This window comes from Mesorhizobium sp. M0621 (assembly GCF_040320745.1).
Classification (GTDB): Bacteria; Pseudomonadota; Alphaproteobacteria; order Rhizobiales; family Rhizobiaceae; genus Mesorhizobium.
Genome location: NZ_JAMYQF010000036.1, coordinates 1 through 57,489 on the forward strand (window position 1 = coordinate 1; position 57,489 = coordinate 57,489).

General features: G+C 63.0%; 50 protein-coding genes, 1 tRNA gene and 1 riboswitch. Of the genes, 28 read left to right on the plus strand and 23 right to left on the minus strand.

What is annotated here, in order from left to right; translation table 11 throughout:
- Positions 1-162 precede the first annotated feature (162 nt).
- From NKI38_RS22235 to NKI38_RS22255, 5 genes are read left to right on the plus strand one after another with little or no spacing between them, the layout of a single operon-like run.
- A complete protein-coding gene (locus NKI38_RS22235) occupies positions 163-1,704 on the plus strand; it encodes a sugar ABC transporter ATP-binding protein (protein WP_352660698.1) in 1,542 nt (513 codons plus the stop codon).
- On the plus strand, positions 1,701-2,681 hold the full coding sequence (locus NKI38_RS22240) for an ABC transporter permease (RefSeq protein ID WP_352660701.1): 981 nt from the start codon (positions 1,701-1,703) through the stop codon (positions 2,679-2,681). The genes NKI38_RS22235 and NKI38_RS22240 overlap by 4 nt, the downstream gene beginning before the upstream one ends.
- Positions 2,678-3,673: an ABC transporter permease gene (locus NKI38_RS22245; protein ID WP_352660703.1), complete on the plus strand. Its 996-nt coding sequence runs from the start codon at positions 2,678-2,680 to the stop codon at positions 3,671-3,673. The genes NKI38_RS22240 and NKI38_RS22245 overlap by 4 nt, the downstream gene beginning before the upstream one ends.
- Entirely contained in the window at positions 3,673-3,990 is a 318-nt protein-coding gene (gene rhaM, locus NKI38_RS22250; RefSeq protein WP_352660706.1) for an L-rhamnose mutarotase, read from the plus strand. The genes NKI38_RS22245 and rhaM overlap by 1 nt, the downstream gene beginning before the upstream one ends.
- Positions 3,987-5,363, plus strand: coding sequence for an FGGY-family carbohydrate kinase (locus tag NKI38_RS22255; protein ID WP_352660709.1), 1,377 nt, complete (start codon positions 3,987-3,989; stop codon positions 5,361-5,363). The genes rhaM and NKI38_RS22255 overlap by 4 nt, the downstream gene beginning before the upstream one ends.
- On the opposite strand, the gene NKI38_RS22260 is transcribed toward NKI38_RS22255, so the two are convergent.
- The 3 genes from NKI38_RS22260 to galE all read right to left on the minus strand — a co-directional run bounded on the left by NKI38_RS22260 (position 5,364) and on the right by galE (position 9,543).
- Positions 5,364-7,190, minus strand: coding sequence for an alanine racemase (locus NKI38_RS22260; protein WP_352660712.1), 1,827 nt, complete (start codon positions 7,188-7,190; stop codon positions 5,364-5,366).
- Position 7,191: 1 nt separating this feature from the next.
- Positions 7,192-8,442: a D-amino acid dehydrogenase gene (locus tag NKI38_RS22265; RefSeq protein ID WP_352660715.1), complete on the minus strand. Its 1,251-nt coding sequence runs from the start codon at positions 8,440-8,442 to the stop codon at positions 7,192-7,194.
- A 105-nt stretch (positions 8,443-8,547) separates the two neighbouring features.
- Positions 8,548-9,543, minus strand: coding sequence for a UDP-glucose 4-epimerase GalE (galE, locus tag NKI38_RS22270; RefSeq protein WP_352660718.1), 996 nt, complete (start codon positions 9,541-9,543; stop codon positions 8,548-8,550).
- Between the two features lie 266 nt (positions 9,544-9,809).
- On the opposite strand from galE, the gene hemA reads away from it, so the two are divergent.
- Positions 9,810-11,087: a 5-aminolevulinate synthase gene (gene hemA / locus NKI38_RS22275; protein WP_352660721.1), complete on the plus strand. Its 1,278-nt coding sequence runs from the start codon at positions 9,810-9,812 to the stop codon at positions 11,085-11,087.
- 44 nt (positions 11,088-11,131) lie between these two features.
- Here hemA and NKI38_RS22280 read toward each other — a convergent pair whose 3' ends face one another.
- Together NKI38_RS22280 and mscL are read right to left on the minus strand one after the other, a co-directional pair.
- A complete protein-coding gene (locus NKI38_RS22280; protein ID WP_352660724.1) occupies positions 11,132-12,298 on the minus strand; it encodes a pyridoxal phosphate-dependent aminotransferase in 1,167 nt (388 codons plus the stop codon).
- Between the two features lie 111 nt (positions 12,299-12,409).
- Complete coding sequence (gene mscL, locus NKI38_RS22285; protein WP_056588266.1) at positions 12,410-12,832, minus strand: large conductance mechanosensitive channel protein MscL; 423 nt, start codon at positions 12,830-12,832, stop codon at positions 12,410-12,412.
- A 261-nt stretch (positions 12,833-13,093) separates the two neighbouring features.
- Between mscL and NKI38_RS22290 the strand changes: the two genes are divergently transcribed.
- Complete coding sequence (locus NKI38_RS22290) at positions 13,094-16,603, plus strand: PAS domain-containing hybrid sensor histidine kinase/response regulator (RefSeq protein WP_352660727.1); 3,510 nt, start codon at positions 13,094-13,096, stop codon at positions 16,601-16,603.
- A gap of 32 nt (positions 16,604-16,635) precedes the next feature.
- On the opposite strand, the gene NKI38_RS22295 is transcribed toward NKI38_RS22290, so the two are convergent.
- Positions 16,636-17,271: a TetR/AcrR family transcriptional regulator gene (locus tag NKI38_RS22295; protein ID WP_352660730.1), complete on the minus strand. Its 636-nt coding sequence runs from the start codon at positions 17,269-17,271 to the stop codon at positions 16,636-16,638.
- A 92-nt stretch (positions 17,272-17,363) separates the two neighbouring features.
- On the opposite strand from NKI38_RS22295, the gene NKI38_RS22300 reads away from it, so the two are divergent.
- Together NKI38_RS22300 and NKI38_RS22305 are read left to right on the plus strand one after the other, a co-directional pair.
- Positions 17,364-18,020 carry an O-methyltransferase gene (locus NKI38_RS22300; RefSeq protein ID WP_352660733.1) on the plus strand — a complete coding sequence of 219 codons (657 nt, stop codon included), beginning with the start codon at positions 17,364-17,366 and terminating at the stop codon, positions 18,018-18,020.
- A 141-nt stretch (positions 18,021-18,161) separates the two neighbouring features.
- The gene (locus NKI38_RS22305; protein ID WP_352660736.1) at positions 18,162-19,481 is read left to right on the plus strand and encodes an MDR family MFS transporter; all 1,320 of its coding nucleotides are present in this window, start codon (positions 18,162-18,164) and stop codon (positions 19,479-19,481) included.
- Positions 19,482-19,527: 46 nt separating this feature from the next.
- On the opposite strand, the gene NKI38_RS22310 is transcribed toward NKI38_RS22305, so the two are convergent.
- On the minus strand, positions 19,528-20,436 hold the full coding sequence (locus tag NKI38_RS22310) for a LysR substrate-binding domain-containing protein (protein ID WP_352660739.1): 909 nt from the start codon (positions 20,434-20,436) through the stop codon (positions 19,528-19,530).
- Between the two features lie 146 nt (positions 20,437-20,582).
- Between NKI38_RS22310 and NKI38_RS22315 the strand changes: the two genes are divergently transcribed.
- Positions 20,583-22,094 (plus strand): MFS transporter, encoded by a 1,512-nt coding sequence (locus NKI38_RS22315; protein WP_352660742.1) that lies wholly within the window; start codon positions 20,583-20,585, stop codon positions 22,092-22,094.
- A gap of 33 nt (positions 22,095-22,127) precedes the next feature.
- On the opposite strand, the gene NKI38_RS22320 is transcribed toward NKI38_RS22315, so the two are convergent.
- Both NKI38_RS22320 and NKI38_RS22325 read right to left on the minus strand, forming a co-directional pair.
- Complete coding sequence (locus NKI38_RS22320) at positions 22,128-22,787, minus strand: response regulator transcription factor (RefSeq protein WP_352660745.1); 660 nt, start codon at positions 22,785-22,787, stop codon at positions 22,128-22,130.
- A gap of 141 nt (positions 22,788-22,928) precedes the next feature.
- Positions 22,929-23,357 carry a hypothetical protein gene (locus tag NKI38_RS22325; RefSeq protein WP_056588273.1) on the minus strand — a complete coding sequence of 143 codons (429 nt, stop codon included), beginning with the start codon at positions 23,355-23,357 and terminating at the stop codon, positions 22,929-22,931.
- Between the two features lie 107 nt (positions 23,358-23,464).
- On the opposite strand from NKI38_RS22325, the gene NKI38_RS22330 reads away from it, so the two are divergent.
- Positions 23,465-23,815, plus strand: a complete 351-nt coding sequence (locus tag NKI38_RS22330) for a DUF952 domain-containing protein (RefSeq protein ID WP_352660748.1) — start codon at positions 23,465-23,467, stop codon at positions 23,813-23,815.
- Positions 23,812-24,888, plus strand: coding sequence for a quinone-dependent dihydroorotate dehydrogenase (locus NKI38_RS22335; RefSeq protein WP_352660751.1), 1,077 nt, complete (start codon positions 23,812-23,814; stop codon positions 24,886-24,888). Before NKI38_RS22330 ends, NKI38_RS22335 begins: the two co-directional genes overlap by 4 nt.
- A 540-nt stretch (positions 24,889-25,428) precedes the next feature.
- Here NKI38_RS22335 and NKI38_RS22340 read toward each other — a convergent pair.
- Positions 25,429-26,757 carry an MATE family efflux transporter gene (locus NKI38_RS22340; protein WP_352660754.1) on the minus strand — a complete coding sequence of 443 codons (1,329 nt, stop codon included), beginning with the start codon at positions 26,755-26,757 and terminating at the stop codon, positions 25,429-25,431.
- A gap of 132 nt (positions 26,758-26,889) precedes the next feature.
- On the opposite strand from NKI38_RS22340, the gene NKI38_RS22345 reads away from it, so the two are divergent.
- Positions 26,890-27,795, plus strand: coding sequence for a histone deacetylase family protein (locus NKI38_RS22345; protein ID WP_352660757.1), 906 nt, complete (start codon positions 26,890-26,892; stop codon positions 27,793-27,795).
- Here NKI38_RS22345 and NKI38_RS22350 read toward each other — a convergent pair whose 3' ends face one another.
- Positions 27,796-28,059 (minus strand): DUF6460 domain-containing protein, encoded by a 264-nt coding sequence (locus NKI38_RS22350; RefSeq protein ID WP_352660760.1) that lies wholly within the window; start codon positions 28,057-28,059, stop codon positions 27,796-27,798. It abuts the gene before it with no gap.
- Between the two features lie 254 nt (positions 28,060-28,313).
- On the opposite strand from NKI38_RS22350, the gene NKI38_RS22355 reads away from it, so the two are divergent.
- The 7 genes from NKI38_RS22355 to NKI38_RS22385 all read left to right on the plus strand — a co-directional run bounded on the left by NKI38_RS22355 (position 28,314) and on the right by NKI38_RS22385 (position 35,473).
- Positions 28,314-29,333 (plus strand): glycosyltransferase family 2 protein, encoded by a 1,020-nt coding sequence (locus NKI38_RS22355; protein ID WP_352660833.1) that lies wholly within the window; start codon positions 28,314-28,316, stop codon positions 29,331-29,333.
- Positions 29,326-30,027, plus strand: a complete 702-nt coding sequence (locus NKI38_RS22360; protein ID WP_352660763.1) for a class I SAM-dependent methyltransferase — start codon at positions 29,326-29,328, stop codon at positions 30,025-30,027. Before NKI38_RS22355 ends, NKI38_RS22360 begins: the two co-directional genes overlap by 8 nt.
- Positions 30,005-30,472 (plus strand): GtrA family protein, encoded by a 468-nt coding sequence (locus NKI38_RS22365; protein WP_352660766.1) that lies wholly within the window; start codon positions 30,005-30,007, stop codon positions 30,470-30,472. Before NKI38_RS22360 ends, NKI38_RS22365 begins: the two co-directional genes overlap by 23 nt.
- A gap of 38 nt (positions 30,473-30,510) precedes the next feature.
- Entirely contained in the window at positions 30,511-31,992 is a 1,482-nt protein-coding gene (locus tag NKI38_RS22370; protein WP_352660769.1) for a hypothetical protein, read from the plus strand.
- A 217-nt stretch (positions 31,993-32,209) separates the two neighbouring features.
- Entirely contained in the window at positions 32,210-34,129 is a 1,920-nt protein-coding gene (locus NKI38_RS22375) for an acyltransferase family protein (RefSeq protein ID WP_352660835.1), read from the plus strand.
- A 165-nt stretch (positions 34,130-34,294) separates the two neighbouring features.
- On the plus strand, positions 34,295-35,218 hold the full coding sequence (locus tag NKI38_RS22380; RefSeq protein WP_352660772.1) for a PDZ domain-containing protein: 924 nt from the start codon (positions 34,295-34,297) through the stop codon (positions 35,216-35,218).
- 181 nt (positions 35,219-35,399) lie between these two features.
- Positions 35,400-35,473, plus strand: a tRNA-Gly gene (locus tag NKI38_RS22385).
- A gap of 4 nt (positions 35,474-35,477) precedes the next feature.
- Here NKI38_RS22385 and NKI38_RS22390 read toward each other — a convergent pair.
- Positions 35,478-36,467 carry a LysR family transcriptional regulator gene (locus NKI38_RS22390; protein ID WP_352660775.1) on the minus strand — a complete coding sequence of 330 codons (990 nt, stop codon included), beginning with the start codon at positions 36,465-36,467 and terminating at the stop codon, positions 35,478-35,480.
- A 313-nt stretch (positions 36,468-36,780) separates the two neighbouring features.
- On the opposite strand from NKI38_RS22390, the gene chvE reads away from it, so the two are divergent.
- The 4 genes from chvE (at position 36,781) to araD1 (ending at position 41,991) form a co-directional block, all read left to right on the plus strand.
- The gene (gene chvE, locus NKI38_RS22395; RefSeq protein ID WP_352660778.1) at positions 36,781-37,851 is read left to right on the plus strand and encodes a multiple monosaccharide ABC transporter substrate-binding protein; all 1,071 of its coding nucleotides are present in this window, start codon (positions 36,781-36,783) and stop codon (positions 37,849-37,851) included.
- A 122-nt stretch (positions 37,852-37,973) separates the two neighbouring features.
- Entirely contained in the window at positions 37,974-39,506 is a 1,533-nt protein-coding gene (gene mmsA / locus NKI38_RS22400) for a multiple monosaccharide ABC transporter ATP-binding protein (protein WP_352660781.1), read from the plus strand.
- Positions 39,503-40,795 carry a multiple monosaccharide ABC transporter permease gene (mmsB, locus tag NKI38_RS22405; RefSeq protein ID WP_352630110.1) on the plus strand — a complete coding sequence of 431 codons (1,293 nt, stop codon included), beginning with the start codon at positions 39,503-39,505 and terminating at the stop codon, positions 40,793-40,795. Before mmsA ends, mmsB begins: the two co-directional genes overlap by 4 nt.
- A 203-nt stretch (positions 40,796-40,998) precedes the next feature.
- Positions 40,999-41,991, plus strand: a complete 993-nt coding sequence (araD1, locus tag NKI38_RS22410; protein WP_352660784.1) for an AraD1 family protein — start codon at positions 40,999-41,001, stop codon at positions 41,989-41,991.
- Positions 41,992-42,194: 203 nt separating this feature from the next.
- On the opposite strand, the gene NKI38_RS22415 is transcribed toward araD1, so the two are convergent.
- Together NKI38_RS22415 and NKI38_RS22420 are read right to left on the minus strand one after the other, a co-directional pair.
- Positions 42,195-42,968: an ABC transporter substrate-binding protein gene (locus NKI38_RS22415; RefSeq protein WP_352660787.1), complete on the minus strand. Its 774-nt coding sequence runs from the start codon at positions 42,966-42,968 to the stop codon at positions 42,195-42,197.
- Positions 42,969-43,069: 101 nt separating this feature from the next.
- Positions 43,070-44,164 (minus strand): 2'-deoxycytidine 5'-triphosphate deaminase, encoded by a 1,095-nt coding sequence (locus tag NKI38_RS22420; protein ID WP_352660790.1) that lies wholly within the window; start codon positions 44,162-44,164, stop codon positions 43,070-43,072.
- Positions 44,165-44,262: 98 nt separating this feature from the next.
- Positions 44,263-44,340: riboswitch (SAM riboswitch) on the plus strand.
- Between the two features lie 57 nt (positions 44,341-44,397).
- Here NKI38_RS22420 and NKI38_RS22425 point away from each other — a divergent pair.
- Positions 44,398-45,585 (plus strand): O-succinylhomoserine sulfhydrylase, encoded by a 1,188-nt coding sequence (locus NKI38_RS22425; protein WP_352660792.1) that lies wholly within the window; start codon positions 44,398-44,400, stop codon positions 45,583-45,585.
- A gap of 14 nt (positions 45,586-45,599) precedes the next feature.
- Here NKI38_RS22425 and NKI38_RS22430 read toward each other — a convergent pair whose 3' ends face one another.
- Positions 45,600-46,751 (minus strand): ceramide glucosyltransferase, encoded by a 1,152-nt coding sequence (locus tag NKI38_RS22430; protein ID WP_352660794.1) that lies wholly within the window; start codon positions 46,749-46,751, stop codon positions 45,600-45,602.
- 250 nt (positions 46,752-47,001) lie between these two features.
- Between NKI38_RS22430 and apaG the strand changes: the two genes are divergently transcribed.
- A complete protein-coding gene (gene apaG / locus NKI38_RS22435) occupies positions 47,002-47,394 on the plus strand; it encodes a Co2+/Mg2+ efflux facilitator ApaG/CorD (protein WP_352630122.1) in 393 nt (130 codons plus the stop codon).
- Between the two features lie 43 nt (positions 47,395-47,437).
- On the opposite strand, the gene NKI38_RS22440 is transcribed toward apaG, so the two are convergent.
- The 3 genes from NKI38_RS22440 to NKI38_RS22450 form a co-directional block, all read right to left on the minus strand.
- Positions 47,438-48,469: an Hsp33 family molecular chaperone gene (locus tag NKI38_RS22440; protein ID WP_352660796.1), complete on the minus strand. Its 1,032-nt coding sequence runs from the start codon at positions 48,467-48,469 to the stop codon at positions 47,438-47,440.
- Positions 48,470-48,561: 92 nt separating this feature from the next.
- Positions 48,562-49,473 carry an ornithine carbamoyltransferase gene (gene argF, locus NKI38_RS22445; RefSeq protein WP_136619647.1) on the minus strand — a complete coding sequence of 304 codons (912 nt, stop codon included), beginning with the start codon at positions 49,471-49,473 and terminating at the stop codon, positions 48,562-48,564.
- A gap of 17 nt (positions 49,474-49,490) precedes the next feature.
- Positions 49,491-50,690, minus strand: coding sequence for an aspartate aminotransferase family protein (locus NKI38_RS22450; protein ID WP_352660798.1), 1,200 nt, complete (start codon positions 50,688-50,690; stop codon positions 49,491-49,493).
- Positions 50,691-51,048: 358 nt separating this feature from the next.
- Between NKI38_RS22450 and NKI38_RS22455 the strand changes: the two genes are divergently transcribed.
- Positions 51,049-51,567, plus strand: coding sequence for a GcrA family cell cycle regulator (locus tag NKI38_RS22455; RefSeq protein WP_352630129.1), 519 nt, complete (start codon positions 51,049-51,051; stop codon positions 51,565-51,567).
- A 112-nt stretch (positions 51,568-51,679) separates the two neighbouring features.
- Here NKI38_RS22455 and NKI38_RS22460 read toward each other — a convergent pair whose 3' ends face one another.
- The 3 genes from NKI38_RS22460 to NKI38_RS22470 form a co-directional block, all read right to left on the minus strand.
- A complete protein-coding gene (locus NKI38_RS22460; RefSeq protein ID WP_352630131.1) occupies positions 51,680-52,690 on the minus strand; it encodes a magnesium and cobalt transport protein CorA in 1,011 nt (336 codons plus the stop codon).
- Between the two features lie 91 nt (positions 52,691-52,781).
- Positions 52,782-53,507 (minus strand): phosphate signaling complex protein PhoU, encoded by a 726-nt coding sequence (gene phoU / locus NKI38_RS22465; RefSeq protein ID WP_352630133.1) that lies wholly within the window; start codon positions 53,505-53,507, stop codon positions 52,782-52,784.
- 114 nt (positions 53,508-53,621) lie between these two features.
- Positions 53,622-54,881, minus strand: coding sequence for an ATP-binding protein (locus NKI38_RS22470; RefSeq protein ID WP_352630135.1), 1,260 nt, complete (start codon positions 54,879-54,881; stop codon positions 53,622-53,624).
- Between the two features lie 118 nt (positions 54,882-54,999).
- On the opposite strand from NKI38_RS22470, the gene ppk2 reads away from it, so the two are divergent.
- Positions 55,000-55,902, plus strand: coding sequence for a polyphosphate kinase 2 (gene ppk2, locus NKI38_RS22475; protein ID WP_352660801.1), 903 nt, complete (start codon positions 55,000-55,002; stop codon positions 55,900-55,902).
- Between the two features lie 182 nt (positions 55,903-56,084).
- Here the strand turns inward: ppk2 and NKI38_RS22480 are convergent, their stop codons facing one another.
- Entirely contained in the window at positions 56,085-56,834 is a 750-nt protein-coding gene (locus NKI38_RS22480) for an enoyl-CoA hydratase-related protein (protein WP_352660804.1), read from the minus strand.
- A 14-nt stretch (positions 56,835-56,848) separates the two neighbouring features.
- Complete coding sequence (locus NKI38_RS22485; RefSeq protein ID WP_352660806.1) at positions 56,849-57,487, minus strand: acyl-homoserine-lactone synthase; 639 nt, start codon at positions 57,485-57,487, stop codon at positions 56,849-56,851.
- Positions 57,488-57,489 lie beyond the last annotated feature (2 nt).

The window sequence follows — 57,489 nt, forward strand, 5'->3', positions numbered from 1 at the left end:
GGTCTCCGCTGAAAACGTGAAGCCAACGCAGGAACCGGCGTACCCCGTCTATCCCCAGTCGGCGCCGGCCTTTGCGCCTCGGCAGCAGGTCGCGGGGGGGGGGCCCCCCCCCCCCCCCCCCGGCGACTTCAAACGGACCTTGTTTCAGGGCTTGATACGACTATGGACGCGACAGCCCAACACAGCGCGGCAACGGAGCGGCCTCCGGCCTTGGCTCCACGTCTGACGCTGTCCGGCATTTCCAAGAGCTTTCCCGGCGTGCGCGCGCTGCACAATGTCAGCCTGTCGCTCTATCCGGGCCAGGTGACGGCATTGATCGGCGAAAACGGCGCCGGCAAGTCGACCCTGGTCAAGATCATGACCGGCATCTACCAGCCCGACACGGGCACAATCAGCATCGACGGCGAGGCCGTCACCCTGCCCAGCGCGCATGCCGCCTTCGGCTATGGCGTCACCGCCATCCACCAGGAAACCGTGCTGTTCGACGATTTGACGGTTGCTGAAAACATCTTTCTCGGCCACGCGCCACGTACGCGTTTCGGCACCATCGACTGGCGCACGATGCGCAAGAATGCCCGCGAAGTGCTCGACATCATGCATGCCGCCCATATCGACGCCGACGCGCGATTGAAGGATCTCGGCATCGCCAACAAGCATCTGGTCGCCGTGGCGCGTGCCATGTCGATCGATGCGCAGATCGTCATCATGGACGAGCCGACCGCCGCCCTTTCGATGAAGGAGATCGAGGAGCTTTTCCTGCTGATCGAATTCCTCAAAAGCGAAGGCAAGGCGATCCTGTTCATCAGCCACAAGTTCGACGAGATCTACCGCATCGCCGACCGCTACACGGTGTTCCGCGACGGCGAGATGGTCGGTGAAGGTCTCATCAAGGACGCCGGTCAGAGCCAGATCGTGCGCATGATGGTCGGCCGCGCGGTCGACCACATCTTTCCGCAGCGCAAGGCCGAGATCGGCGCGCCGGTGCTGTCCGTCTCCGGCCTGTCGCATCCGACCGAGTTCAACGACATCGGCTTCGAGCTGCACAAGGGAGAGATCCTCGGCTTCTACGGCCTTGTCGGCGCCGGGCGCAGCGAGGTGATGCAGGCGATATCGGGCATCACCCGCACGTCGGGCGGCACGATCACGCTGGAAGGCAAGGTGATCGCGCCGAGATCGGCGGCGGATTCGATCGATGCCGGCATCGTCTACGTGCCCGAGGAACGCGGCAAGCAAGGCGTAGTGATCGGCCTGCCGATCTTCCAGAACATCTCGCTGCCTTCGCTCAAGCGCACCTCAAGATCCGGCCTGCTGCGGCTGGCGGAGGAGTTTTCGCTCGCCCGCTCCTACACCGAGCGGCTCGACCTGCGCGCCTCCTCGCTCAGCCAGGATGTCGGTACGTTATCGGGCGGCAACCAGCAGAAGATCGTCATCGCCAAATGGCTGGCGACCGCGCCCAAGGTGATCATCCTTGACGAGCCAACCAAGGGCATCGACATCGGCTCCAAGGCCGCCGTGCACGGCTTCATGGCCGAACTGGTGGAGCAGGGCCTGTCGGTGATCATGGTATCGTCGGAACTGCCGGAAATCCTCGGCATGTCCGATCGCGTCGTCGTCATGCGGGAAGGTCTCGTCGCTGCGGTCTACGACAACAAGGGGCTGGACGCCGAGACGCTGGTCAGGACGGCAGCAGGGATCGCGGCATGAAGGCCTTTTTCAAATACCGTGAAATCTGGCTGCTCACGGCCATCGTCGTGCTGATCGGGCTGATATCGACGCGCTTCCCGGCCTTTGCCGACCCCGGCAATTTGCGCCAGGTGTTCAACGACACCTCGATCCTGATGATCTTGGCGCTGGGCCAGATGGTTGTCATCCTGACCCGGTCGATCGATCTGTCGATGGCGTCCAACCTCTGCTTCACCGGCATGGTGGTGGCGATGCTGAACGCCGCGCATCCGGCAATCCCGATCCCGCTGCTGATCGTTATCGCGCTGCTGGTCGGCCTGGTGCTCGGCGCCATCAACGGCCTTTTGGTCTGGCGGCTGAACATCCCCTCGATCGTGGTGACGTTGGGCACGCTGACTATCTATCGCGGCGCCACCTTCGTCCTGTCCGGCGGCGCCTGGGTCAATGCCGACAAGATGAGCCCGGACTTCATCGGCTTCCAGCGGGCGGCCTTCCTCGGCATTCCGGTGCTGTCCTGGATCGCCATCCTGGTCATCGCGCTTTTTTTCGTCCTGATGACGCGCACCGCGCTCGGCCGCTCGATCTATGCCATCGGCGTCAACCCGACGGCTTCCGTCTATGCCGGCATCGATGTCGGCCGGACGAAGTTCATCGTCTTCTGCATCTCCGGCATGATCGGCGGGCTTTCCGGCTACCTCTGGATCTCGCGCTATGTGATTGCCTCGGTCGAGGTCGCCAACGGCTATGAGCTCAACATCATCGCCGCCTGCGTCATCGGCGGCATCTCGATCGCCGGCGGCATCGGCTCGGTCGGCGGCGCGGTGCTCGGCGCGCTGTTCCTCGGCATCATCTCCAACGCACTGCCGGTGATCAACATCTCGCCCTTCTGGCAGATGGCGATTTCTGGCAGCGCCATCATCCTGGCCGTCGTGCTCAACGCGCGCAGCGAACGCCGGCAGGGCCGCATCATCCTGAGAAAGATGGAGGCGGTGACATGACCGACATCCCTGCCCCGCGCCACATCCCCGACCGGCTCGACAAGCCGTTGCGTTCGGCGATCTTTTCCTGGGAAGCGCTGCTGGTCGTGGTGGCGGTGGCGATCTTCGCCATCAACAGCTTCGCCTCGCCCTATTTCCTCGACCCGTACTCGCTGTCCGATCTCACCTTCAATTTCACCGAGAAAGGCCTGATCGCCTTCGCCATGGCGCTGCTGATCATTTCAGGCGAGATCGACCTGTCGGTGGCGGCCATCATCGCGCTGGCGTCGACCATGATGGGCATGGCGGTGCAGGCCGGCGCCGGCACGCCCGTGCTGGTGCTGATCGGCGTCGTCGTCGGGCTCGGCTGCGGCGCTTTCAACGGTCTGCTGGTGACAAGGCTCGGCCTGCCCTCCATCGTCGTCACCATCGGCACGATGAGCCTGTTTCGCGGCATCGCCTTCATCATCCTCGGCGACCAAGCCTACAAGGGCTATCCCGAAAGCTTCGCCTTCTTCGGCCAAGGCTATGTCTGGTGGGTGGTGTCGTTCGAACTTGTGCTCTTCCTCATCGCGGCCGTCGCTTACTGGTTCCTGCTGCACCGCACGAGTTTCGGCCGCCGCGTCTTTGCCATCGGCAACAATCCGGTCGCAGCACAATTTTCCGGTGTGCGCGTCGGCCGCACCAAGTTCATCCTGTTCTGCCTGACCGGCCTGATGTCGGGCATCGCCTCGGTGCTGATCACCTCACGGCTCGGTTCGACCCGGCCGTCGATCGCACAGGGCTATGAGTTGGAAGTCATCACCATGGTGGTGCTCGGCGGCGTCAGCATCCTCGGCGGTGCCGGCAGCATCGTGGGCGTCGTGCTCGCCGCTTTCATCATGGGGCTGGTGACCTTCGGGCTCGGCCTGCTCAACGTGCCCGGCATCGTCATGTCGATCTTCATCGGCATGCTGCTGATCATCGTCATCGCGCTGCCGATCGTCTGGCGGCGGCTGCGTGGTAGCAGCTGATGTCGCAGAAATATGCGTTCAAGATGAAGCTGAAGCCCGGCATGAAGGCCGAGTACAAGAAGCGCCACGACGAGATCTGGCCGTCGCTGGTCGCACTGCTGAAGCAGGCCGGCGTCTCCGATTATTCCATCCATCTCGACGAAGAGACCAGCATTCTGTTCGGGGTGCTGTGGCGGCGAGACGACCACGGCATGGACGACCTGCCGAAGCATCCGGAGATGCAGCGCTGGTGGGCCCACATGGCCGACATCATGGAGACGAAGCCGGACAACGAACCGGTGGCCGTGCCGCTGGAAACCGTGTTCCATATGGCATGAGTGCGATGCGCCACATCGCCGTCATCGACATCGGCAAGACCAACGCCAAGGTGGCACTGGTCGACCTCGCGACATTGAGCGAGGTGGCGTTGCGCCGCATGGCGAATGCGCCGGTGCGGCAGGCGCCCTACCCGCACCACGATGTCGAGACCTTGTGGACATTCATCCTCGAAAGCCTTGCCAGCCTCCACCGCGAACAGCGCATCGACGCCATTTCGATTACGACCCATGGCGCGACGGGCGCGCTGGTCGACGCCGCGGGCGAACTGGTGCTGCCGGTGCTCGACTATGAGTTCGACGGCCCACACAGGCTGGCGGCGGACTATGACGCGATCCGCCCACCTTTCGCCGAGACCGGCACGCCGCGCCTGCCGCTCGGGCTCAATCTGGGCGCGCAATTCTTCTGGCAGCAGAAAAGCTTCCCGGCGGAATTCGCCAAGGCCGCCGCGATGCTGATGTATCCGCAATATTGGGCCTTGCGCCTGACCGGTGTCGCTGCCAACGAAGTTACCTCACTCGGCTGCCACACCGATCTGTGGAACCCGTGGACGGCGAATTTTTCATCATTGGTCGACAGGCTGGACTGGCGCGGGCTGATGGCGCCGGTGAGGCCAGCCAGGGATCGCCTCGGCCCGATCCTGCCGGCGCTTGCCGCGCGAACCGGCCTTGACCGGCAAACGCCGGTCTTCTGCGGCCTGCATGACTCCAACGCCTCGCTGCTGCCGCATCTTCTCTCCGACAAACCGCCTTTCTCCGTCGTCTCGACCGGCACCTGGGTGGTGTCGATGGCGGTCGGCGGCAAACAGATTGCGCTGGATGCGGCGCGCGACACGCTGGTCAATGTCAACGCACTCGGCAATCCCGTTCCCTCGGCGCGCTTCATGGGCGGGCGCGAATTTTCCGTGCTGACGAAGGGCCAGCCCGAGCAGTGGAGCGAAGATGATGTCGGCGCCGTGCTGGCGCGAAAGGTGCTGTTGCTGCCATCGACCCAGCAAGGGTCGGGGCCGTTCCCGCATCAGACCGCGATATGGCTCAACGCCGACGGGATGAACAGCGGCCAGCGCTTTGCCGCCATCTCGTTCTACCTGGCGTTGATGACGGCGACCTGTTTCGACCTGATCGGCGCCGACGGCCCGACCACTGTCGAAGGTCCCTTTGCCCGCAACCGGCTCTTTGTCGGCATGCTGGCAGCCGGCACGGCACGCTCCGTCGTTGCGTCCGAGGCCGCCACCGGCACCAGCATCGGCGCCGCGTTGCTGGCAACCGATCAATTGATGGCGCAGGGCAAAGGCGAAAGAATGGAGCCGCCTACCGACCCGGTCTGGTCCGACTACGTCAGTGCCTGGCGCGCCGCGGTCGTAGCGCGGAGCTGACTACAAGATCCGCTTGCCGAAGGCCGACATGACGAAGTTGACGACGTCGGTGCCGATCCGGGGCTCCAGATCCGCGGTCAGGCCCGAAACATCCATCGACAGCAGTCCGCCGGAGAGCGCGATCGCCTCCATCGCCTGATGGGTCTCGCGCACAGTCAGCCCGCCGGAGCCCGCCGCCCAGCCGGCGAATTCGGTCACTGTGGGCGAGTAGCTGACGTGAAAACCTTGCGTGCCTGATGTAGCGATGCGGATCGCCTCATGCATCAGGTCGCGCATGCCCATGGCGTCGATATCGGTCATGGTGAAGGCCGACACGCGCGAATCCTTCAGCACCCTCGCTTCAGCCGGATCGGCATGGCGCAGGCCGACGATGACGACATTCTCCGGCGACAGCTGCGGCTGCAACGCGCCTGCCTTGTGGTCGAGGCAAAGCGCACGCGCCAGCACCGAGCCTTCCGGCAGGTCGATGCCGTCCTCGTCCTCGGGCATCAGGGCGGCGATGGAATCGATCCAGATCAGGCCGAAGGAATGCGTCGCGCGCGCCGTCGCGGTCAGCGCTTTGTGGGCGATGCGACGGTCGGCGCCGGCCGTCAGCCGGATCAGCCCCGACGGCGGCCGCTCGATATCGGCGAGTTCCACGACGTCGAAATTCATCGCCTCCAGCCGCGCGCCGGTGCCTTCCCGAGCCAGGATGCCGGCAGCCCCCTGCTCGGCCGTGATCTGAACCATCTTGCGGCCAGAAAAGTCCTCGACGTCATGCATCGGAGCCTTCTCGACATATTCCGAAGTCATCGCCAGCAGCATGGCGCCATAGCTCATGCGGAAGGCGACGCGGTCTCCGACGGTCGCCGGCGGATCGGCATCGGCAACATCCAGCAACAGATGGTCGCTGGAGGCGCCGAGCACCCGTATCCCCTTGGCGATCGGCGTCAACCCCTCGACCAGCACATCCTCGCGGCCGATATTGGCAATGGCGCGCAGCCTGTCGCCCTCGTCGGGGAAGACCGGCTGGTTGCCGAAGGCGTCATAGCCGGATTGACCAATCGGCCGTGACGGCTTGAGCTTGACCTCGATGATGTCGCTGGTCAGGCGGCAGGCATCGGGTTCGAGCTCGGCCCACGGCGTGTCGCGAAAAGTCTCGACGCCGCCTTGCAGGATCGCCTCGCCGACACGCAGATTGTTGATGCCGGCCGGCAGTCTGCCTTCGAGCAGCAGCGGCAGCGACGACGAGGCGCCGCCGGAGATCCAGTCGAGGCTTTTGCCGGACAGGCGCTCGGTCTTGTAGGCATGGGCGACGAGCTGGCCGAGGTTTTCCGGCGTCGGCATGATGGCGCCGAAACAGCCGAGATTGGTGCCGATGCCGGCGATGCGCACGCCTTTGTATTGCAGGATCTGCTCGACCGTCGGGACCAGGTCATTCGGCCAGATGCCTTCGCGGAGATCGCCGAGATCGATCATCAGCATGATGTCGTGGACGCGGCCCATCCGTTCGGCGATGCGCGAAATCTCGCGGATGGTGGAGAGTTCCGACTGCAGGCTGATGTCGACGGTGCGCACCACCTCCTCGACACGCGCCATCGGCGGACTGCGCAACAGCATGATCGGTGCGTTGATGCCGCTGTCGCGCAGCCGGCGGATGTTTTCGAACCGCGATTCGGCGATGCCGGCAACGCCGCCGCGCAGCATGGCGCGCGCCACCTGCGGCATGCCGCAAGTGCCCTTGGTGACGCCGAACACCTTGATGCCCGATAGCGCGCAACGCTCGACGATGGTGCGCGCATTACGCTCGATGCGGCCGAGGTCGATGGCGACTTGCGGTCCCGACATCCTAGCCTCCGTAGACCAGCCCTTGCGGGTCGATCTCCGGCTTGCGGCCGGCAACAATATCGGCAAGGAATTTTCCCGAGCCGCAGGCCATGGTCCAGCCGACGTGGCCGTGGCCTGTGTCGAGATAGAGGTTCTCATAGCGCGCCTGGCCGATGACCGGCACCGAGTTCGGCATCATCGGCCGCAGGCCGGCCCACAGCTCGGCCTTTTTCTCGTCGAAAGCACCGGGGAACAGGTCCTTGCCGGTCCTGAACATGGCGGCAAAGTCGCTCGGCTTGTGGGTGCGGTCGAAGCCGGTGAATTCGGCTGTCGAAGCGAGCCGCAGCCGGTTGCCAAGCCTGGAATAGGCGATCAACTGGTCCTCGTCGGCGCCGCCCATCGTCGGACCCTTGCTTTCGTCTTCCAGCGGGATGGTCGCGGTATAACCCTTCACCGGATAGACAGGCAGGTCGATGCTATAGCGGCGGCCGAGCAGGCCGCTTTCCGGCCCCATCGAGACGACCACGGCATCACCCGAAACCGGTCCGGCGGAGGTCATCACCGCGCGCACCCGGTCGCCCTCGATATCGAGGCCCTCGACCGTCGTTCCATAGAGAAATCTTACGCCAAGCTTTTCGGCTGAATGAGCGGCGAGTTTTTCGACGAACTGTCGGGAATCGCCGGTCTGGTCGATCGGCGAATAGACGCCGCCGGCGATCTTCTCCTTCACACCGGCAAGACCCGGTTCAAGTTCGACCAGCCGTTCGCGGCCGACGATCTCGATCGGCAGGCCGTGCTCGGCCAGATAGCGATAATTGTCGGTGCCGGTGTCGAGACTGTGCTGCGAGCGGAAGAAATAGAGGATGCCCTTCTTGCGCTCGTCATAGCGAACGCCGGTCTCGGCGGAGATGGCGTTGATGCAGTCGCGGGAATAGAGCGCCAGGCGCAGCTTGACCCGGCTGTTGGCGCGCAGGCGCTCTTTCGTGCATTGGCGCAGGAAGCGCAGGCTCCAGGCGAGGAAGTAGGGATCGAAGCGCAGCCGGACCTTGATGCCGAGATCATGGTTGTAGAGCGCACGCAGGAATGTCTTCAGGGCCGCCGGCGAAGCCCAGGCGGTGGCATCCCCCGGCGACACCAGACCGGCGTTCGACTGGCTGGTGCCGCGCGCCGGCGCCGCATGGCGCTCGATCACGGTGACCTCGTGGCCGTCGCTCGCCAAATAATAGGCGGCGGCCGTACCGACGACACCGGCCCCGAGCACCGTTATTTTCATGCCATCCCCCAAAAGCTCCTCGCGGCGCAGCGCCTCCACGTCGTGCCGCGAATGCCTTCAATAGCGCTTCGCCGCGTCCCTTGCGAGCCCTTGGGAGAGCCCGGCTCAGCCCCGCGCGGAGTTCTTGCCGGTCAGGATGCGCTCCCAGGCGAGCGCGTCGGCAACGATCTGGTCGAGGTCGTCGCGTTGCGGGGTCCAGCCGAGTTCGGCGCGGGCGAGATCCGAATTGGCAACCACCGCCGCAGCGTCGCCGGGACGGCGGTCGCCCATCTTCACCTCGAAATCATGGCCAAAGGCGCGCCGCACGCTGTCTATGACCTCGAGCACCGAGTAACCATGACTGTAGCCGCAATTGGCGACGAGGCTTTGTCCCCCGGCGCGTAGCCGCTGCAGGGCCAGGCGATGCGCCGCCGCCAGATCGCTGACATGGATATAGTCGCGCATGCAGGTGCCGTCCGGCGTCGGATAATCGGTGCCGAACACCTGCATGAACAGCCGCTTCCCGAGCGCCGTCTCGCAGGCGACCTTGATCAGATGGGTGGCGCCCGGCGTCGACTGGCCGGTGCGGCCCTTCGGGTCGGCGCCGGCGACGTTGAAATAGCGCAGCGCGGTATAGCGCAGGCCGTGCGCGATCGCTGCATCGCGCAGCATCCATTCGCTCATCAGCTTGGACAGGCCATAGGGCGATTCCGGCGCCAGGCGGGCATCCTCGCGCACTGGCTCCAGTCCGGCGCCGCCATAGACGGCCGCGGTCGAGGAAAAGATGAAATTGGGCACGCCTTCGCGCACCGCGGTCTCAATCAGCGTGCGCGTCTTGCTGGTGTTATTCTCGTAGTAGGCAAGCGGGTCGGCGACCGATTCCGGGACCACGATCGAACCGGCGAAATGGATGATCGCGTCGACCTTGTTGTCCCTGATGATCGAGCCGACCAGCTCCCTGTCGGCGACATCGCCAACCACCAGCTTCGCCTCCGGCGCCACCGCCCATTCGAAGCCGGTCGAAAGACGGTCGAGAACGACCACGCTCTCGCCGGCATCCAGCAGCTCCCAGACCATATGGCTGCCGATATAGCCGGCGCCGCCTGTTACCAAAACTGTCATCCGCGACCTCGCATCTCAAGATTTATCGGAAACTGTCTCAACCCCGCTCTACTGGAAAGCCTGCCTGATGGCCATTAGAACTCGTGGTAACCGATATTGTCGGCATGTGGCATCGTCCTGAAACAAAAATTGATCCACATCAACGGAATAGGCCACGATCCGTGGTCGTTAGGAACAGGTCCGGGGCGTGGCATTTTGACCAAAAAGGCCCGGTGGACGACCAATAGGGCAATGATTATGATCCCGCGCAAAATTGGGAAGTCGACATGAACTATCAGCGGTTTTTCGAGGAAGCGATCGACCAGCTCCATGCAGAGCGTCGCTATCGCGTCTTCGCCGACCTCGAGCGCATCGCGGGCAAGTTTCCGCGCGCCATCTGGCGTTCCAACGGCCGTGCCGAGGAAATCACCGTCTGGTGCTCCAATGACTATCTCGGCATGGGCCAGCATCCCGACGTCATCGCCGCTTTCCAGAATGCGGCCGGCAAAATGGGGTCGGGCGCCGGCGGCACCCGCAATATTTCCGGCACCAGCAATCCGCTGGTAGAGCTCGAGCTGGAGCTTGCCGACCTGCACGACAAGGAAGCCGCACTCGTCTTCACCTCCGGCTTCGTCTCCAACGAAGCCTCGATTTCGACCATCGCGCGGCTTTTGCCCAATTGCCTGATCATCTCGGACGAGTTGAACCACGCCTCGATGATCGAAGGCGTGCGGCGCTCCGGTGCCGAGAAGAAGATTTTCCGTCACAATGACGTCGCGCATCTGGAAAGCCTGCTGCAGGCGGCGGGCCGCGAACGCGCCAAGCTGATCGTCTTCGAAAGCGTCTATTCGATGGATGGCGACATTGCGCCGATCAAGCAGATCGTCGAACTCGCCGAGCGCTACAACGCCATGACCTATATCGACGAGGTCCATGCCGTCGGGATGTACGGACCGCGTGGCGGCGGCATCACCGAACGCGAGGGCCTGGCCGACCGCATCGACATCATCGAAGGCACGCTCGCCAAGGCATTCGGCACGCTGGGTGGCTACATCACCGGCACAAGTGCTGTCATCGACGCCGTGCGCTCGTATGCGCCGGGCTTCATCTTCACCACGGCGCTGCCGCCGGCAATCGCGGCTGCCGCGACCACGTCGATCCGCCATCTCAAGCGCTCGCAGGCCGAGCGCGACGCCCAGCAACAGCAGGCGACGCGAACCAAGCAGATTCTCTCAGCGGCCGGCCTGCCGGTGATGGAATCGCCGACCCATATTGTGCCGGTGCTGGTCGGCGATCCGGAAGCTTGCAAGATGGCCAGCGACCGGCTGCTCGGCGTGCACGGCATCTACATCCAGCCCATCAACTACCCGACCGTGCCGCGCGGCACCGAACGGCTGCGCATCACGCCGACGCCGTTCCACTCCGATGCACTGATCGCCGAACTGCAGGACGCGCTGGTCGAGACCTGGGATGCACTCGGCATTCCCTACGGCTCCGCCGGTCGGCCATCTGTGGCCAAGAGCGACCGGATTATTCCGTTGCTGGTGCCGAAATCAGGCGGCTGAAGCCCGTTTTAAACTCTCCTGACGCGGGTTTCTGCGTCAGCGACTCAAACAGTCTTCATCCAATTCGCCAGACGATGCGCCGCTTCCTCGATCTGGTCGAGGCGGCGGTGGAAGCACAGCCTGAGGAAGGCTTCGCCGCCGGGGCCGAAAGCCGTGCCGGGAGCCAGGCCGACATTGGCTTTGTCGACGATGTCGAAGGCAGCCGCGCGCGAATCTGTGATGCCGTCAACCGTGAAGAAAAGATAGAACGCACCTTGCGGCACGGTGAACCGGGCACGGCCGGCGGCGCCGAGAATGCCGCAGACCAGATCGCGCGCCTTGCGCGCCCGCTCTACCTGTTCGGCAACGAAGGCATCGCCTTCGTCAAGGGCCGCAACCGCGCCGCGCTGCATGAACTGGGCAACGCCGGAATTCGAATACTGGATCAGGTTCTCGAACACCTGCTGCAGGGACGGATGTGTCTTGATCCAGCCGACGCGCCAGCCGGTCATCGCCCAGTTCTTGGAGAAACTGTTGACGAACAGGATGCGGTCTTCCGCCGTGGCGATATCGAGGAGGGACGGCGCACGGCCATGGCTGTAGTGGAACAGTGAATAAATCTCGTCGGCGATGATCCAGAGGTTTTTCGCGCGCGCCAGATCGAGGATCGCCCGCAAGGTCTCGTGATCGGCGGTCCAGCCGGTCGGGTTAGACGGCGTGTTGATGAACAGCGCCTTGGTGCGAGGCGTAATCGCCGCCGCGATCTTCTCGACGTCGCAGGACCAGCCATTGCCGGAATGGTCGAGCGTGACCGTCACCGGAACGGCTCCCGATATCCCTGCTGCAGCGTCGAAATTCGGCCAGGCCGGCGACAGATAGATGACCTCGTCGCCGGCACCGGCGAGCGCGTCGAGCGCCAGCTGGATGGCATGCATGCCGGACCCGGTGACGATGAATTGCTCCTCGGGGAAGGTCTTGCCGAAATGCCTGGCATAGTAGCGGGAAAGCGCCTGCCTGAGATCGGGGATGCCTCTCTGCCAGGTATAGAATGTCTCGCCGCCGGCCAGCGCCTTCGACGCGGCATCGGTGATGAAGGCCGGCGTCGGCAGGTCGCCCTCGCCGGCCCAGAGCGGGATCATGCCCTCGCGCAGGCGGCCGTAATTGACGACGGCGACAATGCCGCTTTCGGGCGCGGCGCGGGCCTCAGTGCGCAAGCTGTCGATCAGGGTCATGGGCGGGTCCGTTCCAATCTCGGGCGTTGATCAGCGCTCCTTACCAGATGCGAAAACAGAAAACCCCGGCCGCGAACGACCGGGGTTTTGGTCCAGCAAGGCTTTGCCGAATTATCTCTTGGCGAGCAGGTCGCGAATTTCGGTGAGCAGCGCGACATCGGCCGGCGGCGGAGCGGCTGGTGCAGCCGGCTTCTCGCGCTCAAGCCGCTTGCGCATGTTGTTCACCGCCTTGACCATCAGGAAGATGATGAAAGCGAGAATAAGGAAGTTCAGCGCCACGGTGATGAAGCTGCCATACGCGAAAACCGCGCCTTGCTTTTTGGCGTCCGCCAGCGACGTGGCGTTGACGGCCGAGGAGAGCCCCAGGAAATAGTTGTTGAAGTCCAGGCCGCCGAAAATCGCGCCGACGATCGGCATAATGATGTCGTTGACAAGGGAATCGACGATCTTGCCGAAGGCCGCGCCGATGATGACGCCGACCGCAAGGTCCATCACATTGCCCTTGGAAATGAATTCCTGGAATTCTTTCAGCATTCGACCCTCCTTGTCATGACCGGTCGCACTGCCGTTTCCGTCCCTGCGGGCATCGACCTAAGGGCAACATAACAAAAACCTCCGGTTGCAACATCGGCAAAAAGGGGAAAACAACTGCTTTCTCTGTGGGCACCCCTGGTTCTGCTTATCTGAATGTCGCGGCCGCGATCATGCTTCCAAAGCCGCGATGGACTCGGACGCGAAGCTGTGATTGCGTCCGGGCAAGCCGGATAAAAGACGGCATAGGAGGAAATTCCAAGCGTGCAGGGCTTGTTCATCGTCATCATCGCGATCGCCTATGTGACGCTGCTGTTCGCCATCGCCAGCCTGGGCGACCGCCGTTCGGCCATTTCCGAGCCAAGCCGGGCCCGGCCCTTCATCTACGCACTCAGCCTCGCCATCTACTGCACGTCCTGGACGTTTTTCGGCTCGGTCGGCCTCTCCTCCGAACGCGGCCTCGAATTCCTCGGCATCTATACCGGCCCGGTGCTGGTGTTCGTGTTCGGCTTTCCGCTGCTCAACCGCATCGTGCGGCTGGCCAAGACCGAGAAGATCACCTCGATCGCCGACTTCCTCGGCGCACGCTACGGCAAGAGTTTTACTGTCGCTGCAATCGCCACGCTGATCGCCACCATCGGCGCCGTGCCTTATATCGCGCTGCAGTTGAAGGCGATCTCCGGTTCGGTCAGCCTGATGGTCGAGCACTATACGGGATCGCCGCCCTCCTTCGATCCCTTCGTCAGCGACATCTCGCTGGTCGTCGCCATGCTGCTGGCGCTGTTTGCGGTTCTGTTCGGCACACGCCACGCCGACGCCACCGAACACCAGGACGGGCTGGTGCTGGCGGTGGCGGTCGAAACCGTGGTCAAGCTTGCCGCCTTCCTGGCGATCGGCCTGATGGTCACCTTCCTGATCTTCGGCGGCCCGGGCGACATGGTCGACAAGCTCGCCCAGAATGCACAGGTTCGGCAGGCGATGAGCTACAACACCTCGCTCGCCACCTGGCTGGTGCTGACTTGCCTGAGCGGCTTTGCCATCATCATGCTGCCGCGACAGTTCTACGTCACCATCGTCGAGAACCGCGGCGAGGCCGAGTTGCGCACCGCGACATGGGTGTTTCCGCTCTACCTCGTGGCGATCAATCTGTTCGTGCTGCCGATCGCCTTTGCCGGCCTGTCGCTGGTCGGCACCGGAACCAGCAGCGATCTCTATGTGCTGTCGCTGCCTCTGTTCAGCGGCCATGACGTGCTGGCGATGGCGGCTTTTATCGGCGGGCTGTCGGCGGCGACCGCGATGGTGATCGTCGAGAGCGTGGCGCTGTCGATCATGATCTCCAACGACCTCGTCATTCCGCTGTTCGTGCGCCGGTTGCTAAAGACTTCGACCTCAGAGAACGAAGACTGGTCGACGCTCATCCTCAATGTGCGGCGCGGGGCGATCTTCATCCTGCTGTTCATCGCCTTCCTCTACTATCGCGAAAGCACCAACAGCGCGCGCCTGTCGTCGATCGGCCTGATGTCGTTCGCGGCCATCGCCCAGTTCGCACCCGCCCTGATCGGCGGGCTGATCTGGCGCGGTGCGAACGGCCGGGGGGCAGCACTTGGCATGGTCGCCGGCATCCTCATCTGGGGCTACACGCTGCTATTTCCGTCGCTTGTCGCACCCGATACCGGCATCATCGTGCACGGGCTGTTCGGCTTCGAGGCGTTGCGGCCGCAGGCGCTGTTCGGCACCGTCGCCGAACCGCTGAACCATGGCGTGTTGTGGAGCCTGTCGATCAACGCGGTGTTCTTCGTGCTGGGCTCGCTCTCGCGCGCGTCGGTGCCGCTGGAACGCATCCAGGCGTCGATCTTCGTGCCGCGCGAGGCCGGCCCGATGCCCAGCCTGCGCCGCTTCCGCACCGCCATCACCGTCAACGACCTCAAGGATACGATCGGGCGCTATCTTGGCGTCGAGCGCACCGAGCGCTCCTTCCAGTCGTTCGAAAAGACCAACGGAACCTCGCTGCACGGCAACGAGCAGGCGAGCATGGACGTCATCCGCTTTTCCGAGCAACTGCTGGCCAGCGCCGTCGGCTCCTCCTCGGCACGGCTGATCCTGTCGCTGCTGTTTCGGCGCCACGACCGCGAATCCAGGGATGCCTTCCGCTTGCTCGACGACGCCACCGAGGCGCTGCAGCACAACCGCGACCTGCTTCAGATCGCGCTCGACCAGATGGAACAAGGCATCACTGTCTTCGATCGCGACTTCCGCCTGATCTGCTGGAACCGCCAATACCGGGCGCTGTTCGACCTGCCCGATGAGATGGGCCAGGTCGGCGTCTCGCTCGACCGCATCCTGCGCCATCTCTCGGAGCGGGGCGATATCCCTGCCGATCAGCGTGTGGCGATGCTCAACCGGCTGACCAGCTTCGTCAGCCCCTGGCAGATGGAACTGAAGACCAGCGGCCGCATCCTGGAACTGCGTTCCAACCCGATGCCGGACGGCGGCATCGTCGCCACCTATGCCGACATTTCCGGGCGCGTCGAGCAGGATTTGGCGCTGAAACGCGCCAATGAATCGCTGGAGCAGCGCGTCAAGACCCGCACCATCGAGCTGACCCGGGTCAACGAGGAGTTGACCCGCGTCAACGAGGAACTGGCGCAAGCGCAGATGCTGGCCGAGGAGGCCAATCTCGGCAAGACGCGGTTTCTCGCCGCCGCTGGCCACGACATCCTGCAGCCGCTGAACGCCGCCCGGCTCTATTGCTCGTCGCTGATCGAGAAAGCCGGCAAGGGGCCTGCCGGCAAGGCAGCGGTCAACATCGAATCCTCGCTGGAATCGGTCGAGACCATTCTCGGCGCCGTGCTCGACATCTCCCGCCTCGATGCCGGCGCGATGAAGCCGGACGATAGCGCCTTCAACCTTGACGGATTGCTGCGCCAGATCGGCAACGACTTCCGGCCGCTCGCCGCCGAAAAGAAGCTCGAGCTGACGATCATGCCGTCATCGCTGACCGTGATGACGGACCGTAACCTTTTGCGCCGCCTGATCCAGAACCTCGTCTCCAACGCCATCAAATACACGCGCCACGGCCGCGTGCTGGTCGGCGTCAGGCGGCGCGGCGAACTGGCCGAGATCCAGGTGATCGACACCGGCATCGGCATCGCCGGCGACAAGCTGAACACGGTCTTTCGCGAATTCACTCGGCTCGACGAAGGCGCGCGCGAAGCCGAGGGCCTCGGTCTCGGCCTCTCCATCGTCGACCGCATCGCCCGGGTGTTACGCCTGGAGATCCGGATATTTTCCAATTCCGGCAAGGGCACGCGCTTCTCCGTCATCCTGCCCGTGGCCGCCGTGCAGGAGCCGCGACGCGAAATCGAGACCAGGGTACCTGCCCGCGCGACCGCTTCGCTGGCCGGGCTGCACGTGCTGTGCATCGACAATGATGCCCGTATCCTCGAAGGCATGCGGCTCCTGCTCGAAGGCTGGGGCTGCAATGTCGACACCGTGTCCGGCTCAAAGGATCTGAAGAGTACCGTGATGCGCCGCCCGGACATCGTCCTTGCCGACTATCATCTCGACGGTGAAACCGGTCTCGATATCATCGTCAGGCTGCGCGTGATCCATGGCGACAGCCTTCCAGCCGTGCTGGTCACCGCCGACCGCTCCAACGAGGTCCGCACGGCCGCCGGCGGGCTCGAGATTCCGGTGATCAACAAGCCGCTGAAGCCAGCCGTGCTGCGCTCGATGATGGCCAGGGTCAGGCCGCTGGCATCGGCGGCGGAATAACGTCAAAGGGCGGGCGGCCGGAGCCGGCGGTCTCAGCGCCGGTGTCCGAGGCTTTCGAGGTAGGCGCAGAACATGTCGGCCATGCCGTCGGCGTAGCTTTCTATCTCGCCTGGCGTTCGAGGACTTCCCGAAAAGTCCTTACCCACCGCGCTGAGCGTCGTGATGATCAGGTCGCCCGCCAAGGCACGGACGGCTTGCCCAGCCTCGGGCAATGCCTCCCGCAGGAAGGTCTGGACGGTGCGCTCGCCCGAGGCTTTCGCCTCGTGCGCTTCGGGCGCGTCACGGTAAAGGGGTGCGGCGTCGTTGAGCGCCACGCGCAGCGCAGCCTCTTCGCACTCCGAGCGGATGAAGGCGTGGACCAGCGCGCGCAGCCGTTCGAGCGGCGGTCGCTGGTCGTTCTCGAGTATGGTGCGCAGCAGGCCACCCGTCTGCCGCCACTCGTCGCTCTGGAGCCTGAACAGAAGTGCGGCCTTGTTCGGGAAATACTGGTAGAGCGAACCGACACTCACCCCGGCTCTTTCGGCGACGCGTGTGGTGGTGAAACGCTGCGCGCCCTCGCTCGCCAAAACCTGAACAGCAGCCTCCAAAATCGCCGCGACAAGGTCCGTGGCACGGGCCTGTTTGGGCTGTTTTCGTGAGGAAATCGAAGGACTTGGGCGTCCGGTCATGGCTCGGCCCGGCAATGCGAATTGGAAACCTGAAGGATTATTCGTATTTTCAGCACAACACAAGCACGCAGCCATTTCGACCGGAGACTTTCATGACGACGCTGACCGATGCCCCGCTGGCACCCCTGCTCGCCCGCCTGTTCAAGGAAGCCAATGCCGCGACCAGTCCGGCGGTGGCCGCACTCTCGCACGAAGAGCGGGCGCGCCTGCTCAACAGCAAGACCGAATATGTCGATTTCTACGGACGGCTGAAGGATCTCTGGCTCGCGATCTCGCCGGAGACCGGCACGCTGCTCTATATGCTGGCACGGGGCAGCGGCGCCCGCGTCATCATCGAGTTCGGAACGTCGTTCGGCATCTCGACGCTCTATCTTGCCGCGGCGCTGAGGGACAATGGCGGCGGCCGTCTGATCACCACCGAGTTCGAGCCGTCCAAGGTCACGCGGGCCAAGGCCAATCTGACTGAGGGCGGCCTCATCGACCTGGTGGAGGTCCGCGAGGGAGACGCGCTGCAGACGCTGAGGGCCGACCTGCCGGATACGATCGACCTGCTGCTTCTCGACGGCGCCAAGGCGATCTACCCGGAGATCCTGAGCCTGGTCGAGAGCCGCCTGAGGCCGGGCGCATTGGTCATCGCCGACAACGCCGATTTCTCGCCCGAATATCTGGAACGCGTGCGCTCCCCGGCATCGGGCTACATGTCCACGCCGTTCGGCGAGGACGTCGAGCTGTCCGTGCGGCTCGGCTGAACGGCCCGATCGCCGCATAGGATCAACCACGCGGCTCAAACCTCCATGTCGCTCTAGGCGACCGTAGGCGTTTACGTCAACCAACGCGCAATCTCCCCTGGGCCTTCGACGACAGTCGGGCCTCCATGCGCAGGTGACGTCATGATCAACACGCTTATTTCCTCCTGGCGCGCCACTCCGCGCCCAGCACTGCTCGGCCTTCTGCTCTTCTTCTGTGCGGGTTTCGCCGATGGCGCGCTCGTGCCTTTCTTTCCGCTCTGGGCGAACAGCGAGGCTGGCATTCCGATCGGTGCGATCGGCCTTCTGTTCGGCTGCTACGCCGGCGGCGAGCTTCTGGCGGCGCCGCTGATCGGCGGTATCGCCGATAGGGTCGGCCGACGGCCGGTGCTGATCGCATCGTCGCTCGGCGTCGGAGCCGGCTTCCTGGCCCTGTTCTTTGTGCATGGCGTCGCTGCTACCGCGATCGTGTTGCTGCTGACCGGCATGTGCGAGTCGGTGCTCCACCCGACGATCCTGACTGTGATCGCCGATGTCACGTCGCCATCCGCGCATCCCCGCTGGTTCAGCCTGGCGCGTGTAAGTTCGAGCGCGGGGCAGATCCTCGGGCCGGCTTGCGGCGCGCTGTTTGCGCTCCTGTCGCTGCGCACCGTGTTTCTCGCCGCCGGCGGAATGCTTCTGCTGGGCGGCATCGTGATGCTGCTCGCCCTGAGAGAGACGATCGACCTTGGACGCGCCGCCGACCAGGGCGAAGACGATGAAGAGGAGGAGGAAGGTCTCTCGGCGTTGCTGCCGGCGTTTCGCGACGGCCAGTTGGCCAAGCTCCTGCTCTGGGTCGTCCTGTTCGAAGTCGCCGGCAACTGGATCGAGGCCGTGATCCCGCTCTATGCGCATGATGCCGGAACGCTGACGCCATCAGGCGTCGGCGCGCTCTCCGCCTACGCGGCTGCGTTGACGGTGGGCCTGCAGATGCTGGTCAGCCGTATGGTGCAGGCACGGTCCGCTCTGTGGCTGACGGTTGGTGCCGGTCTCGCAACGATACTCGCCTTTGCGCTGCTGTCCGCCTCGCCTGCACTGTTGACGCTGATCGGAGCAGTCAGCCTGAGTTCGATCGCCCAGATGCTGGTCGGGCCACTGGTGCCGACCGCCGTCAATGCACTTGCGCCTCCGGCGCGACGGGCCTCCTACATGGCGGCTTCGTCGGTGGCGGTCGACCTCAAGGACTCGCTCGGCCCTTCAATCGGCACCGCGCTTTACGCACTGGCACCGCGCCTGCCCTGGATCGTCGGCATTCCGCTGGTGGCGATCGCGTCGCTCGGCCTTGGCGCCGCCATCGGCCAAGCACGGCGCCGCTCCGCCTCGCCTGCCGAAGGTGCGCTGTCCGAGGAGGGGACGACGGTTTGGTCGTCATACGACCCCGAAAGGTCCAAAATGTCGGCGGGCACTCACCCCTCTTTGTTTTGACGCGATTCCGGACGGAAAACCGTTTCACACTTTTCCTGGAATTGCTTTAGGTCAGGCTGTCGACCATCTGGGAACTGCGGAACCGAGGCCGCCCGGCATTGCCCGCCACGGGCGGGCGATGCTCGCGAAAGGCCATTGCAAGCGTCCTCAGCGCCTCGCGGGACTTGGCGTCCGTGAGCGTCGAAAGCAGCACGATCTCGGAGGGCGGCAGCGCCGGCAACCCGAACTTCCGGCTGACCTCGATGGTGCCGGAAGGGGCAAGCCGGCAGGAAAATACCGAGGCGGCGAGGCCGGCCGAGACGGCTTCGGCAACGGCGAAGGAGCCGCAGCCAAGGAACACTTCCGTCCACGGTATTCCGACAGCGTCGAGCGCCCGGGTCGTGATGTTGCGAATACCGCAGGATGGCGAGGATGCCGCCAAGCGCAGCGGCTCGTCGGCCCGGTGGACGAAGTCCGGGGCGGCATACCAGCCGAAATGTTCGGGCGCCAGCACTTCACCATCGCGCCGGTCGTCCTCCCGGCGGATGATCGCCGCATCGATCTCGCCGCGATCGAAGGCGTCCAGCAGGTCGCGCGAATCATCGAGCCTCACTTCGATGGTGAGCGCCGGATCATGCGCATTGAGCCGCGCCAGCAATGTCGGGACTTCCGCGCCTCCGACATGGGTGGCGATGCCCAGCGTGAAGCGGCGGCGAACCGAAGACAGGCTGGCAATGGCGCGATCGTGCGCGGCGAGGAAGTCGCGCGCGGGCTGGAGAAACACCGCGCCCTGCGCCGACAAGCGCACCAGCCGAGGCGTCCGCTCAATCAATTTCTGGCCGACGCGCTCTTCCAGCCGCTTCAGCTTCACGCTGATCGCCCCTTGCGTGCTGCCAAAGGCCTCGGCCGCGCGCGTGAAGCTTTGAAGATCGGCGATGGCGACGAATGTTTTCACAGCATCTACGTCCAGCGTCATGTCAGCTATCCGCGCTTGTTGTCTCTGAAATAGCCAACCATGCAATTCTAAAATGATCAAGCCTCGCCTACGTTGAGCCATACGCGTGCCGGGCGAGCGGCGTTGGATTCGTCGACTGTCGTCCAAACCATTCGAAAGGTTGAACCATGCCCACTGCCCTGAACCGCCGAGGCATCATCGTTCTGTTTGCCGCCTGCCTGGCGTGCCTGATGTTCGGATTGGAGATTTCCAGCGTTCCCACGGTCCTGCCGACATTGGAGCAGGAACTGCATGCCGACTTCAAGCAACTACAATGGGTGATGAACGCCTATACGATCGCGGTCACGACGGTGCTGATGGCGGTCGGCACGATAGCCGATCGGTACGGCCGCAGGCGTGTCTTTCTGGTCTCCATCGCCGCCTTCGGCCTGACATCCCTGATCTGCGGCGTGGCTGAAAGCATCTCCACGCTGATCGTCGCCCGGTTTCTGCAGGGCCTGAGCGGCGGTGCGATGCTGATCTGCCAGCTTGCCGTGCTGTCACATGAATTCAGGGAAGGACGCGAACGCGCCGTCGCATGGGGCTGGTGGGGCGTCATCTTCGGCATCGGCCTCGGCTTCGGCCCCATCATCGGCGGCGGCATCGTTGCGGTCTCGAACTGGCAATGGGTGTTTCTCGTCCATGTGCCGGTTGCGGCCCTCGCATTCGTGCTCGCTTTGACGGGCGTCCACGAATCGAAGGACCCGCGGGCGGGCAAGCTCGACATAGCGGGCATCCTGACGCTGTCGCCGTCGGTCTTCTGTCTCGTCTTCTACATCATCCAGGGGCCGGATCTGGGTTTCTCCAGCCCAACCGCGCTGGCGATCCTCGGTATCTCGATAGTGAGCTTCATCGCCTTCCTCATTGCCGAGAAGGTCAGCCAGCGGCCGATGTTCGACTTCTCGGTCTTCCGGATCCGACCCTTTTCCGGCGCCATCGTCGGCTCGGCGGCAATGAACCTCAGCTATTGGCCTTTCATGATCTACCTGCCGATCTGGTTCCACGCCGGGCTCGGCTATGACAGCGTCTCCACCGGCCTTGCCCTGCTTGCCTACACGCTGCCGACCCTTGTGCTGCCGCCTTTGGCAGAGCGACTTTCGCTGCGTTACAAGCCCGGCATCATCATTCCGGCAGGCCTCGTCATCATCGGCGTCGGGTTCATCCTGATGAAGTTCGGCAGCGACGCCGCGCAACCGGATTGGCTGACTATGTTGCCCGGCTGCCTGATCGCCGGGACAGGTCTGGGAATAACCAATACACCTGTCACCAACACGACGACGGGTTCCGTTTCGAGCGACCGCGCCGGCATGGCTTCCGGCATCGACATGAGCGCTCGCATGGTTTCATTGGCGCTGAACATCGCCGTGATGGGCTTCATCCTGGCGAGCGGTGTGCTGGCGCATCTGGGGCAAGCGCTGCCCAACCTCGACGCCGCCCAATTGCGCCTTCTCGCCGAAGCGATCGCTGCCGGAAATCCCATCTCCGGGCTCGCCGCGTCCATAGCCCAGGATGCGCTGCGCAGCGGCTTTGGCTGGGTCATTCTTTATGGCGCGATCGGCGTCTGGATCATGGCCGCCATCAGTTTCGCGAGCTTCAACGCCAGGCCGATGCGGAGGCCGGAAGTTCAGTGCTCTGATTGAACGATGTTCCGATTGACAGGGACGCCCTGGCGATCAATCCGCCGGCTGCAGCGGATCGCTGCCGATCTTGGACAAGAGGATCACCGCCTGGGTGCGGCTGTCGACGCCGAGCTTCTGCAGGATGGCCGAGACATGCGCTTTGATGGTGGCCTCGGAGACGCCGAGTTCATAGGCGATCTGCTTGTTGAGCAGCCCCTCGGCCAGCATGCCGAGCACGCGGGTCTGTTGCGGCGTCAGCGCCTGCAGGCGCTTGATCAGGTCGGATATTTCGGGATCGCGCTCGACGCCGAGATCGACGCCGACGGGTGCTGCAATATCGCCGGCAAGCACTGACTGCACGGCGCTGCGGATCTCTTCCATGCTGGCCGATTTGGAGATGAAGCCGGAAGCGCCGAGATCGAGCGCCCGCCTAATGGTCGCCGGATCGTCATGCGCCGACACCACCACCAGGGGCACCGCCGGATGGATGCCACGCAGCGAGATCAGGCCGGAGAGGCCGCTGGCGCCCGGCATCGACAGGTCGAGCAGCACTAGGTCGACATCCTCGTTGGCCACGACCAGTGCCTTGGCGCTCTCGAAATCGCCGGCCTCGTGGATAGCAGCGACATTGCCGATGCCGGCGAGCGCTTCGCGCAGCGCGCCACGAAACAGCGGGTGATCGTCGGCGATGACGAAAGAATAGCCTGCCGGCAAATGTCCCTCCCCGAATCCCCCGATGATTTTTAGTTTTTTCCGGGATTAGTTGAACGATTATGAGGGGCTGCGCGCTGTTTTCAAGCGGCAAAGCCAGCGCGCCGCGTTTCCCCTGCTGAAATCAAAATGCTACAGCGACGCTCAGGTCTTCTGCGAATTGAGCTGGGCGCCGTTGTCCTTGTCCATATCCTTGACGATGCCCATGAAGCCGCGCAGGAAGCGCTCCATGTAGCTCATCGTCTTGTTGAAATCCTCTTCGCTCGGCAGTTTCGATTCGAGGCGGGCGGAGAGCGAATTCTCGAGCTTGGTGACGCGCTCGTCCATTGCCTTCATCGAGGTCTGCAAGCGGTCGACCTCGTCCTGGAAAGCGGCACGTTCGTCGGCTGCCATCTTGCAGACGAGCTGGCCGGAGCGCTCCTCGCAAATCGACATGGCGCCGGTCTGCGTATCCATACGGACGTAGCCGTTATCAGACTTTTCCAGCCGGTAGCGGTCGGTTTCTTCCGAATAAGCTGAAGCCGCGACCAGCGAAACGAGCGCGGCGGGGATCAAGATGTGCTGCAGACGCATGTTGTCCTCCATGGCCAAGGCCTGAAATATCGCATGTTTGCGCCGGAAATGGGGAAGACCCTTGGCGTGGCCTTTCCCGCGTGGCTGGTTCGGACTATAGCGCAACCATGTCTCAGATTATCTACAAGATAACCCCGCAAGCGCCTTGGCGCGAGGCCGAAACACATGGCCGCTTCACCGGCGCGCCGATCGATGTCGCCGACGGCTTCATCCATTTCTCCACGGCGGCGCAGGTCAAGGAAACGGCGGCAAGGCACTTTGCCGGCCAGACCGACCTTCTGCTGGTCGCCATCGAAGGCGCCAACCTGGGCGCAGCGCTGAAATATGAGGCTTCGCGCGGCGGCGCGCTGTTTCCACATCTCTATGGCGTGCTGGACCTGAAGGCCGTGCTGTGGGTGCGACCGCTGCCGCTTGGCGCAGACGGCGTGCACCAGTTCCCGGCACTGGAGGCCGAATGAGCATGCTCGACCGGCTCGGCCAGAAGCTGCTGTTCACTTTCGATCCGGAAACCGCGCATGGCCTGTCGATCGCGGCGCTGCGATGCGGTCTGCCGGTTGGGGCATCGGCGACGCGTGATGCCCGGCTGAAGGTGACGGTCTGTGGCCTCGAGTTTCCGAATCCGCTCGGCATGGCTGCGGGCTACGACAAGAACGCCGAAGTAGCCGACGCGCTTCTTGGCCTGGGCTTCGGCTTTGCCGAGGTCGGCACGATCACGCCGCTGCCGCAGGCCGGCAATCCGAAGCCGCGCATCTTCCGGCTGACGGCGGACGAAGCGGTGATCAACCGGCTGGGCTTCAACAATGAAGGCCATGCAGCGGCAGAAAAACGCCTTGCCGCACGCAAGGGGCGTGGCGGCATCGTCGGCGTCAACATCGGCGCCAACAAGGACAGCACCGACCGCGTCAGTGACTATGAGCGCGGTGTTGCCCGTTTCGCGCGATACGCCAGCTATCTCACCGTCAACATCTCCTCGCCCAACACGCCGGGCCTGCGCAACATGCAGGCGCGCGAGCAGCTTGGTGAGCTCTTGTCGCGGGTCATGGCAGCGCGCGCCGCGGCAACAGCCCAGCCGCCGATCTTCCTGAAGATCGCGCCGGACCTCCTTGAGGCCGAGCTGGAGGACATCGCCGCCGAGGTCACCGAGAGACGGATCGACGGTGTCATCGTCTCCAACACCACCATCTCCCGACCGCCGCTGCGCAGCGGCGATGCGGCGCGCGAAACCGGCGGGCTCTCGGGAAAACCCTTGTTCGAACGCTCGACCATCGTGCTGGCGAAGATGCGCAAGCTGCTTGGCCCGGACCGCGCCATCATCGGCGTCGGCGGCGTCGATTCCGCCGAGACCGCGCTGGAAAAGATCCGCGCGGGTGCTGATCTGGTGCAGCTCTACACCGGCATGATCTATGCAGGGCCTTCGCTGCCAGCCCGCGTTCTTTCCGGAATGGTCCGTTTCGTCGAAAAAGAACGGCTGAAGTCGATTTGCGAGTTGCGCGACAGCCGCCTCGACTTCTGGGCGTCCAAGCAACTCTGAACTGCTCTCAGGAGCGTAGATTGCGACTGACGGCCCGCTCGCAGATGATGCCGCCTATGGCAGGCAACACCCCGAAGAGAAGCACCTGTGCGGTTCCTCCGATGCCAGAAACCGCGGAGAGAATGAACGCAGCGAGCAATCCCAGCGACGCGCCCAAGACATATGGCAGGTAGCTTCGCATAAGCTCCCCCTGGAACAATTGGTGCATCAAGTCTGTTGGAAGTCGACTGGAAGTGCAAGTTCATCCGACGGCGCGGCAGGGCAACGAATTCGGGTTAACGGGTTCCTTCGGAGCCTTCGCCGGCGCGTAGGCTGACGGAGCATCAAACGAAAAACCCGCCTGTGCGGCGGGTCACTGGCGCAAATCAGCACCATGGACGAATATGTACCATAGCTGAGGGCACGGAGTCAAGAAAAAATTCCTATCATGAAGAGCTACCGGCACAAAAGCTGCCGACACCGCCGAACTGGCTGCCGCCAGGCTGTTGCTAACCTGGGGTTCGGAGATCTGGACGGCGCAGGGCCTTCCGGGGTCACTGTCTAAAACGCCGTTCGCACCCTGAGCCGCAGGATCGTCAGCAGGCTGAAGCCGCGTGCGAGCAGGAAAACGTGCAACGCCGCCCAAAGTCCATTGTTGCCGAAGGCGGGCGCAAGGGTCAGCAGCGCGGCCGCGAAAACGAGAAACGACAGCAGCATCATGTTGCGCATGTCGCGCGACCAGGTCGCGCCGATGAAGACACCATCCATCTGGAACGCCAGCACACCGCTCAGCGCGGTGAATGCCGCCCACGGCAGGTAGATGTCGGCCACCGAACGGACCTCCTGCGACGTCGTCACGAGCGCGACCAGACCGGCGCCGCCAAAAAGCAGCACCAGCGTCGCGGCACCCGCCAGCCCGAAGCCCCAGATCAGCGTCAGCCGCACGGCCTGCCGGAATGGCGCGGCGGCACGCGCGCCGACGGCACGGCCGGCCAGCTGTTCGGCGGCGGTGGCAAAGCCATCGAGGAAATAGCCGGCGACGAGAAAGAAATTCATCAGCACGGCGTTGGCGGCCAGCGTCACCGTGCCGAACTGCGCGCCCTGGCGGGTGAACAGCGCGAAGGCGGCGAGCAACGAGAACGAGCGGATCATGATGTCGCGGTTGAGCGACAGCATGCGCAGGAAAGCGGCCATGTCGAGCAGGCGATGGCGCGGCAAGGATGGAGCCGCCCTGAACCGGCGGATCACGATCGCCAGGCCGAGCAGCATGGCAAGCAATTCGCCGGTGACGGTCGCCCAGGCGACGCCCCAGCCGAGCTCCAGGCAGAGCAGGAAGCAGAGCGCGATGTTGATGCCGTTCAGCACCAGTTGCAACATCAGCCCGAGCCCACCCTCGCCGCGTCCCAGCACATAGCCAAGGATGGCATAGTTGATCAGCGAGAAGGGTGCCGCAAGCAGCCTGATGCGGATGTAGACGCCCATCGCTTCGCTGACGCGCGGTTCGGCGCCCATGAATTTCTGCCCGGCAATGGCGACCAGCGGCGCAAGTGCCGCGAGGACGATGCCGGCGACAACCGCAATCAGCACGGCGCGCCAGAACACCACCTGTTCCTCCAGGGCATCGCCGCGCCCGAACGCCTGGGCGACGAGGCCGGTGGTGCCCGAGCGCAGGAAATTGAAAGTGGTGAAGACGACGTCGAAGATGAGCGCGCCGGCCGCCAGGCCGCCGAGCAAGGCGGCGTCGCCGAACTGTCCGACGACAGCCGTGTCGACCAGGCCGAGCATCGGCGTCGTCAGATAGGCAAGCGTCATCGGCACCGCGATGGCCAGCACGGAACGGTTGGTGACGACAAAGTATCTGGCGTCGGCTGGGGTTACACCCTTGTCCAAGGATTGCTGCCTTGCTGATTGCGGCTTGATCGAACTGCCGATGTGCCCCATTTTCCCGCCACCGCGCAATCACTCTTCCCGTAACGGCCAACCGAATTCCCCGGTCTGGCGCGAGCCCGCCGGATCCGGTTCATGCCTCTGCAGATCGTCCATCACCCCGACTACGACGCCGGCTTCGCGGTCAACCATCGCTTTCCGATGAGCAAATACCCGCTGCTGATGGAGGCACTGCGCGCACGCGGGCTGGCCGGGCCCGACGCACTCAACACCGCCGAACCGGCGCCGGCATCATGGCTGAAGCTTGCCCATGCGGCCGATTATGTCGACCAGGTCATCAGCTGCTCGGTGCCCGAAAAGATCGAACGCGAGATTGGTTTTCCGATCGGGCCCCGTGTCTCGCTGCGCGCGCAGCTTGCCACCGGCGGCACGGTGCTGGCGGCGCGGCTCGCCCTGCGCCACGGCATCGCCTGCAACAGCGCCGGCGGTAGCCATCATGCGCGGCGCGCGCAAGGTGCGGGCTTCTGCACCTTCAACGATGTCGCCGTCGCCGCGTTGGTCCTGCTCGCCGAAGGCGCTGCCCGAAACATCCTGGTGATCGACCTGGATGTGCATCAAGGCGATGGCACCGCGGATATTCTCGCTGATGATCCACGCGTCTTCACCTTTTCCATGCATGGCGACCGCAACTACCCCGTGCGCAAGATCGCCTCCAACCTCGATGTCGCGCTGCCGGATGGCACGGGTGACGCGGCTTACATGCAGAGGCTCGCCGCCATCCTGCCGGAACTGTCCGCCCAAATGCATTGGGACATCGTCTTCTACAATGCCGGCATCGATGTCCATGCCGAGGACCGGCTTGGCCGGCTGTCGCTATCGGATGACGGCCTGCGCGCCCGCGACGACATGGTCATCCGCCACTTTCGCACGCAGAGCATTCCGGTCTGCGGCGTCATCGGTGGCGGTTATTCAGCCGATGTGGCAACGCTCGCAGCGCGCCACGCCATCCTGTTCGAGGTGGCGTCGGACTACGCCCGGTAGCTACTTCCGGTAGTTGGCGAGCCTCAGCAGGATGAAGGCCGGCACAACGATGGCCGCACCGAGCAGGATATAGCCAAGGAAACGGTCTATGGCGTGGAAGCCCAGATTCCACAGATCGATGAAGAACTTCTGGATGCCGTAGAACACATCCATCGGCGACCAGCCGAAGGCATTCATGACCAGGCCGACGAGGAACGACACCACAAGCAGTTTCAGGATCACCTTGAACGGCGAGTCGCCGAGAAAGCGCGTCAGTGCGGACAAGGCCCGTCTCCAGATTGAGGTACCCAGACTCGAGGGCGTCGGCCCAGACATACGCACTTGGCTTGCCGGCTTCAAGCCGACAATTATACGGGATGCCGAACACCTCGAGCGAGGCATTGCATGGCCGCGAGCAGTGCCAAGGGCGCATGGCAGACCGCCGACCGACGACCGCGGCCGATCCCGCTGGCTTATCTGTTTTCTAACCAATTGCCGCTATTCCCAATCGAATAGCGGGAGCAAGGCTTTTGGTGGAGATGGAGAAAAACACCGCGCGACGCGCAGTCATGCTGTCGGTGGTCGTCCCATGCTACAATGAGGTGGCCGGGCTGGGGGAACTGCATCGGCGGGTAACGGCCGCATGCCTGGAACAAGGCTCTTCCTACGAGATCGTCCTTGTCATCGATGGCGCGACCGACGGTACGCGCGAGGCCATTTTGCAGCTGGCAGAAAAGGACGACCATGTCGTCGCCATCGACCTTGCCCGCAATTACGGCCACCAGATCGCGTTGAGCGCGGGTCTCGAATTCTGTCGCGGCCAGCGCATTCTCATTCTCGATGCCGACCTGCAGGATCCGCCTGAACTGCTCGGCGCGATGATGACGAAGATGAACGAAGGCTTCGATGTCGTTTACGGCCAGAGGCTGACGCGCGACGGCGAAAGCTGGTTCAAGCTCGCTTCCGCCTCGATGTTCTATCGCCTGCTGCGCCGGATGGTCGACGTCGACATAGCGCCGAACACCGGCGATTTCCGCCTGATGAACCGCCGCGCGCTCGACCATCTGAACGCGATGCCCGAACGCTACAGGTTCATTCGCGGCATGGTGAGCTGGATCGGGCTGAAACAGGTGGCTTTCCCCTATGAAAGACACCGTCGCTTTGTCGGCACCACACATTATCCCCTGAAGAAAATGGTTCTTCTGGCGGTCGACGCGATGACCAGCTTCTCGATCGTGCCCCTGCGGTTCGCCTCGCTGCTCGGAATGATGTTCGGGCTTCTGGGACTGGTCGTGCTCGGCTACACCTTGTTCGAATGGTCGATCGGAAACGTGTTGCCCGGCTGGACCAGCCTTGCCGCGATCGTGCTGATCCTCGGCAGCGTCCAGCTTATGGTGCTTGGCATTTTCGGCGAGTATCTCGGGCGCATGTACATGGAAACAAAGCGGCGACCGCTCTACTTCGTCAACGAGATCGTTTCGCGCAATCAGGCGGCCGAGGACGGGGAACTGCCCGTCCATCGCCTGCAGGAGATGGCAAAGAGGGCGGCACGTGCTTGAGGCGGAGTTCGATCAGTTTGCGCGGGAATACCAGGAGCAGCATGCCGCCAGCATAAGGCTGAGCGGCGAAACGCCGGATTTCTTCGCCAGGTACAAGATCGACGACGTTGCCGCGACGTTGCGGCGGGCTGGTGTGAAACCGCGGCGGATACTCGACTTCGGCGCCGGCGTCGGCAATTCGCTCGGCCATATGCGCAGCGCGTTTCCCGACGCAGAGATCACCCTGCTCGATCCCTCGCGGGAATCGCTCGACATCGCCAGCAAGCGCTTTCCCGGCCAGGCCGCCTTCACGCATTTCGACGGCAAGACAATTCCTTTTGCCGACGGCAGCTTCGACCTCGCCTTCGCGGCTTGCGTCTTCCACCACATTCCCGAGGACCTGCAGATCGGACTGCTCGCGGAGATCGGCCGGGTGCTGACCGATGGCGGCAGCTTCTTTCTTTTCGAACACAATCCGTGGAATCCGCTGACGACGCACGCGGTGAGAAACTGCGCCTTCGACGAAAACGCGGTTTTGATAACCTCCCGCGAGATGCGCAGGCGCATGGCCGAGGCGGGTCTTGCCAACACAAGGATCATCTACCGGATTTTCTTTCCTCGGCTGCTGGCGAGGCTGAGGCCGTTCGAGCGCTTCCTCACCAAGATACCTGTCGGAGCCCAATATTTTGCGCATGTGGTCAAGCCTGCCGTTTGACTTTCCGAGGATGCTGCGATTTGGCGCCGTCGGTCTGTTGAACACGGCGCTGGGATACGAGGTCATTCTGGCCAGCCTTGCGCTGGGTCTCGGCGACATCGTTGCCAATGCCACGGGTTATGCCGCCGGCCTTGTCCTCGGCTTCTTCCTCAACCGCCAATGGACCTTCACCAGGGCCGATGGCTTCCGCCCCGGAACCGCGCTGCGCTATGGGAGCGTCTTTCTGGTCGCCTACAGCATCAATCTGGCCGTCGTGATCGCCGCCCGCTCGGCAGGCATCATCGAAAACCCCCTGGTTCACCTCGCGGGCATCTGCGTCTATTCGGTTGTCTTCTACCTCGGTTCGGCTCGCTTCGTATTTGTGGGTCGCGGAGACGACAGCGCCGACCGGACAGTTCGGGTGGCCGATGGGCCCCGGCGGCAGCCGGCCAGTCGAACATCTTGAACCAAACTGTCATCGGAAACGAGTAGAGGCGGCGCACCATGAACGACGCTCAGGCCTGCGTGGAGGCCGCCACATACAACGAGCGGAACAGGCTGATCTTCTGCCTGCTCGCGGCCTGGGCGATGGCGGCGGCACTGGCTGCCCAAGCCGGTTCCACCCTGCAGGATCCCGACAGCTGGTGGCAAGTGAAGGTCGGGCTGGATTTCCTGGCAAACCGGACATTTCCGACAGTCGACCCCTATTCCCACACCTTTGCCGGCCAGCCGTGGATTATCAAGGAATGGCTGGGGCAGGTCCTGCTGGCCCTTGCCTACCGGGCAGCAGGCTGGAACGGGGTGGTCACGCTGATCATCGCCTCGATTTCGCTGACGGTCTTCCTGATGGGGTGGTTTCTCAGCGCATGGCTGAAGCCGATCCTGGCGATTACGCTGGCCTTCGCCGCGGTTTTCCTGATCAACCCGATCTTCACGGCGCGCCCGCATGTTCTCACTTTCCCGATCATCATCATCTGGACGGCGGTGCTCTTTGGCGCGGCAAGGGAAGAACGGGCGCCGCCGTGGTGGTCGCTTGTACTGGTTGTGTTGTGGGCGAACCTGCACGCCACCTTCACCTTGAGCTTCGTCATCGTGGGTTTCGCCGGTCTTGATCTGCTGGTGCGCACGGGCCTGTCAAAACCAGCCCTCCTGGCGAAATGGATCGCATTCGGTGTGCTTTGCCCGCTGGTCAGCCTGATCCACCCCTATGGCGTCCAGGCCATCCTGGCGACGCTCGCCGTGGCCTATGGCAATGAGGCGGTGTCGCTGATCATGGAATGGAAACCGTTCAGCCAGCCGGATAGCCCCGTCCAGGAGGTTGCGATCCTGCTGGCGCTTTTCGGGCTTCTGGTGTCACGGTTGCGAATTGGCTGGGTCAAGGCCTTGTTCGTCGTCTTCACCTTGCATGTCTATCTCGCCCATGTGCGTTTCATGTATCTGTTCTTCCTGCTGGTTCCCCTGGTGATCGCGGCAGAGGTCGCACAGCAATATCCCTCGCTTTCAACCACCGCATGGCTGGCGGAAAAGCGCGACGGACTGGAAAAATTCCTCGCCAGGCGATTCTACGCGATCTGTGGCGCGGCAGCCGTTTTGACGATCGGCGTGGTCGCCGTGCTCGGCAATGCCTATCAGGTCGCGCCGAGTCCGAAGACGTCGGCCAGCGGGGCGCTGGCATTCGCTGAAAGTCATCACCTGTCCGGCAACGTGCTGAATTCCTACAATTTCGGCGGCACGCTGATTTTCCACGGGATCAAGACCTATATCGACGGGCGGACGGACCAGCTGTTCCTGGGCGGTTTCACAAAAACCGATGACGAGACGGGACACAGCGGCGGCAAGCCGCTCCTCGAAGCCCGGCTGAAGAAATACGAGATAGGCTGGGCACTGCTGTCGACCGGCGACAGCCGCATTCCGTTCTTCGACCAGCTGGGCTGGAAGCGAGCCTATGCGGACGACTACGCCGTGATCTACCTGCCTGACACCTGATCCTGCCGCGTGCCGGCGCGAACCGGCTTCGCCAGCATTCGAACCTTGGCATCAGGCTTGACTCTCATATTGCAGTGCAACAAAATTGCATCACAGAGGACGGGCCTGTGAGATCGATGAGCCAGGATTCTTCGCACGAGCGGGACATCGCCGTATGAACGGCGTGTCGGGTTCCGCCGCACCAGTGCCGCCAGCCACAGCGCGCGAGCCGGCCCGGATGAATTACAGGCGCGATATCGATGGCCTGCGGGCCGTGGCGGTGCTGCCCGTTGTGCTCTTCCACTTCGGCCTGTCCGCCATTCCCGGCGGTTTCACCGGTGTCGACATCTTCTTCGTCATATCGGGTTACCTGATCAGCGGCAGCCTGCTCGACGATCTTGAGCGCGGTCAGTTCTCGATCGGCCGCTTTTATTGGCGGCGCGCGAGGCGCATCCTGCCGGCGCTGACCTTCGTCATCCTGCTCGCCAGCGTTGCTGCCTGGTTCATCCTTCTGCCGTCGGACCTCCATGAATTCAGCCTCAGCATGATCGCGGCCTCGACCTTCTGGTCAAACATCTATTTCTGGAAGACGACGAACTATTTCTCCATCGACGCCGAGCTGCGGCCACTGCTGCACACATGGTCGCTTTCGGTCGAAGAGCAGTATTACATCTTCGCGCCGATCCTCCTGTATCTGATCCACCGATATGTCTCGAAGCGCTGGCTGACGGTACTCCTGCCGATAGCCATCGCCAGCTTTGCCCTGGCGGTCATGGCAACCACGATGGCGCCGACAGCGGGCTTCTATCTCTTGCCGACACGCCTCTGGGAACTGGCGCTGGGCGCCATGCTCATGCTGAGGAGGCCACCGGCTCTCTCCAGCCGGCTGGCGATGGAACTGATCGGCCTCGCCGGCTTTGCCCTGATCGCATTTGGCTTTGTGACGATTTCAGAGAGCGACCCGTTTCCTGGCTACAATGCCCTTTTCCCCTGCATCGGAACGGCCCTGCTCATCTATGCGGGCCAGGATCACGCGGGGGCGGACAGGTCAGCGCCCATGGCCACGCGAGTGCTTCGGCTCGCGCCTCTGGTCTGGGTTGGCCTCATCTCCTATTCGCTCTATCTCGTTCACTGGCCGATCAACTCGTTCGTCCACTATCTGTCCCTGAAGGCCATCGGCGTGCCGACGATCATCGCGATGACGGTGGCCAGCTTCGCGCTGGCGACATTCTCGTGGAAATATGTCGAGCAGCCTTTTCGCCAAAAACGGGCGTTCACCGCCCCGCTGCCCATCTTCGCCTTTTCGGGGGCGGCGATCGCCCTGCTCTGCGTCGGTGGTTTGGCCGGCGTGCTCGGCAGTGGTTTTCCACAACGCTTCCCGGATTTTTCGACAGAACGCATCCGGGTCGGCGACTGGCGCAACGGCGTCTGTTTCAACGAAGGCGCGACCCGGATCGAAGATTGGACCCTTGCCGACTGCACCCGAACACGGGGCTTTTCCACCAATGTGCTGTTATGGGGCGATTCCTTTGCTGCCCACTATGTCTCGGGACTTGAGGCCAACGCCCAGAAAATCCAGGCCAATGTCATCCAGTACACCTACGCCGGCTGCCCGCCCGACCTGACCTATTTCTCCTATGCCCGACCTGCCTGCACCCGCTTCAACGAACGGGCCTTGTCGATTATCCACGACGCCAACATCCAGGCGGTGATCCTGAGCGGCCGATGGACCGACTACGAGGTCCGAGGCTTCGATGGCCTGCGGAAGACGATCGACCGGCTTCGCGACATGGGCGTCAAGGTCTATGTCATCGGCCAGTCTCCGGAATTCGTCGCCGACGTCCAAAAGATCGCTTTCTTCGCAAGACGGGAGCATGTCGGGAATACGTCCTGGCCGATGGCTATGGACCCGGACATCAACAAGCGGGTGCTGCCGTTCGCCACAGGAGCCAGTTTCATAGACCCGCTGAAATATCTGTGCGACGCGGCCGGCTGTTCGTACGCCGATGCCGACATCAGGCAATTTCTCTACTTCGACTATGGTCACTTCTCCTCCACCGGCGCGACGCTGGCCATCTCGAAGTACTGGCCGAGCTTTGCCGCAAGCAACGATGTCGCTAAGGCAAAACAGCAACTCACGGCTGCGGGTACGCGGTGATCCGCGGCACGCCCGCGTCGTGCGAGAACGGACCGCTTTGCGATTGCCGGGCATTCGAAACGATTTTCCCGCTCCGCCGCACTGATCGTCAGAGAAAATAGTCCGGGAAAGTCGTCGGCGTTAACTTCATGCCTGGCTAATGCATGCTATCGCTGCCGGCTGGTGATGCTGGAAGGCTGGCATCCCACAGGGGATGACGGGATTATGTTTATGTTAAAGCGACGGGCCGGAAAATTTTCCAAGGCCGTTTTCAGTCTGGCCTGGGCGCTACATCTGGCAGGAATTCCGATTTCCTATTCGACAAACGCATACGCGCTCAACGGCGATGCCAAGCTGCCCAAGCCTTATGTTTCCAGGGCGATCGAAGCGGTCCTGCTGCCAATCAATGGCACTGTACGCAAGGAGTTCAAACTCAAGCCACACGCCCACGGCGTCCTCGTGCTGTCGGTGAAGCCTGGTGGCACCGGCGAAAAGCAAGGCATCAAGCCGGGCGACGTGATTGCCAAGGTCCACGGCCACAAGATCTACAAGCCGATCGATGTCGATACGGTGGTCTACCATTGGGCCAAAGCAGGCAAATCCGACTTCCGATTCGACTGCTATCGCGATGGTAAGTCCTACAACTCCAACGGCACGATCACGCTTAGCAGCTACGAAACCGCCATCGATGTCGTCACTGTCGCGACGTGGACAAGCTGGTCCGTCGCAACTGCCTTCAGCTATTCGGAGTTCTACAGCGAATATAGCCAGGAGATGACTGCCACCTACGAATCGTCCGAGACGACCGTGGAGGCGACCGCCTCTTCCGAGGAATTCACCTCCGAGGCCAACAGCGAGGCTACCGACGAAAGCTCGGACAGCAAAGCGGACGCGACAACTGACGGCGCGAGCGATTCGGCGACGGAGCCGAGCGATCAGGCAGAGGCTTCCGGAACCGACGACACCGATGCTCCCGCCGCAGAAGACAATTCCGACGACGGCGACGATGGCGATGCCGCCGACGACAGTTCCGGCGACGATGATTCCGGCGGCGGGGATGACGGCGGTGGGGATGACGGCGGTGGCGACGATAGCGGTGGCGACGAGTAACCCGCCAGCCTGCCGACTATCGGATCGGCAGAGATATCCAGATGTTCGGTTCAAGCCACGGCAATCGCTTCGGGCTAATTTGTCTCCTTGCCGATGCTGGCACCCAGTCTGCGCGATTGGCTTGGGTTCGGGCGGCTTTGCGGTTGCTCGAGCCTGTGCCGTCATGATAACCAGAACGCGCGCGGGTATGATGTAATGGTAGCTTGTCAGCTTCCCAAGCTGAACGCGCGGGTTCGATTCCCGCTACCCGCTCCAGCCGTCATCCCACCTCCCTCAGAATGAAATCGTGCAGCATCTTGGCGGCCGGCGACAGCACGCGGTTCCTGACCGTGATCAGGCTGTAGGGCCTGACCTCGATGTCGAATTCGGTCTGGACGACGTCGATGGCGCCGGCCAGCCCATCGGGGTTCTGGATGAACTTCGCCACCTGGATCGATACCGGCGCAATGGCATCGGACTGCGCAACCATGACCAGGGTCAGAAGCAGTGAGCTGGTGTTGAGGATGCGATCCGGCAAGGCGATGTTGCGGTTGAGGAAATTGCTCTCCATCGCCTGGCGCAAGGGCGAGCCGCCCGACTGAAAAACCCAATCATAGGCTGCGGTGTCTTCCAGCCGCACCGCCTTGCCCTTGGTGAGCGGATGGCCCCGGCGCACGATCAGGCAGGCCTTCTCGACGCCGATGACGCGGGACTCGAACAGACGCGGATTGAGGTCGTCGGGGATGCGCGCGATGATGAAATCATGGCGCGTGGCGATCAGCTCGCGCGCCAGCACGTTGGAGGTTTCGACCTGCATGGTGATCTCGATGCGCGGATGGATGCGGCGGATCTCACGAATTGCCGGCACCACCAGCTCGATCGCCGGTGCTGTGACCGCCCCCAGGAACACCGAACCACCCTTGCCCGCCTTGAGCTCGGAAATCTCGCGATCGACCTCGCGCATCTCCAGTAGGATCGAGCGCGCGCGCCTTGCCAACGCCTTCCCATAGGGGGTCAACGTGATGCCGCGCGGCAGCCTTTCACACAGTTTGACCTCGAGGACGGCCTCCATCTCGCCGATCATGCGCGAGGCCGCCGGCTGCGAAATGTTCATCACCTGGGCCGCGGCGCTGACCCGGCCATGGTCGTCGAGCGCGACGATCATGCGCATGTGGCGCAGACTGAGGCCACTGCGTAGCAGGGTTTCGCCGTCGCCCGGCATTTCTCTGTAAGCATCTGAAATCGCGCTTGAATTCCGTAACGCCGCCATTGCGTTTCCCTTGCTTCCAGTCACTGCCGGCCGGCGGTCGCGCCGGCTCGGCTCGCCTCATAGCGCATACCAAACATGATATAGCAACCATCAAAGATCGCATTTGACAGTTATGGCAAAGAACCACACCCTTCGCGCGTTCCGAGACGTGACGGTCGCTGACGAGAAAAATCGTATCGATTGAAATCAGCGCCTCGGGGCCATGGGAGGATACCGGAGATCGATATGACGGCAGCAGTGCCTTGGCACTTCTGCACGATTGCGCGGCCCGCGACCCCCGGGGTGCCGCGTCCATCAACCAGGGAGAGTTAAAGTGAAGATCATAAAGACACTGGCCGCCGTCGCGGCCCTTGGCATCGCTGCCATGACCTACTCGGCGCACGCAGCCGACAAGGGTCTTGTCGGCGTGCTGATGCCGACCAAGACCTCGCAGCGCTGGATCAACGACGGCGACGCCGTCAAGTCCCAGCTCGAGGCTCTCGGCTACACCGTCGACCTGCAATACGCGCAGGACGACATCCCCAACCAGCTCAGCCAGTTGGAAAACGAAATCACCAAAGGCCCGAAGGCGCTGATCATCGCCTCGATCGACGGCACCACCCTGTCGGATGCGCTGCAGAAGGCCGCTGACGCGGGCGTCGTCGTCGTCGCCTATGACCGCTTGATCAAGAAGACCGCCAATGTCGACTACTACACCACCTTCGACAATTTCGGCGTCGGCGTCATCCAGGCGAATTCGCTGGTCAAGGGCCTCAAGGAGCGTTTCCCGAACACCAAGCCGTGGAACGTCGAACTGTTCGGCGGCTCGCCCGACGACAACAACGCCTTCTTCTTCTACAACGGTGCGATCTCCGTCCTGCAGCCGCTGATCGACGACGGCTCGATCAAGATCAAGTCCGGCCAGACCGGCATGGACAAGGTCGGCACGCTGCGCTGGCTCGCTGCCACGGCGCAGGCCCGCATGGACAACCTTCTCTCGGCCAACTACTCGGACGGCAGCCGCGTCGATGGCGTTCTGTCGCCCTATGATGGCCTGTCGCGCGGCATCACCGCCTCGCTGCGCGCCGTCGGCTACGGCACGGACGCACAGCCTTGGCCTGTTGTGACCGGCCAGGACGCCGAGACCGCCTCGGTCAAGCTGATCATCTCGGGCGAGCAGTACTCGACCGTGTTCAAGGACACCCGCGAACTGGCCAAGGCTACCGTCGAACTCGTCGACAAGGTGCTCTCGGGCGGCAAGCCGGACGGCCTCGATGAAAAGACCTACAACAACGACGTCAAGGTCGTCCCCTCGATCCTCTTGACGCCGCATGAGGTAGACAAGTCGAACTACCAGGCACTGGTCGTCGACTCCGGCTACATCAAGGCCGACGAACTGAAGTAACCCCGGTTACAAAGTCAGGGGTCCTGCGCAACGCAGGACCCCTTTTCGTTAACCAGCGAGCCCGGTATTGTTTACCGACCTCGCCGGCAGTGTTTGCCGACCTCTCAAGGAGCGGTAGTCCCATGGCCTCGACGATTTTGGAGATGCGCGACATCACCAAGACGTTCCCCGGCGTGAAGGCGCTGTCGAACGTCAACCTCAGTGTCGAGGAAGGCGAGATCCATGCCGTGGTCGGCGAGAACGGCGCCGGCAAGTCGACGCTGATGAAGGTGCTGTCGGGCGTCTATCCCACGGGCACCTATGACGGCCAGATCATCTTCAACGGCCAGGAATGCCACTTCAAAGGCATCCACGACAGCGAACACAAGGGTATCGTCATCATCCACCAGGAGCTTGCCCTGGTGCCGATGCTGTCGATCGCCGAAAACATTTTCCTCGGCAACGAGCACGCCAGATACGGCGTCATCGACTGGAATGCCAACGAAGCGCGCACCGGCGCCCTGTTGAAGAAAGTGGGCCTCAAGGAGGACCCCAAGACGCTGATCACCAATATCGGCGTCGGCAAGCAGCAATTGGTCGAAATCGCCAAGGCGCTGAGCAAAGAAGTCAAGCTGCTGATCCTCGACGAGCCGACGGCATCGCTCAGCGAAAAGGACAGCCAGGCGCTGCTCGACCTGCTGCTCGAATTCAAGCGGCAAGGCATGACCTCGATCCTGATCTCGCACAAGCTCAACGAAGTGAACCGGGTCGCCGACAAGGTGACCGTCATCCGCGACGGGCGCACCATCGAGACACTGGCCAAGAAGGACATCTCGGAAGACCGCATCATCACCTCGATGGTCGGCCGTTCGCTCGACGACCGCTATCCGCCGCGCGAGCCGAAGATTGGCGAGGTCGTGTTCGAAGTGAAAAACTGGTCGGTCTTTCATCCGCTCCACGCCGATCGGCAGGTGATCAAGGGCATCGACATCAATGTGCGCAAGGGCGAAGTGGTCGGCATTGCCGGATTGATGGGCGCCGGCCGCACTGAATTCGCGATGAGCTTGTTCGGCCGCTCCTATGGCCGCCATATCACTGGCGAAGTGCTGCTCAAGGGCAAGCCGATCGATGTTTCCTCGGTGAGCAGGGCAGTTGAACACGGCATCGCCTACGTGACCGAGGACCGCAAGACCTACGGTCTCAACCTCATCGACCATATCAAGCACAACATCACGCTGGCCAATCTCGGCGGCGTCTCGCGCCATAGCGTGATCGACGACCTGCGCGAACTCTCCGTCGCCAACGACTATCGCAAGAAGACCAATATCCGCGCTTCCAGCGTCTATCAGATGACCGGCAATCTTTCCGGCGGCAACCAGCAGAAGGTGGTGCTGTCGAAATGGCTGTTCGCCGACCCGGAAGTGCTGATCCTCGACGAGCCGACGCGCGGCATCGATGTCGGCGCCAAATACGAAATCTACACGATCATCGCCCGCCTCGCCGCCGAAGGTAAGGCGATCGTGGTCATCTCGTCGGAAATGCCAGAACTGCTCGGCATCACCGACCGCATCTACGTCATGAACGAAGGCCGCATTGTCGGCGAAATGCCCGCGGCGGACGCGAGCCAGGAAAAAATAATGCGCGCCATCGTCCGGGGAGAAGGAAAAGCAGCATGAGCACCGAAAGCGCCCCCGCCCCGCAGAGCAACGTCGCCGAAGACGTGCCGCAGCGTCCACGCATCGCCGTCTCGGCGCTGACGACGAACCTGCGCGAATACGGCCTGATCCTGGCGCTGATTGCCATCATGGTGTTCTTCCAGTTCACCACTTCCGGAACGCTGTTCAAGCCGGTGAACCTGAGCAACCTGGTGCAGCAGAACTCGTTCATCATCGTGATGGCGCTGGGCATGCTGCTGGTGATCGTCTCCGGCCATATCGATCTCAGCGTCGGCTCCGTCGCCGGCTTTATCGGCGCACTGGCGGCGATGATGATGGTCATCTGGCCGCTCGGCCCCTTGAGCAATCCGCTGGTAGTGTCGATCATCTGCCTCATCGTGGGTGGCGCGATCGGCGCGGCGCAAGGCTACTGGATCGCCTATCACCGAATACCGAGCTTTATCGTCACGCTGGCCGGCATGCTGATCTTCCGCGGCATCTGCCAGGCGCTGCTGGGCGGCGGATCCTCGGTGGGGCCGCTTCCCGCCGGCTTCAAGGCGCTCAGCTCCGGCTTCATCCCGGATGTCATCGGGCCCCTGACGCTCATCCCGCCGACAGTGAACGCGGCCGGCAAGACCATCATCGGCAGCGGACTGACGCTGCACATGACGACGATCGTGCTAGGCCTGATCGCTGTGCTGGCCTACGCCTATTTCGGGCTGAGGACACGACGCAAACGCGAACGCCATGGCTATGAGGCCGAGCCCTTTCCCCTGTTCGTCATCAAGACGCTGGTTGGCAGCGCGCTGGCACTGTTCCTGGTCTACCAGTTCGCCAGCTACAGGGGCCTGCCGGTGGTGCTGCTCGTCATGGGCGTGCTGATCTCGCTGTTTGTCTTCGTCACCAAGCGCATGACCATCGGCCGCCGCATCTACGCAATGGGCGGCAACGCCAAGGCGGCGCAGCTGTCAGGCATCAAGACAGAACGGCTGACGCTGATGGTGTTCGTCAACATGGGCGTGCTGTCGGCACTTGGCGGCCTGATCATCGCGGCGCGGCTGGGACAGGCGGTCCCGGCTGCCGGCCTCGGCAGCGAGCTCGATGTGATCGCGGCCGTCTTCATCGGCGGTGCCTCGGCGATGGGCGGTGTCGGCCAGGTCATCGGCGCGGTGGTCGGCGGCTTCATCATGGGCGTGATGAACAACGGCATGTCGATCATGGGCGTCAATGTCGACTGGCAGCAGGTGGTCAAAGGCCTGGTGCTGCTCGGCGCCGTGATCTTCGACGTCTACAACAAGAACAAGGCCTGACGGGCCAGCGAGGCAACGAGGAAGGCATACGGGTCCAGATCGCGATGCTGCCGGCAACCCGCCGGCGTCAAGAAGTCCCTCAGGGACCAAGCTCGCGAGCGCAATCCGGACGAAGAATTTCACCCGTGGCGCGGCGAGGTCCGAGCCGCGCAGGTTAGGGTTTGCCAAATGGCAACCGGGTCAAGACAAAGAGAGGATTCATCATGCTGATCTCCCAGATTCTCGATGACGCCGAGACCATCCGTGTCGTTGCCCGCAACGGCGGCAAGACCCGGATCATCAACGGCGCCCGCAGCGTCTACTCGCTGGCGATGGAGGCCGCCCGCACCGGCGTCGGCCTTGTCGCGCTGATCGAACGCAAGGGGCTTGGCGAGACGGTCGATCTCGAGGCGGCCTACAAGAAGGGACGGCTGCTGTCGCCGATCAACCATCCCGATCCGGCGCATCTGCACCTGACCGGTACCGGACTGACGCATCTCGGCTCAGCGGCGACACGCGATTCCATGCACAAGAAGCTCAGTGCCGACGGTGAAGAACAGCTGACCGATTCCATGAAGATGTTCCGCATGGGGCTGGAGGGCGGCAAGCCCGCGAAAGGCCAGATCGGCGTGCAGCCGGAATGGTTCTACAAGGGCAACGGCACGATGGCGGTGGCGCCAGGTGCGGCACTCCTGTCACCGGCTTTCGCCAAGGACGCCGGCGAAGAGCCCGAGGTCGCCGGGATCTACGTCATCGGCGACGACGGCGCGCCGTTCCGCGTCGGCTTCACGCTGTCGAACGAGTTTTCCGACCACGTCACCGAGCGCGTGAACTATCTGTTCCTCGCCCATTCCAAGCTGCGCAACGCTTCGTTCGGGCCGGAGATCCTGATCGGCGATCTGCCGTCCGATATCAGGGGCACCTCGCGCATCGTGCGCGACAACGACGTGCTGTGGGAAAAGCCGTTCCTGTCCGGCGAAGCGAACATGTCGCACACCATCGCCAATCTCGAACATCACCACTTCAAATATGCGGCTTTCCGCCAGCCGGGCGACGTGCATGTGCACATGTTCGGCACTGCGACGCTGTCCTTCGCCGACGGCATCAGTACTGAAGCGGGCGACGTGTTCGAGATCGAGGCCAAGGATTTCGGTCTGCCGCTGCGCAATCCGCTCGAGATCGAACAGCCGGTGAAGGTGGCGGTGAAGGCGCTGTGAGGCGTCGATGACAGCGTGATCTCCCCCCTCGTGGGGGAGATGGCCGGCAGGCCAGAGGGGGGCGCTGTCCGGCCAATGTCTCCATCACTTGGTTTTTCTTTCGAACCAGTCTGCTGGTGCAGAGAGGCTGGCGATCCTTCGCGCCCCCCTCTGCCTTGCCGGGCATCTCCCCCACGAGGGGGGAGATTGGCGGCTTCAACGCCTCAATAGATATCGAAGTCGAAATACTTGGCCTGGATCTTCTTGTAGGTGCCGTCGGCGACGATCGCGTCGATGGCCGCATTGAGCTTGTCGCGTAGCGCCGTGTCTTCCAGGCGAACGGCAATGCCGGCTTGTGTCTCCGTGCCCTTGACGTCGCCGACCAGCTTGCAGCAGCCGTCGCTTGCCTTCTTCAGCCAGTCCATCAGCACGAACTTGTCCGAGATCACAGCGTCAAGCCGGCCGTTCGTCAGGTCGGTGATCGCTTCTTCCTGGGTCGGGTAGAGTTTTGCCTCGGCGCCAGCCTTGCCATATTCATTCTGGGCATAGTCGGCCTGCGTGGTCGAGGCCTGCGCGCCGACCGTCTTGCCGGCAAGGGCTGCCGGTTCGGTCGAGGTGAGATCGCTGTCCTTCGGCGCCACCAAAGCGAGCGGTGTCGTATAGTATTTGTTGGTGAAGGAGACCTGCTTCTTGCGCTCCTCGGTGATGCTCATCGAAGCGATGATGGCGTCGAACTTCTTCGCCTGCAGGGCGGGAATGATGCCGTCCCAGTCCTGGGTGACGATTTCGCACTCGACCTTCATCTGCGCGCACAGCGCATTGGCGATGTCGATATCGAAGCCTTCGACCTTGCCGTCCGAAGTGATGGTGTTGAACGGCGGATAGGCGCCCTCGGTGCCGATCTTGATTTTCTCGGCTGCCTGCACCGATAGAGAGCCGGCCGCCAACACCAGCATGGCAGCGCCTGCTGCCGATATGATCCATTTCGAAATCTGCATTTTCTTGGTTCCCCTTGAACGCCGCCAGCTTGACGACCAGCAAGGCAGCCAAGCATGGCGAGCCAGCGCAGGCAAGTATTTTGCCTGGGGGGTAGTGGGGTTCAGCGCGCGGCGCGGAAATGCTTGGACAGCTTCAGGCCCTGCGCCTGGTAATTGGAGCCGAGATCGGTGCCATAGAGCGCCTGCGGCCGCTTCAGCATATGCTCGTAGACCAGACGGCCGACGATCTGGCCATGATCGAGGATGAACGGCACTTCGTGGCTGCGCACTTCCAGCACCGCCCGGCTGCCGGTGCCGCCGGATGCCGAATGGCCGAAGCCCGGATCGAAGAAGCCGGCATAGTGGACCCGGAACTCGCCGACCAGCGGATCGAAAGGCGTCATCTCGGCGGCGTAGAGCGGCGGCACATGCACCGCTTCCTGGCTGACGAGGATGTAGAACTCATCGGGGTCGAGCACCAACTCGCCGGCGCCGCTCTTGTGGATCGGCTCCCAGAAGTCGACGACCTCCTGTGCGGCGCGTTTGTCGACATCGACGAGACCGGTGTGATGCTTGCCGCGATAGCCGACAAGCCCGTTTTGATCGCCGTTGAGGTCGATCGACAACGCGATGCCGCCGCCGGAGATGTTCGGCGGCTCGGTGGCAACCAGCATCTCCGTGCGATGCAGTTCGTGCAGTTCGGCTTCCGACAGCAGCGCATTGCCGGTGCGGAAGCGTATCTGCGACAGGCGCGAGCCGGTGCGCGCGACGATCGGGAAGGTGCGCGGGCTGACCTCCAGATAGAGCGGCCCGTGATAGCCGGCGGCGATCTTGTCGAACTCATGGCCGCGATCGGTCATGACGCGGGTGAAGATGTCGAGCCGCCCGGTCGAACTCTTGGGATTGGCCGAAGCCGAAATGTCCGCCGGCAATGCCAGGCTTTCAAGCAAGGGCACGATATAGACGCAGCCGGTCTCCAGCACCGCGCCCTCGGCCAGGTCGATCTCGTGCAGTTGCAGCCGGTCGAGCTTTTCCGAAACCTTATGGTTGGGACCCGGCAGGAAGGAGGCACGCACCCGCCAGGCCTTGTCGCCGAGCCTGAGATCAAGGCTGGCCGGCTGGATCTGGTCGGCGTCAAGCGCACGCGCCGACTTCAGCGCGCCGGACTGGAACAGCGCCGAGATGTCCTGATCGGGAAGAATGCCTGTCTGCCGCAAGGCTCTGCTCCTAGAGGGCAGGCTTTTTCGGAACCTGCTTGGTACAAACCTCTTAATGAAGCCGGCAATTGACGCAAGCGTGGCACGGGTCTAAAGGGTCATTATCCCGTGGTGATTTGGCCGGTCGGCTTGCAGCCACGTTAAACAAGTCGCTAAAGGACCGTCGGGCCGCAAGGCCGTATGGACCGGTTGCGACTTTCGCGGCCGGTTTTTTTGTGTCTGGAAGAAGAGCGATGAGCACCAACAAGCGCAACTGGAAGCCTCAGACGGCACTCGTGCACAGCGGAACGCTGCGTTCCGCTTTCGGCGAAACGTCGGAAGCGATTTACCTCACCCAGGGCTACGTCTACGAAACGGCGCAGGCCGCCGAAGCCCGTTTCAAGGGTGAGGAGCCGGGCTTCATCTATTCGCGCTACGCCAATCCGACCGTCGACATGTTCGAAAAGCGCATGTGCGCGCTGGAAGGTGCGGAGGACGCCCGCGCCACCGCCTCCGGTATGGCCGCGGTGACGGCAGCGCTTCTGTGCAGCGCCAGGGCCGGCGACCATATCGTGGCGGCGCGCGCGCTATTCGGCTCCTGCCGCTGGGTGGTCGAGACGCTGGCGCCGAAATACGGCATCGAAGCGACGCTGGTCGACGGCACCGACATCGCCAACTGGGAAAAAGCGGTGAAGCCGAACACCAAGCTGTTCTTCCTGGAGAGCCCGACCAACCCGACGCTGGAAGTGGTCGACATCGCCGCGGTTGCCTCGCTTGCCAATTCGATCGGTGCCAGGCTGATCGTCGACAATGTCTTCGCCACGCCCTTGCAGCAAAAGCCGCTGCAGCTCGGCGCCCACATCGTCGTCTATTCGGCGACCAAGCACATTGACGGCCAAGGGCGCTGTCTCGGCGGCGTCATCCTGTCGGACAAGAAGTGGATCGACGAGAACCTGCACGACTATTTCCGCCACACCGGGCCTAGCCTGTCACCTTTCAACGCCTGGACGCTGCTGAAGGGCTTGGAGACGCTGCCGCTGCGCGTACGCCAGCAGACGGAAAGCGCGGGCCGGATCGCGGATTTCCTGGCCGAGCGGCCGGAAATCGCCCGTGTCATCTATCCCGGCCGGGCCGACCACCCGCAGGCCGATGTCGTCAAGAAGCAGATGTCGGGCGGCTCGACGCTGATCTGCCTCGACGTCAAGGGCGGCAAGCAGGCGGCCTTCGCCCTGCAGAACGCGCTCGACATCGTGCTGATCTCCAACAATCTCGGTGACGCCAAGAGCCTGATCACCCATCCGGCGACGACGACGCACAAGAATTTGAGCGACGAGGCGCGTGCTGAACTCGGCATCGGGCCGGGCACGCTCAGGCTGTCGGTCGGCCTGGAAGACACCGACGATCTGCTGGAGGATATCGCGCAGGCGCTGAAGGCCAAATAGGAGGCCTTTGGCTTTCAGGCGCCGGACGGCGTCTCTTCCAGCTCGGCCGCCTTTGTGCCGATCGTCATCGCATTGCCGCGCCACTCGACGGCACCGCCGAGCCAGCCGCGCGCCCACATCGCCGGCAGAATCAGGTCGCGCATTGCCATCGCCGCGACCATGCGTGGCGACAGGTACCAGCCCTTTGAGCGGGCCAGAATGCACTCGGGAAGGTAGAAGGCTGCCAGCACGGCAATGGCGGTTGCCCAGAGGCTGATGCCGGCGCTTGCCGCCGCAATCAGCGCCAGCACCAGCGGCACCACCGCGCCAGTCAGGATTTCAGGCGCGAAGAACAGGGGAAAGGTGACGCGGCGCAGGCGAGCCCAACGGGCCTGGCGCGACCAGATCTCGCCAAATGTGCGCAGGCCGAGCGGCTGCTCGAAGGGCGAGGCGACGAGATTGACGCGCAGGCCGAGGCCATTGACCAGCTTGGTCGCGGCGGCGTCCTCGGCGATCTCGGCGGCCAGCGCGCGGATGCCGCCATTGGCATCGAGCATCGGCTTGTTCCAGAGCATGCTCTTGCCTTGGGCAAAGCCAAGGCCAAGCGCCTCGCCCGCATATTGCCAGCGTGCCTGCAGCGTGTTGAGGAAAACGCATTCGACTTCAGCCCAGAAGCCGGCCGGCCGCGAACCGATCGGCGTCGAGCAGACAAGGCCAGTGTCCGGCCGCCATGCAGCCATCAGGTGCTGGACGTAGTCTCTCGGCATCAACACGTTGGAATCGGCCAGGATCACCCAATCGTGCCGCGCCGCTTCCCAGCCCTTGACGCAATTGTTGAGTTTCGGATTGGCGCTGATGCGGTCGTCGCCGACCAACAGCCGGGCCGGCACCTTGGGAAACAGGACAATCGCCCTGTTTATCAGTTTGACCACCGGATCGTCGGCATGGGCGACGCAGAAGACCAGCTCGTAGCGCGGCCAGTCGAGCGAGAAGGCGCGCTCCAGTGTCTCGTGCGTGAAGGGTTCCACGCCACGCGACGGCACGACGATCGACACCGGCCGCGGCTTGCCGACGGGCGGCGCTATAATGCGGCGCCGTTTCAGACGCGACGCGGCAAGCACGATGCTGGCGAGATTTGAGAGGATGAGAGCAGTTGAAAGCGCGGCGGCTATGAGAGTGAGTTCCATCGAGATCCGGTAGCTCCAGGAAAGCCGCCCACCAGAACAATCTAGGGGGATGACGACAGATCTCAACAGTTCGACAGAGCGCCCGAGTCGCGCGGCATTGATCGGCACAGACCATCATTGACCATTGTCACGTGTCACTTAAATGACATTCTTTGCCGGCACCTGCACATCAGACCGCGATGACAGGATGCGTACCGTTGACCGGCCACCACGGAGCGCCGAAAGTTACAGGATTGTTTTGGAGCCGCTTATGTACAGCGCCGTCACGCGCAACATCGAAGTGCAGGTCAGGCCGTTCTATCTGGAGGACCGCTCGGATCCGTCCGAGAACCGCTATGTCTGGGGCTATCAGATAACGATCGACAATCAGTCGGACGACTTCGTGCAGCTGTTGTCGCGCTATTGGCACATCACCGACGGCACCGGCCGGGTCGAAGAGGTACGCGGCCCAGGCGTCGTCGGCGACCAGCCCGAACTCAATCCCGGCGACAGCTACCAATACACGTCCGGTTGCCCGCTCTCGACACCGTCCGGCATCATGGTCGGGCACTACACGATGCGCAACGAGCGGGGCGAGACGTTCGACATCGCCATCCCCGCCTTTTCACTCGACCTGCCGGGGACGCGGCGGACGGTGAACTAATTTGCCTCGCCGGCCGCGAGGCAGCCGGCGAGGCGTGTTTTCTCTACTGAGCCGCAAATTCCGCCGGGTCGAAGTCGTATTGCTTCGAGCAGAATTCGCAGGCGACGTGGATGCCGCCATCTTCGGTGCTGTCCTTGATCTCCTGCGCGGAGAAACCCTCCAGGATGCCGCGGATCTTGTCCCGGGAGCACGAGCACTGGTCGGCGACCGGAACGCCGCCAAAGACGCGCACGCCATGCTCGTGGAACAGCCTGTAGAGCAGCCGCTCGGCGCCGATCGTCGGGTCGATCAGTTCGGTCGGCTCGATGGTGCCGAGCAGCGCCAGCAACTCCTGCCAGGAATTGTCGGCCGGATCGTGGATCTCCTCGCGCGGATCGCCATCGCCGCCAGGCAGGTCCGGCACACGCATGCGCTCTGGCGATTGCGGCAGGAACTGCGCCAGGATGCCACCGGCGCGCCACTGCTCGCGGGCGCCGCCAGGGCCGGGCGTCAGCAGCTTGGCCACCGAAAGCCTGAGATCGGTCGGAATCTGCTCCGACTGACGGAAATAGGTGCGTGCCGCATCTTCCAGCGTCTCGCCATCGAGCTGGACGATACCCTGATAGCGCTGCGTGTGAGCGCCCTGATCGATGGTCAGCGCCAGCACGCCGGTGCCGAGCAGGGTCTGCTGGGACGTTTCGCCCGCCGCGACCAGCGCTTCCAGCCGGTCGGCATCGAAACGCGCATAGGCGCGCAGCGCCGAGGGTGTGGAAAAATCCGCGACCAGCATGTCGACAGGCCCGTCGGTGCGGGTCTGCAGGATGAACTTGCCCTCGAACTTTAGCGAAGTGCCGAGCAGCACCGTCAGCACACAGGCTTCCGCCAGCAGGCGGGCGACCGGCTCGGGATAGTCGTGGCGGCCAAGGATGGCGTCGAGCATTGGCCCGAGCTGGACGGTGCGGCCGCGCACGTCGAGCGGGCCGACCTCGAAGGGCACGACGTGATCGTCGCCGGCGTAGCCGAATTCGCCGAGTTTGGGGTGATGTTCAGTCACTTGATAGGTTTCCAACATAACAAAGCTCCAGGGCGCGGCCATGCCGCCCTGTCGGGAGCATGCGTCGAAACGCGCTTGATTTGCGTGATGTGGCGCAAATAGGCATCACACCCCGGCAGATCAAGCTCCCAGGCTCAAGCGCCGAGACACCAGGCGAGCACGGCCTTCTGGGCATGGAGCCGGTTCTCGGCCTCGTCGAAGACCACCGAATGCGGCCCGTCGATGACTTCGTCGGTCACTTCCTCGCCGCGATGCGCCGGCAGGCAGTGCATGAACAGCGCGTCCGGCTTGGCCTTGGCCATCAGCTTGGCATTGACCTGGTAGGGCGAGAACACGTTGTGGCCGCGGGCGCGATGCTCCTGGCCCATCGATACCCAGCAATCGGTGACGATGCAGTCGGCCTGATCGACGGCTTCCTCGGGCGAGCGGGTGAAGTGCAGCTTGCCGCCATGCGCCTGCGACCAGTCGATATGCTTCTGCGCCGGCTCGCTGCCCTCGGGCACGGCGACGTTGAGGTTGAAGCGGAACCGGGCCGAGGCTTCGAGCAAGGAATGCAGCACATTGTTGCCGTCGCCGGTCCAGGCGATGGTCTTGCCGGCGACCGGACCGCGATGTTCCTCGAAGGTCATGATATCAGCCATCAGCTGGCAGGGATGGGTGTCATCGGTCAGTCCGTTGATCACCGGAACGGTAGCGTTCTCGGTCAGCTCCAGCAGCCGCTCATGCGAGGTGGTGCGTATCATGATCGCATCGACATAGCGCGACAGCACCTTGGCGGTGTCGGCGATGGTCTCGGAACGGCCGAGCTGCATCTCGGTGCCGGTCAGCATGATGGTCTCGCCGCCAAGCTGACGCATGCCGACGTCGAAGGAGACGCGCGTGCGCGTCGACGGCTTGTCGAAGATCATCGCCAGCACCTTGCCTTCGAGCGGCTTGGTCCGCTCGCCGGCCTTGAGGCGCGCCTTTCGCACCACCGCATCGTCCAGCATGAAGCGCAGATCGCCTTCGGAGACGGCGGAAAGATCGGTGAAATGGCGAACTGACATCAGCAATGGTTCCGGGATTACTTCGCGGCGGCGGCGGCGATCGCCTCCGCCAGGCCCTTGGCGCCGGCGCGGATGCGGTTGAGTGCGTCGTGGATCTCGGCGTCGGTGACGGTGAGCGGCGGCAACAGGCGAATGACGTTGTCGCCGGCCGGAACCGTAAGCAGGTGCTGGTCGCGCAATGCCATGTTCACCTTGGTGTTGGGCATGGCGCATTTGAGGCCGAGCATCAGCCCGGTGCCCCTGATGTCCTCGATGACCTCGGGAAACTCGTCGGCGACCGACGCAAGCCCCTGCTTCATCAGCAGCGCCTTGCGCTGGACGTCTTCCAGGAAGCCGTCTTCCAGCACGACATCGAGCACGGCGTTGCCGACCGCCATGGCCAGCGGGTTGCCGCCGAACGTGGTGCCATGCACGCCTGCGGTCATGCCGACGGCCGCTTCGTCCGTGGCAAGGCAGGCGCCCATCGGGAAACCGCCGCCAATGCCCTTGGCGATCGCCATGATGTCTGGCGTAACCCCTGACCATTCATGCGCGAACAGCTTGCCGGTGCGGCCGATGCCGCACTGGACCTCGTCGAAGATCAGCAGCAGGCCGTGCTGTTCGCACAATTGCCTGAGCCGCTTCAGCGATTGCGTCGGCACCGGACGGATACCGCCCTCGCCCTGGACCGGCTCGATCAGGATGGCGGCCGTCTCCGGCGTGATCGCCTTTTCGGCGGCGTCGATGTCGTCGAAACCGACCTGATCGAAACCTTCGACCTTGGGGCCGAAGCCTTCGAGATATTTGTATTGGCCGCCGGCCGCGATGGTGGCCAGCGTGCGGCCATGGAAGGCGCCTTCGAAGGTGATGACGCGGAAGCGCTCGGCGTGGCCGTTGACGAACTGATAGCGCCGCGCCGTCTTGATTGCGCATTCCAGCGCCTCGGCGCCGGAATTGGTGAAGAACACCTTGTCGGCGAAAGTGGCGTCGACCAGCCGTTCGCCAAGCCGGCTCTGCCCCGGGATCTCATAGAGATTGGAGACATGCCAGAGCTTGGCGGCCTGTTCGGTGAGTGCTGCCACCAGATGCGGATGGCTGTGGCCCAGCGAATTGACGGCGATGCCGCCGGCGAAATCGAGATATCGCTCGCCCTTGTCGGTAATCAGCCAGGTGCCTTCCCCGTGGTCGAAGGCCAGGGGTGCGCGAGCAAAGGTCTCGTAAAGCGCCGAACCGCTCATTATATGCGTCTCCGGTACCGGAAAATCAAAAAAGCCGCCAAAGCGGCGGCCTGTGCGGCTTATCGTGTTTTTCGGCCATGAAGTCAACGAAAACGTCGCGTAGTGCCGCGCGGCAAGCCCTCTGACGAGACGCCGGCTCATAAGCGACCGGGCAAGTTGGGGAAAACCGAAAAAACCGATTCGTGTTGCGCTTGGGACTCTTGTCACCGAGTCAGCGCATAGAGTAGTTGTAGACGAGAAATAACTAGATTTCGTGCGGCGGACCTAATCACCAGATATATGTGGTGTCTGCCCCGGCAAATAGTGCCGGGTCGGGAGTGGATTCCGGTTGCCGCACGCTTAGCAGGAGCGCGGTCTCATGAACTGGACTGACGAGCGGGTAGAACTCTTGAGGAAACTGTGGTCGGAGGGTCTGAGCGCAAGCCAGATTGCTGCGCAGCTTGGGGGGGTCAGCCGCAATGCGGTCATCGGCAAGGTGCATCGGCTGAAATTGTCGGGCCGCGGACGCTCGACCGCCGCGCCGGCACGCCAGAAGAAGGCGGCGCAAGGATCGACCGTTCAGAAATCGGTATCGCGTGCCGCGACGGCTACGCGCCACGTCACGACCTCGATTGGCGCGACTGCGTTGCAGACGCAGTTCGACGCCGAGCCGGTGGCACGCCACTACATCCGCCCGGTCGAGAATGTCGTGTTGCCGATCTCGCGGCACCTGCAGCTCGTCGAGCTGACCGAGCGGACCTGCAAATGGCCGAACGGCGATCCGCTTTCGGAGGACTTCCATTTCTGCGGCAACGAGGCCGCCGAAACCGGCCCCTACTGCAAGTACCACGCCCGCGTGGCGTTCCAGCCGGCATCGGAGCGGCGGCGGAGCCGCTGAGCGAATAGCGAATAGCGAATAGCGAATAGCGAATAGCGACTGATTGAGCTTCCACGAGGAGGCAATACTGTTTTTCCCTATTCGCTACTCCCTATTCGCTATTTGCTCTGTTTCACAGCCATCCATTCTTGCGAAACCGCCAGTAGAGAAACGCGCAGATCAGCGCGATCGTGGCCAGCACCATTGGGTAGCCGTATTCCATCTTCAGTTCCGGCATATCGCTGAAATTCATGCCGTAGATGCCGGCGAGCGCCGTCGGCACCGCCAGGATGGCGGCCCAGGAGGCGAGCTTCTTGGTGTTCGCCGTTTCCTGACTCTGGCCGACCAGCAGACTGGCTTCGAAAGCGAACGCCAGCACCTCGCGCAGGCTGTCGATCTTTTCCTGGACGGTGCGGATGTGATCGGTGACGTCGCGAAACAACGGATGCATGGCCGTATGGATCTGCGGCAGTTCGGCGCTGGTCAGCCGGCGGCAGACTTCGACCAACGGCAGCGCCGCATTGCGCAGGCGCAAAAGATCGCGGCGCAGCATATAAAGCCGCTCGATGTCGGGCCCGGTCATCGGCTTCAACAGAATCTTGTCCTCGATCGCCTCGACCTCGTCCTCGATCTGCTCGAGCACCGGCATGTAATTGTCGACGATGAAATCGAGAATGGCGTAGAGGACAAAATCCTCGCCCTTGGCCAACGAATGCGGGCAGCTTTCCCAATGCTGACGAACGGCGGCATAGGAGGTGGAAGGGCCGTGCCTGACGCTGACAATGTAGCCGCTGCCGACGAACAAATGGGTCTCGCCAAAGGTCACCCGACCGTCGATCAGCTGCGCGGTGCGGGCGACGATGAACAGCGCATCGCCATATTGCTCGATCTTCGGCCGCTGGTGCGGGTGCTCGGCATCCTCGATTGCCAGCTCATGCAGGTGAAACTGCGCCTGGACGCGCAGCAAGAGATTGCGGTCGGGCTCGAGCAGGCCAATCCAGACGACATGACCGGATTTTTTTGCCCATTCGCCGGCTTCCTCGATGGGGATGTCGGCGATGCGACGCCCGGCTGTGTAGACGCCGCAAGCGATAATGCCGGAGGCAGGCGCAGACGCCGGGGTCAGGTTCCGAACATTTTCCATCACGACCTCCCGAAGAAAATCCACGGACGAGGATAGAGGCAAAGCCCGGAAAGCTTAGCTTATTTCGGGTGACGGTTCGAGAGGCGGCCGTTCACTTCACTGGCAGCGTCTCGGAAAGGCCGATCTTGTCGGTCTTGTCGCCCTTGGGCCGCTCAGCCGGCAACTGCTCGCCGGTGACGATGTAGTAGATGGTCTCGGCGATGTTGGTGGCGTGATCGCCGATACGCTCGATGTTCTTGGCGCAGAACAGCAGGTGCGTGCAGGGCGTGATGTTGCGCGGATCTTCCATCATGTAGGTCAGCAATTCGCGAAACAGCGACGTGTACATGGCGTCGATCTGGTCGTCGCGGTCGCGCACGAAGCCGATTTTCTCCACCGAGCGGGACGCGTAGACGTCGAGCACTTCCTTGAGCTGGGTCAGCGCCAGATTGGCCAGGGCCTCGAGGCCGCGGAACAGGCTGGTCGGCTGGCGTCCGTCGGTGACGGCGACCACCCGCTTGGCAACGTTCTTGGCGAGGTCGCCAACCCGTTCGAGATCGGCGGAGATGCGAATGGTCCCGACGATCTCGCGCAAATCCGTCGCCATCGGCTGACGCCTGGCAATGATGATGATCGCCTTATCGTCGATTTCGCGTTGCCCTTCATCCAGCACGGCATCGTCGTGGATGACCTTCTCAGCGAGGCTGGGATCGGCATTGACCAAAGCGGTGATAGCCTGCTCGACCATGCGCTCGGCATGGCCGCCCATCGCAGCGATGCGCTTCGACAGATATTTCAGCTCGTCGTCATAGGCGCTGACGATGTGCACGGACTGCATGGCAATATGCCTTCCCATGGGGTGTTTTGATTTTGAGTCGTTTCCTCGAATCCCCGCTGATACGCTAGCCGGATGACAGAAAAAAGAAACAGTCCCCTCTAAACTAGGGCGATATTAGTGCGTCGGCAAATGAACCGAGAAGGCCGCGCCCTTGCCAACCTCGGACTTGATCGAAAGCCTGGCATTGTGACGCGTCAGGATATGCTTGACGATCGACAGGCCAAGGCCGGTGCCCTTCTGGGTCCGGCTGGTCTCGACATCGACGCGGTAGAAGCGCTCGGTGATGCGCGGAATGTGCTCCTCGGGAATGCCGGGGCCAAAGTCCCTGATGGTTACGTCGATGCCGGGCTCCGAGCCGGCATCGCTATGCGCGATCGACACCACGACGCGCCCGCCCGACTGCCCGTACTTGCAGGCGTTTTCCAGGAGGTTCTCGAAAACCTGGAAAAGCTCGTCGCGATCTCCCGGCACATCGAGCGGCTCGTCGGCATAATCCCGCTCGATGGCAACGCTGTTTTCCCTGGCCAGTGGTCCGAGCGAATCGATGACGCTGTCGACTGTCTCGCGCAGATCGACCTCGGTTCCCGGCTTCAGATAAGGCTTCATCTCCAGCCGCGACAGCGACAACAAATCGTCGATCAGACGCGCCATGCGACCGGTCTGGCTCTGCATGATCTGCAGGAACTGATCGCGCGCCGCCGGGTCGTTGCGGGCCGGGCCGCGTAGCGTTTCGATGAAGCCGGCGATGGAGGCGAGCGGCGTGCGCAGCTCGTGGCTGGCATTGGCGATGAAGTCGGCGCGCATGCGGTCGATCCTGCGCGTTTCGCTCTGGTCCTTGAACACCAGCACATAGAGATCGGTGGCGTGACCGACCGAGGATGCGCTCACCCGGTAAGCCCGTTCGACCGGCAGCTTCTCCGTATAGTCGACCACATCGGAGGCGACATCGCCCGACAGCACGCCGTCCAGCAGAGCCTGCATTTCCGGCGCCCGGAACTTCAACGACAGCGACATGCCCGGCGCGATCCCGCCAAAGGCGGCGAAAGCAGCGGCATTGGCATGCACGATGGTGGCGGTCCGGTCGAAGATGATCAGCGGATCGGCGACGGCAGCCGCCAGATATTCACCGGAGAGCCGCTGCAAGCCGATGGCCTCAATGGCAGCGCCGCTCTCGGTGGATTGGCGCGCGCCGGCGGCCGGCAGCATTGCTGCAGCAAGCAGTAGAAGCAGCGCCGGCAACAGGGCGTAGGCAGAAATACCCGCAAAGGCAAAGGCGATCAAAACAGCAACCACGCCAGCCGCAAGCAGCCAACGGCTGTTCCACAGCCGTATGGCCAGGGTTTGCGCCACACCTTTCTGCTCCAGGTCAGCCATTCGCTCGCGCGCCCCGCACCCTATGCATTCGCCGGTCGCGCGGCGGCGGAAACTTCCGCTGGACCGCTCCGGAGGCTCCCAATAGCATGAGTCCGGAAGCTGGAAAGGGTTCGTCTCGATGAAAAAAGCCAAGGAAAGTCCCGCCGCGCCGACTTCGGGACCGCTGAAGATCAGGATCGACGGCAAGGAGCGGGAGTTCGACATCGAGAACCCCGTGCTTCCCGACTGGGTCGAGGACAAGAAGCTGACCGCCGGCGGCTATCCCTACGACAAGAAGATGAAAAACGACGAGTATGACGCGACGCTCGAGAAGTTGCAGATCGAGCTGGTCAAGGCGCAGGCCTGGCTGCAGTCGACCGGCAAACGGGTGATGGCGCTGTTCGAAGGCCGCGACGCCGCCGGCAAGGGCGGCACGATCTTCGTGGTGCGCCAGTACCTCAACCCGCGCACGGCACGCAATGTAGCGCTGACCAAGCCTACCCCGACCGAGCTGGGGCAATGGTACTACCAGCGCTATGTCGACCATTTCCCGACATCGGGCGAGTTCGTCACCTTCGACCGATCCTGGTACAACCGCGCCGGCGTCGAGCCGGTGATGGGTTTCTGCACGCCGCAGCAGCACGAGCATTTCCTCGACGAGACGCCGCATTTCGAGCGGATGATCTCCAACGAGGGCATCCACTTCTTCAAATTCTGGCTGGACATAGGCCGGGAAACCCAGCTCGAGCGCTTCCACGATCGCCGCTACAGCCCGCTGAAGAGCTGGAAGTTTTCGCCGATCGACGTTGCCGGCATTACCAAGTGGGACGATTACACAGAGGTGCGCGACACCATGTTCGAGCACACCCACAAGGAGTTCGCGCCTTGGATCATCGTGCGGGCCAATGACAAGCGGCGCGCGCGGCTGGCGGTCATGCGGCGCATCCTGTCGTCGCTGCCCTATGATGGGCGCGATCTCGACATGATCGGCAAGGAGGACAAGAAGATCATCGGCGAAGGGCCGTCGTTTTTGAAAGAATAGGCTGGCCTGGGAAAACAGGACTGACGCATTTTGCGCCGCGCAGCCAAGGCCGCGCGGCGATGCTTTTATCCTCGCGGCTCCTAAAGCGCGTCGCGTCGAAGCGGATTCATGCGCCGCGCTTTAGGTCTTTGCTTCCATGCATGTCGTTGTCTCAAAACCGGGGCCACTTTGAGCGACATGCATTAAGCCGCCAGCCGGGCGATGCGCTGCAATCGCCGCAGGGTCGTGTCATCCTGCAGCGCCTGCTGGAAAAGCGAAATTTCCTGGTCGATGCGGTCGCAGAGCGCCTGGGTATTCCCCTTCAGCAGGCCGCGCGTGTGCAGCAGGGCGGCGACCGGCTTCTTGGCAAGCTGTCTCGCGCGGCCAAGAGCCGCTTCCTCGACGCCGCCGCCCGGCACGATCTCGGCGACGAGGCCGAGCGCCCTGGCGTCTTCGGCGCGAAGCGTGTCGCCGAGGCAAAAGAAGCGGAAAGCACCGGCATAGCCGAGCTTCTGCGGCGCCAGGATGCTGGTCGCTGCATCCGGAACCAGGCCGAAATCGACGAACGGCACCCGGAACGTACTTTTGTCGGACGCGATCACCATGTCGCAATGGAACAAGATGGTGCAGCCGACGCCGACGGCATCGCCGTCGACGCAGGCAAGGATGGGCTTCGGAAATGTCGCCAGCGTACGGAAAAGATCGGTGACGGCGGCGATCAGGTTCCGGTGCTTGGTGGCGTCGAGGAATTCGGAGAAGTCGCCGCCGAGACAGAAACAGCCCGCCAGGCCGCGCAGCACGACGACGCGAACCTCCTCATTGGCGGCGGCTTCATGGAAGGTCTTTGCCAGGCTTTCATAGGCTCTCCTGTCCAGCACCGGCCGGCCGTCACTCGACGACACGGTGACCACCAGCGTGTGGTTGCGAAGTTCGGGTTGCGGGTGTGTGCTCATGACTGTCTCCGATCTCATGACGCACGCCTTTGCCCGAGCAGGTCGGGGTATCCCCTGGCCAGCACTGGAGCAAAATGATTGCGGCGCGAACGCACCACGTCGAGGGTGTGCTCGTTGAAGGTCAGCAGTGTGGCTACGACCTGCTGGTTGCCATAGGTGCGCTGATAGCCCAGCGGGGTCGCCAGGAAATGCAATTGCAAGGCGCGCAGCACCCACATCGGCTCGAACTCGATGATCACCTTGTCGACGCCGCGCTTCAGCCCCCACTCGACGAAGCCGGCGATCAATTCGGTGCCGACGGTTGAAACGCCGCGGCGGCCATCGCGAAAACCGGGAGCCACCGCATAGCGGGTCAATTCCCAGATGGTTGGGCCCGATGGCGGCGTTCCTTCCGAAAGGTCGGTCAAGACCTCGGTCAGCAGATGTGGCCGCGTGGTCGGCAACATCCTTTGATAGCCTGCGACTTCGTCACCTCTGATGACAATCTGATGCACCGCCTCGTCATGATCGAACTGGTCGAGTTCGAGCCCGTCGGGACGCCGGAGATCATCCCACCCCATCTCCTCGACAAATATCTTGTAGCGCAGCCGATGGACGGCCTCCCAAAGGTCGGGACGTTCCATCAATTCCTGGGTTGTAAGGGAAAAAAGCATTC

Coding starts and splice junctions, on each gene's coding strand:
- NKI38_RS22235 (WP_352660698.1), top strand. CDS start 163: ATGGACGCGACAGCCCAACACAGCGCGGCAACGGAGCGGCCTCCGGCC.
- NKI38_RS22240 (WP_352660701.1), top strand. CDS start 1,701: ATGAAGGCCTTTTTCAAATACCGTGAAATCTGGCTGCTCACGGCCATC.
- NKI38_RS22245 (WP_352660703.1), top strand. CDS start 2,678: ATGACCGACATCCCTGCCCCGCGCCACATCCCCGACCGGCTCGACAAG.
- rhaM (WP_352660706.1), top strand. CDS start 3,673: ATGTCGCAGAAATATGCGTTCAAGATGAAGCTGAAGCCCGGCATGAAG.
- NKI38_RS22255 (WP_352660709.1), top strand. CDS start 3,987: ATGAGTGCGATGCGCCACATCGCCGTCATCGACATCGGCAAGACCAAC.
- NKI38_RS22260 (WP_352660712.1), bottom strand. CDS start 7,190: ATGTCGGGACCGCAAGTCGCCATCGACCTCGGCCGCATCGAGCGTAAT.
- NKI38_RS22265 (WP_352660715.1), bottom strand. CDS start 8,442: ATGAAAATAACGGTGCTCGGGGCCGGTGTCGTCGGTACGGCCGCCGCC.
- galE (WP_352660718.1), bottom strand. CDS start 9,543: ATGACAGTTTTGGTAACAGGCGGCGCCGGCTATATCGGCAGCCATATG.
- hemA (WP_352660721.1), top strand. CDS start 9,810: ATGAACTATCAGCGGTTTTTCGAGGAAGCGATCGACCAGCTCCATGCA.
- NKI38_RS22280 (WP_352660724.1), bottom strand. CDS start 12,298: ATGACCCTGATCGACAGCTTGCGCACTGAGGCCCGCGCCGCGCCCGAA.
- mscL (WP_056588266.1), bottom strand. CDS start 12,832: ATGCTGAAAGAATTCCAGGAATTCATTTCCAAGGGCAATGTGATGGAC.
- NKI38_RS22295 (WP_352660730.1), bottom strand. CDS start 17,271: ATGACCGGACGCCCAAGTCCTTCGATTTCCTCACGAAAACAGCCCAAA.
- NKI38_RS22300 (WP_352660733.1), top strand. CDS start 17,364: ATGACGACGCTGACCGATGCCCCGCTGGCACCCCTGCTCGCCCGCCTG.
- NKI38_RS22305 (WP_352660736.1), top strand. CDS start 18,162: ATGATCAACACGCTTATTTCCTCCTGGCGCGCCACTCCGCGCCCAGCA.
- NKI38_RS22310 (WP_352660739.1), bottom strand. CDS start 20,436: ATGACGCTGGACGTAGATGCTGTGAAAACATTCGTCGCCATCGCCGAT.
- NKI38_RS22315 (WP_352660742.1), top strand. CDS start 20,583: ATGCCCACTGCCCTGAACCGCCGAGGCATCATCGTTCTGTTTGCCGCC.
- NKI38_RS22325 (WP_056588273.1), bottom strand. CDS start 23,357: ATGCGTCTGCAGCACATCTTGATCCCCGCCGCGCTCGTTTCGCTGGTC.
- NKI38_RS22330 (WP_352660748.1), top strand. CDS start 23,465: ATGTCTCAGATTATCTACAAGATAACCCCGCAAGCGCCTTGGCGCGAG.
- NKI38_RS22335 (WP_352660751.1), top strand. CDS start 23,812: ATGAGCATGCTCGACCGGCTCGGCCAGAAGCTGCTGTTCACTTTCGAT.
- NKI38_RS22345 (WP_352660757.1), top strand. CDS start 26,890: ATGCCTCTGCAGATCGTCCATCACCCCGACTACGACGCCGGCTTCGCG.
- NKI38_RS22355 (WP_352660833.1), top strand. CDS start 28,314: ATGGAGAAAAACACCGCGCGACGCGCAGTCATGCTGTCGGTGGTCGTC.
- NKI38_RS22365 (WP_352660766.1), top strand. CDS start 30,005: ATGTGGTCAAGCCTGCCGTTTGACTTTCCGAGGATGCTGCGATTTGGC.
- NKI38_RS22370 (WP_352660769.1), top strand. CDS start 30,511: ATGAACGACGCTCAGGCCTGCGTGGAGGCCGCCACATACAACGAGCGG.
- NKI38_RS22375 (WP_352660835.1), top strand. CDS start 32,210: ATGAATTACAGGCGCGATATCGATGGCCTGCGGGCCGTGGCGGTGCTG.
- NKI38_RS22380 (WP_352660772.1), top strand. CDS start 34,295: ATGCTGGAAGGCTGGCATCCCACAGGGGATGACGGGATTATGTTTATG.
- NKI38_RS22390 (WP_352660775.1), bottom strand. CDS start 36,467: ATGGCGGCGTTACGGAATTCAAGCGCGATTTCAGATGCTTACAGAGAA.
- mmsA (WP_352660781.1), top strand. CDS start 37,974: ATGGCCTCGACGATTTTGGAGATGCGCGACATCACCAAGACGTTCCCC.
- mmsB (WP_352630110.1), top strand. CDS start 39,503: ATGAGCACCGAAAGCGCCCCCGCCCCGCAGAGCAACGTCGCCGAAGAC.
- araD1 (WP_352660784.1), top strand. CDS start 40,999: ATGCTGATCTCCCAGATTCTCGATGACGCCGAGACCATCCGTGTCGTT.
- NKI38_RS22415 (WP_352660787.1), bottom strand. CDS start 42,968: ATGCAGATTTCGAAATGGATCATATCGGCAGCAGGCGCTGCCATGCTG.
- NKI38_RS22425 (WP_352660792.1), top strand. CDS start 44,398: ATGAGCACCAACAAGCGCAACTGGAAGCCTCAGACGGCACTCGTGCAC.
- NKI38_RS22430 (WP_352660794.1), bottom strand. CDS start 46,751: ATGGAACTCACTCTCATAGCCGCCGCGCTTTCAACTGCTCTCATCCTC.
- apaG (WP_352630122.1), top strand. CDS start 47,002: ATGTACAGCGCCGTCACGCGCAACATCGAAGTGCAGGTCAGGCCGTTC.
- NKI38_RS22440 (WP_352660796.1), bottom strand. CDS start 48,469: ATGGCCGCGCCCTGGAGCTTTGTTATGTTGGAAACCTATCAAGTGACT.
- argF (WP_136619647.1), bottom strand. CDS start 49,473: ATGTCAGTTCGCCATTTCACCGATCTTTCCGCCGTCTCCGAAGGCGAT.
- NKI38_RS22450 (WP_352660798.1), bottom strand. CDS start 50,690: ATGAGCGGTTCGGCGCTTTACGAGACCTTTGCTCGCGCACCCCTGGCC.
- NKI38_RS22455 (WP_352630129.1), top strand. CDS start 51,049: ATGAACTGGACTGACGAGCGGGTAGAACTCTTGAGGAAACTGTGGTCG.
- NKI38_RS22460 (WP_352630131.1), bottom strand. CDS start 52,690: ATGGAAAATGTTCGGAACCTGACCCCGGCGTCTGCGCCTGCCTCCGGC.
- phoU (WP_352630133.1), bottom strand. CDS start 53,507: ATGCAGTCCGTGCACATCGTCAGCGCCTATGACGACGAGCTGAAATAT.
- NKI38_RS22470 (WP_352630135.1), bottom strand. CDS start 54,881: ATGGCTGACCTGGAGCAGAAAGGTGTGGCGCAAACCCTGGCCATACGG.
- ppk2 (WP_352660801.1), top strand. CDS start 55,000: ATGAAAAAAGCCAAGGAAAGTCCCGCCGCGCCGACTTCGGGACCGCTG.
- NKI38_RS22480 (WP_352660804.1), bottom strand. CDS start 56,834: ATGAGCACACACCCGCAACCCGAACTTCGCAACCACACGCTGGTGGTC.
- NKI38_RS22485 (WP_352660806.1), bottom strand. CDS start 57,487: ATGCTTTTTTCCCTTACAACCCAGGAATTGATGGAACGTCCCGACCTT.